The sequence below is a fragment of the Sporolituus thermophilus DSM 23256 genome (assembly GCF_900102435.1).
Classification (GTDB): Bacteria; Bacillota; Negativicutes; order Sporomusales; family Thermosinaceae; genus Thermosinus; species Thermosinus thermophilus.
The window spans coordinates 1-53,534 of record NZ_FNBU01000022.1; the positions used below are offsets into that span (position 1 = coordinate 1).

Consider the following 53,534-nt stretch of genomic DNA (forward strand, 5'->3'; position numbering starts at 1 on the left):
ATCGTGGCGGCCACCAATGTCGTTAGCGTCGAGTCCATTACCAAGGCGGTCCTTAACCGCGTTCCCCCCGGCACCGAGGATGTTAACAAACGCGCCCTCGAACTAGGTATGAGCTTGCTGCGCAAGGAGTAATCCTCCTGGCGCGGCAAGTATCATAAATCAAAAAAAGGAGGAATATAAAAACCATGCAAAAGGTGACTGTGACCACCGCCCAGCCACCGCAAGAATCGTTTGCCAAACGCTACGGCCTAATCATCGGACTTATTGCACTCCTCGCCATCATTCTGCTGCCGGCGCCCGCCGGTCTGCCGGTAGCAGGGCAGCGGATGCTCGGCATCCTCGTCTTCTCCGTTATTGTCTGGATGACCGACGCTATTTCTTATCCCGTGAGCGCCGCTGTCATCATGACCCTTATGGCCTTTCTGCTCGGTATTTCCCCGGATGTAGCCGATCCGAAAAAAGTAATTGGCACCAGTAAAGCCCTGACCATGGCTTTAGGCGGGTTTAGCAATACCGCTTTGGCGCTGGTCGGCGGCGCTCTCTTCCTGTCGGCTGCCATGACGCAAACCGGCCTTGACAAGCGGATTGCGCTTTTCGTCTTGTCGAAAGTCGGCGCCAAGACCAACCGCGTGCTCGCCGGCGTAATCTTTGTCGGTTTTATCCTCAGCTTTTTCGTGCCCAGCACCACGGCCCGCGTAGCATGTCTGGTGCCAATTGTCATGGGCATGATTAAAGCCTTTGGCGTTAACCAAAAAAGCGCTTTTGCCGGCGTTATGATGATTGCCACCGCCCAAGCCGACAGCCTCTGGAACGTGGGCATCAAAACCGCCGCGGCCCAAAACTTAATCGCCCTGGGCTTCATCGAAAAACAGCTTGGCGTATACATCACCTGGCTTGATTGGTTTATCGCCGCCGCGCCTTTTTCCGCCATCATGTCCGTTGTTCTCTATTATGTTCTGCTTAAACTAATGCCGCCCGAAATGGATGAAATCCCCGGCGGCAAAGAAGCAGTAGCCAAAGAGTTGGCGGCGCTTGGTCCCATGAAAACCGACGAGAAGAAACTGCTGGCTCTCTCGCTCATCCTCCTCTTTTTCTGGTCAACTGAAAAAATCGTTCATCCGTTCGATACTTCGACCACTACTATTGCTGCCATCACGCTCATGCTGCTGCCCGGCATCGGCGTCATGACCTGGAAAGACGCCCAGGCTAAAATTCCCTGGGGTACCTTAATCCTGTTCGGCGTCGGCATCAGCTTGGGTTCCGCCATTCTGTCCACCAAAGCGGCAGCCTGGCTCGCAAAAATTATCGTCAGCATGTTCGGCCTGGAAACCATGTCTAGTCTGGTCATCCTTGCCGTTTTAGCCGCCTTCCTGATCATCATTCACCTCGGCTTTGCCAGCGCCACCGCCCTAGCTGCCGCTATGATTCCCATCATTATTTCCATCCTCCAAGGTGTCAAAACGCCTGGCATTAATATCGTCGGTATGACGATGGTCCTCCAGTATGTCGTCAGCTTCGGCTTTATCTTGCCGGTAAACGCGCCGCAGAATATGATCGCTTACGGTACGGAAACGTTCGAAGTCCGGGACTTCATCCGCACCGGTATTCCGTTGACCATTATCGCCTATGCGCTTATTGTCCTGATGGGCGCCACCTACTGGAAATGGCTGGGAATTGTCAGCTAAATATTAGGCACATTAAACGGCCGGGAGCAGCCACTGCTGCGCCCGGCCTTGTTATTTCAGACCTATAATGCTTTTTAAAACTTTAGTCTTGGTCCGGCTTACCGGTACTTCGTCCTGCCGGCAGTCATCCATCCGCAAGAGATAAGAGCCATGAAACCAGGGAATTATTTCCCTTACCATGTCAAGGTTGACAATATACTGCCGGTGAACCCGCAAAAAATTGCTGCCGGCCAGGATATTTTCGATTTCCTGCAGGGTCAGCGCTGTCATATATTCATTGGTTTTGGTGCGGACGAACACATCTTTGTCTTTTACATAGGCCAGCGCGATTTCGCTTTTATCCAAGGGGATAATCTTACCGCCGGCGGTAACGCAAATCTTGCTAACCGCCGCCGGTCTATTATCCGCCTGGGGTATGCGTTCGATGAGACGGCGGACTTTGCCCATCAGCCGGGCGAGTTTATCTTCCATAATTGGTTTGGTTATGTAACCCACCGCGGGCGTATCAAACGCCTCAAGGGCATGTTCCTGAAAGGCCGTGACAAAAACAACTAAGGGCGCAGTGCGCAGCACGCTCAGGCGTTTGGCAAACTCGAGCCCGGACAGACCTGGCATTTTTATATCGGCAAACACGAGGTCGCAGCCTTGTTCGCCAATATAGTCCAGTGCCTCGACCGGATTGGTAAATTTGGCCGCCACGTCAATGTCTATATGCTGCTTTAACAGGTACTCAATCTCATCGCAGATGGGCTGCTCGTCATCGACAATTACCGTCTTAACCCGCATGCGCCAAATCCCTCCCTTCATACGGAAGAACGATTCGGGCGGTTGTCCCTTGCCCAAGCGTGCTCTCGATGGTCAGGCCATACTCTTTCCCGTAAATTCCCGTTAACCGTTTATGAACATTGCGGATACCAATGCCTTGTCCTTCCCCGGCCAAAATAAGCCGCAGCTTTTCCGCCGGCACCCCAACGCCATTGTCCCTTACATCAATGACAACGGTTCGGTCCTGTCGGTAAGCGGCAATAGTAAGAACACAATGGCTTAGTTTAGGAAACAGACCGTGCTGAACGGCGTTTTCCACCAGCGGCTGCAGCGTCAGCAGCGGGATAGGCACGTCAAGCACCTGCGGGTCGAGGTCGGTGATGACGGTCAGGCGGGAGCCGAACCGCGCCTTTACAATTTCCAAATAAGCCGCTATCCCTTCCATTTCTTCTTTCAAGGTGATAAAATCCTGCCGCTCGGCAAAGCTGTGGCGCAACATTGTCGCCAGGTGGCCGAGAAGGCTGCGCGCCGTGTCAGGGTTTGTCCGGCAGAAGGACATGATAATGTTAATGGTATTAAACAAAAAGTGCGGATTAATTTGGGCCTGGAGCGCCTTTAGTTCAGCCTTTTCCCGCATCTTCCGCTGGCAATCAACTTCGGCCAGTTCAATTTGCACGGACAAAAGGTGGGCGATACCCTCGGCGATGCGAATGTCGACTTCGGTAATGCCGTTTGGCACCGCCCGGTTGAGTTTGACCGTACCGATAACGGCGCCATTGACCACCAGCGGGGCAACGACGCTTGACTGCAGCGGACACCCGGCCACCGGACAGCCCTGTTCCTGGGCGGTGTGCACGATATGCAGCGTCCCGCTGATAATGGTCTGTTTGGTTGACTGGGTCATAATCGGCTCGCCTGGTTTGTGGTGGTCAGCCCCTTTGCCGACAAAGGCGAGCACCTGCTCCCGGTTGCTGATGGAGACGGCATCCATCCCGGTGAATGCAAAAATAATTTCCGCCGTTTTCTGCGCCGACTCCATGGTCAGGCCATGCCGTAAAAAGGGCAACGTCCGGCTGGCGATTTCCAGCGACAGCTGGGCCGCTTTCGCCCCATGCAGTTCTTGCTCGGTTTTGATGTCCTTCAAAATCAGCATAAAAACTACTGTACCCAACATAGTCACTACCGTGGTCGGCACCGCAATGGCCTTTTCCAGCGCCCATGCCGCTGCAAACGGTTTGGCCAAAAGCAGCACCATTCCCTTTTGCAGGCCTTCGGCAGCTAAGGCCAGCAGGGCAGCCTTTTTCCAGTTAATACCGTGCAGGCCGTATTTCTGCCGCGCCATACCGGCCATCAGTCCGCCCAGCAACGTGGCGGCGCCGCAGATTTCGGCCGTAAACCCGCCAATCAGATAACGATGCAGGCCGCTGATAAAGCCAATGCTAAGCCCCACCCACGGTCCGCCCATGATGCCGCCCATGATGGTGCCGACCAGGCGGGTATTGGCCAACGCGCCTTCGACCGGAACCCCGGTATAAGTGCCCAGAATGGACAAAACCGAAAAAATAATGGTCAGGGTCAGCCAGCAGCGTGGCGCCGTCGGCCGTTCGGCACAGCTGGCGATATAGCGGTTGCGGCCGATAAAATTGGCGGTCATGGCCAGCAGCGCCATGTCGCCCATCAGTTCCAAAATAAGTTCAAATTTCATCACACCACCATGACATTAAAAGTATCGTGCCCAAGCAAATGATCGCGCAAATTTCAATTCTAATCATTATTATTGTAACGCCGCCGCCGCACCAGTGACAAGGTGAACAGCCCATAAAATATATGCCAATAAAATCGCCGCCGCACTAAATCAATGCGCGACGGCTAAATTAACGCCATTAGAGGAAATATTGGACGCCGGCGGCAAAAATTCCCTGGTCCTTATCACCCGGCACATTGATGGCCACATAGCGGCCGATCCGCTCGGAATGAGCCATTTTGCCAAGCACCCGCCCGTCAGGGCTGGTAATGCCCTCAACCGCTTCCAGCGAACCGTTGGGATTGTAGCGGATATCACTACTGGGTTTGCCGTCTAAATCGACATACTGGGTGGCAATCTGCCCGTTAGCGATGAGTTCGTCCAGCACCGCCGGCGGCGCAACGAACCGGCCCTCGCCGTGCGAGACGGCTACGGTGTGAATATCTCCCAGCCTAGCGTTGTTAAACCACGGCGACAACGTGGATACCACTTTGGTTCGTACCATACATGAAACATGGCGGCCGATCGCATTAAAGGTAAGGGTTGGGCTGTCGGGCGTAATGTCGCGGATTTCGCCATAGGGCACCAGCCCCAGTTTAATCAGCGCCTGAAACCCGTTGCAAATGCCCAGCATCAGGCCGTCGCGCCGCTTCAGGAGGTCGTGGACCGCGTCTTTGACTTTGGGATTGCGCAGCAGCGTGGCGATGAACTTGCCCGAACCATCCGGCTCGTCACCAGCACTAAAACCGCCGGGCAGCATGACAATTTGCGCCCGACCGATGCGGCGGGCCAATTCGTCAATAGACTCCTCGATCTGGGCAGGCGTTAAATTGCGGACAACCATCATATCCACCAAGCCGCCGGCCTGAGTAAACGCCCGGGCCGAATCATACTCGCAGTTGGTACCGGGAAACACAGGGATTAAGACGCGCGGTTTGGCAACCCGGACGCTGCCTTTCCTGCTCCGCCGCTCGCAGGCAATCACCCGCGGCGTCGGCGGCTCGGCCGCCTTGGTGGGAAAGACCGTTTCCAGCGGCTGCTCCCAGGCGGTATAGGCCTCGGCCAAGGAAATTTCCGTTTGCCCCAGGCGGATGACCGGAGCGGCGGTGGTATGGCCGAGGATAACATAATCTACGTCCTCCAGCTTGCTTAGATCAGCCTTGCCGTCCAGCTCGAGGACAAAGGAGCCGTAGTCGGCGCTAAACCACGCTTCCGGCGCCAGCTGGGCCGCGGCAACAAAGCCAATGCGGTTGCCGAAAGCCATTTTGCTCAGCGCCGCCGCCAAACCGCCGTAGCGCACCGCAGTGGCCGCCCGGACAAGGCCGGCACGAATAAGTTCCGTTACCTTGGCAAAATTGCGGCTCAAAATTTCAAACCGGGGCAGTTCCTGATCATCACGCGGCGCCGGAATCAAGACGACTAAATTCCCCGCTTCCTTAAATTCGGGGGAAACAATGCGGCCGGCGTCGGTCACATTGACGGCAAACGCGACGAGCGTAGGCGGCACATTAAGGTCCATAAAAGTACCGGACATGCTGTCTTTGCCGCCAATCGCCGGGATGCCCAGCTGTTTTTGGGCGTAGAAAGCGCCGAGCAGGGCGCTGAACGGCTTGCCCCACTTGTGAGGATCCTTGCCCAACTTCTCAAAATATTCTTGGAGGGTCAGCCGGATCGTCCGGTAGTCGCCGCCCATGGCCACACTTTTGGCCACCGCCTCGACAACGGCGTAGACGGCGCCATGAAACGGGCTCCAAGTAGCCAGCTGCGGCTGAAAGCCAAAAGTCATCAGCGTGGCGGTCGTCGTCTCGCCGTCAAGAACGGGCAGCTTGGCCGCCATGCCTTCGGCCGGCGTAGCCTGGTACTTACCGCCAAAAGGCATCAGCACCGTCCCGGCGCCGATAGTGCTGTCAAAGCGCTCGACCAGTCCCTTTTGACTGCAGATATTGAGGTCTTGGAGGTTAGTCAGCCAGGCTGCCCTGAGATCGGGCAGCGCCGGTCGGACGCCAGCCGGCAGCCTCTCAAACCAGTTTGCTTCGGCCGGCGGAGCGGTGGCAACGACGCGGGTATGCTGTTTTACCCCGTTGGTATTAAGGAAGTCGCGACTGAGGTCGACAATCGCCTGGCCGCGCCAAAACATTCTTAGGCGCCGCTCGGCCGTTACTTCGGCCACGACCGTGGCCTCAAGGTTCTCCGCCGCAGCATAGCGAATGAAAATGTCAGCGTGGTCGCCAGCCACGACAACGGCCATCCGCTCCTGCGACTCGGAAATGGCCAGTTCGGTGCCGTCCAGACCCTCGTATTTTTTGGGAATGGCGTCAAGATTGACCCGCACGCCGTCGGTAAGTTCGCCGATGGCGACCGCAACGCCGCCGGCTCCGAAATCGTTGCACTTTTTAATCAGCCGGCTTACGGCGGGATTACGGAACAAACGCTGAATCTTCCGTTCGGTTGGCGGATTGCCTTTTTGCACCTCGGCGCCGCACGTCGCCAGTGATTCTAAGTTGTGCTCCTTGGACGAGCCGGTAGCGCCGCCGCAGCCGTCCCGCCCTGTCCGGCCACCGACCAGCAGCACGACATCGCCGGGCTGGGGCCGCTGCCGCACGACGTTCTGGCGCGGTGCGGCAGCGATGACCGCGCCAATTTCCATCCGCTTGGCGATATACCCCTCGTCATAAAGCTCGGCCACCTGGCCGGTGGCCAAACCTACCTGGTTGCCATAGGAACTGTACCCCGCCGCTGCACCAATGGTAATTTTCCGCTGCGGTAGTTTACCAGGCAGCGTACTTTCAATCTTCGCGCGCGGGTCGCCGCTGCCGGTGACGCGCATTGCCTGATAGACATAAGCCCGCCCGGACAGCGGATCGCGGATAGCGCCGCCCAGACAGGTTGCCGCGCCACCAAACGGTTCGATTTCGGTAGGATGATTATGGGTCTCGTTTTTGAACATGACCAGCCATTCTTCCGTCCGGCCGTCTACGTCGGCGTTAACAACAATACTGCAGGCGTTGATCTCGTCCGACTCATCAAGGTCAGCCAGCAGTCCCCGTTTTTTCAGTTCCTTCATCCCGATTGTGGCAATGTCCATGAGGGACATATCTTTTGCCGCCTCGCCGTAAACATAGGCCCGGGACTGGCGGTAAGCAGCAAAAGCGTCGGCAATCGGCCGGCTGTAGCGCCCCTCTTCAATCACCACGTCTTCGATTTTGGTCAGAAAGGTGGTATGCCGGCAATGATCAGACCAGTAAGTGTCAATAACGCGAATTTCCGTTATCGTTGGGTCGCGCCGCTCTTCATCCCGGAAATAGGCCTGGCAGAAAGACAGATCCTCAAGACTCATCGCCAGCCCGAGTTCGGTGTGAAGCGCCGCCAGTTCCGCCCCGGCCATAGTAGTAAACCCGGCCAGAACGGCTACGTTGGCCGGCGGCGGCGCACTCGTCTCCAAACAATCCGGTTTGGTCAGCGCCGCCTCGCGGCACTCGATGGGATTGATGCAGTATCGCTTGATGCGGTCAAAGTCATCGTCCGCCAGTTCCCCCTGCAGGATGATAACTTTGGCCGAAAGCACCGTCGGCCGCTCCCGCTGAGTCAGAATTTGCAGGCACTGCGCTGCCGAATCAGCCCGCTGGTCGTATTGGCCAGGGAGATATTCAATGGCAAAGACACGGTCGCCCGCGGCCAGCGGCAATTCTTCATCATAGACTTCGTCCACCGTCGGTTCCGCAAAAATTGTGGTACGTGCCTGGATATATTCCGCCTCGCTTACCCCGGCCATATCATAGCGGTTGACAATCCGCACGCCGGTCAGGCCGTTAATCCCCAGGTTCACTTTAAGATCGGTGTATAAATTTTGCGCTTCGACCGCAAAGCCCGCCTTCTTCTCTACATAAATTCTGCGCACAGGTTGTGCCAATTGTGCCGCCCCCTTTAATACAAAAAACAATTTACATATAGATTATAACACGCTATTATTAATTATAATAATTAATATAAATAATATCATTTATAAAGGATGTTAATTAATGAACATCAATTTCGAACTCTACAAAGTCTTTTACTATGTGGCCAAGCATCTTAGCTTTTCCGAGGCGGCCAGCGATCTGTACATTTCCCAGTCGGCCGTCAGCCAGGCCGTGAAACAGTTGGAGAATAGCCTGGGCTGCCGTCTTTTCGTCCGCACGACCAAACAAGTATCTCTCACGCAGGAGGGCGAGCGGTTATTTTCCCATATCGAGCAAGCCTTTCATATCATTAAGACCGGGGAACGCGCCGTCCGGCAAATCCGCTCCCTGCAGGAAGGCGAAATCAAAATCGGCGCCAGCGATACCATCTGTAAATATTATTTCCTGCCGTACTTTCGGCAATTTATTCAGAGCTATCCTCATATCAAGCTCAAAATCACAAACCGTCCTTCTCCCGTCTGCCTGGAGCTGTTGAAAAAAGGCGCCGTCGATTTAGCGGCCGTCAATCTGCCCGCCAGTCTGGCGGAGGATTTTACCGTCCACCGCCGTACCACCATCCGGGATGTGTTTATCGCCGGTCCGGCGTTTGCCCAGTTGCGCGGCCAGACGTTATCCCTCGCCGATCTAGCCCGCTACCCGGTTCTCATGCTGGAAAAAAACACGGTAACGCGGCATTTTTTTGACGCCCTGCTTGAGGCCAGCGGCGTATCCATCATCCCCGAAGTGGAGCTGGGGAGCGTTGACCTGTTGATTGAGTTGACCAAAATCGGCTTGGGACTTTCGTTTGTGGCTGAGGATTACGCCGCAACCGAAGTGGAACGGGGCGAAATTTTTGTCCTTGATGTGGCGGCCCCCATCCCCTACCGCTACTGGGGAGTGGTATCCAACCGAAATATCCCGCTGCCGCTGGCGGCCCAAAAATTCCTTGAGATGTTGGTAGAAACTAAAAGTCAATCTGCTCCACGAACGCGAAATAGCCCCCAATAAAGGGGGCTATTTCGCGTGTAAGCAGCTTACTCCAGGGAAAAACCAATGTGCGTCTGCCGCCAGCCAAGGCGTCGGTAAAACTCGTGCGCCTCGGTCCGGACCAGGTTACTGGAGAGAACGATTTTGTAACAGTTGGCCGCTTTGGCCAGGCGGCTGGCCTCGGCCATAAGCGCCGTACCAATGCCTTGCCCGCGATGAGCCGCCGCCACGACCACATTGGTCAATGCCGCCCAGGGCTGCCCTCCGTGGCCGAGGTTGGGGATAACAATGCAGGTCAAGGTGCCCACAATCTCACCGTCGCGCTCAGCCACCAGGATGTGCTGCCGCTTGTCCTGCCACGCCTCCCGCCAGGCTTCGCCGCTGTCGTCTTTTTGGTCATAGGCTTTCGCCAGCTCGCCATACAAGGCGAAAATTGCCGGTAGGTCCCCCTCCGCGGCCGGCCGGATAATTAATCTGTTCTCCATTCTGACTCTCCCCTCCGCCCCTTACCAGGGTAAATTCGCTATAGCCAGGATGACCATCGCCACCCCTACCGCCAATTTCAAGAGTGTGCCGGTGAGCTGTCCCAGCATAACCTGCCGGGCGACCCGTCCGGCCTGCAGGGCATCTTTTGTCCGGCCATACTCAACCAGGTAGCTGGCCCCGTAAGCGCCCGCCATGGCGCCAAAGAGCGATCCTACGACCGGCAGCAGGACAGTGCCGGCAATCCCGCCGGCAAAAGCGCCCGCCAAGGCGGCTGCCGTCGCTGCTCTCGATGCTTTCGCTTTTCTGGCGCCAATCGCGCCGGCGGTAAACTCGGCCACTTCGCCGGCCAGAGCCAAACCGAACAGCAAGAGCAGCAGTTTGGCGTGGAAATGCTGAAAGCCTTCCCAATACCCGTAAATTAGCACTAAGCCCATGACCAGCCAGTTACCGGGCAGGCCGACGAGCGTCAGCCCCAAGCCGGCCAGTAGCAGGACGGCAAGACCCAGACTGGCAAGTACCGCGCTCCAATCCACTCACTTTCACCTGCCGTAATCCTTTTTCATAGTTTTCGCCCCTGGCGGCGTTTTTACCTGCAAATTTAAGGACAAGCGAAAAGCCAGGGCCAAATCACTCCCTGGCTTTTGTTAATGCCCGTCGGGCGATATCCCGGCGGTAATGCATATTGGCAAAATTAATATTGCTTATCGCTTGGTACGCTTTGTCCACGGCGGCGGCAATGGTATCGGCGCAGGCCGTGACCCCGAGCACCCGCCCGCCGCCGGTCACCAGTTCGCCGCCGCTAACGGCGGTTCCGGCGTGAAAGACCAGTGCGCCTGCCGCTTCGGCGGCGGCAAGGCCGCTGATAACGTCGCCCTTGCGGTATGGTCCCGGATAGCCGCCGGCGGCCGCAACAATGCAGACCGCCGCACCGTCCGCCCAGGTGACGTCTATTTCGTGCAGCCGTCCGTCCACACAGGCTTCCATAACCGTAACAAGGTCGCTCTGCAAAAGGGGCAATACGGCCTGTGTTTCCGGATCGCCGAAACGGGCGTTAAATTCTACAACTTTCGGCCCCGCAGCGGTGATCATCAGCCCGGCATAGAGACAGCCCTGGTACAGACAGCCTTCCTGCCGCAGTGCGTCCACTACCGGCTGCAGGATTTCCCGCACTACCCGGTCACGCACCGCCGCCGTCACCACCGGCGCCGGCGCGTAGGCGCCCATCCCGCCCGTATTAGGGCCCTGGTCGCCGTCATAGGCGCGCTTGTGGTCCTGGGCGGCCACCATCGGAACGACGGTACAACCGTCAGTAAAGGCCAAAACTGAAGCTTCCTCGCCTTCCATATATTCTTCGATAACTACCCGGCTGCCGGCGGTGCCGAAAGCCTGGTCGCACATAATGGTCCGCACGGCGGCAAGGGCCTCATCCACCGTTTGGGCCACTACCACGCCTTTGCCGGCGGCCAAGCCGTCAGCTTTGACGACAACCGGCGCCCCCCACCGTTGGATGCAGTCCATGGCAGCGGCTGCGTCCTCAAATACGGCGAACTTCGCGGTCGGAATGTTGTATTTTTGCATTAGCGCTTTGGCAAATGCCTTCGAACCTTCCAACCGGGCCGCCGCCTGCTTAGGACCAAATACTTTAAGACCATGGGCGGCAAAGTCGTCGGCCAGGCCCTGTACCAGCGGCAGCTCAGGGCCAACAACCGTCAGATCGATCTGCCGCTCAAGGGCAAACCGGCGAAGGGCCGTGATATCGCTTACATCAATAGGCACGCACTCGGCGAGAGCGGCGATACCGGGATTGCCCGGCGCGCAGTAGATTTGTGTAACGCGCGGACTGGCCGCCAGTTTCCAGACCAGGGCATGCTCACGGCCGCCGCTGCCAATTACCAATACACGCACTAGCGCCACCTCCTAGTGTTTAAAATGGCGCACACCGGTAAAGACCAGTGCGATGCCATATTCATCGGCCGCCTGGATGGACTCCTCGTCCCGCACCGAGCCGCCGGGCTGGATGATGGCGCGGATTCCGGCCCGGGCGGCAGCATCTACGGTGTCGCGGAAGGGGAAAAAGGCGTCAGAGGCCAGTACCGCCCCCTGTGCTTTTTCTCCGGCCTGGGTCAGGGCAATTTGGGCCGCGCCCACCCGGTTCATCTGCCCGGCTCCGACGCCAAGGGCCTGACCGCCCTTAGCCACGACGATAGCGTTCGACTTTACATGCTTTACCACTTTCCAGGCAAAAAGCAAATCCTCCCATTCGGCGTCGCCAGGCGCCCGGCGGGAAACGACCCGCATGTCGTTCCGTCCGGCGTCCGCTCTGTCCGCCTCCTGCACCAGAATGCCGCCTGATACCTTTTTGATATCCCATTCCGCAGCCGCGCCGGAAACTGGTTGGGCCGGCGCAGCCAAAAGCAAGCGAAGATTTTTCTTTTGCCGCAAGAGACCAAGGGCCTCTTCACTGTAGCCGGGCGCAACAACCGCCTCGGTAAAGACGGCGCTTATCTGCGCGGCGGTCGCCTTATCTACCTCACGGTTGAATCCGACAATGCCGCCGAACGCCGATACCGGGTCGGCCGCATACGCTTTGGCATAGGCTTCGGCAAGGGTAGCGGCGATGGCCGTGCCACAGGGATTGGTATGCTTGATAATGACCGCTGCCGGTTGGGCAAATTCGTTGGCTAAGGCGTAAGCGGCCTCGAGGTCAACGATATTATTAAAGGAAAGTTCTTTGCCGTGAAGCTGCCGGGCCGTGGCTATACCCGCGCCGGTAAAGTGCTTGACCCGGTAAAAGGCGGCCTGCTGATGCGGGTTTTCCCCATACCGCAGGTCCTGCACTTTTTCAAACACGAGGTGCAGATTTCCGGGAAACGGCCCCGCCCCGAGCTGTCCGTCAAGATAGGCGGCAATACAGGCGTCATATTCGGCAGTGTGGTAATAGGCTTCACGGGCCAAGGCCATACGGTATTCAACCGTGAGGTCGCCGTCCGCCGCCAGGCGCTCGCTGATTTCCCCGTAGCGGTCAGGGTTAACCACGACGGCCACATGGCGAAAATTTTTCGCGGCCGCCCGTACCATGGCCGGCCCGCCGATGTCAATGTTTTCCACCGCTTCGGCCAGGGTCACGCCGGGCTTGGCCACCGTCTGGCGGAAGGGATACAGATTGACGACAACCATATCGATGGCCGGGATATTGTGCGCCGCCAAGGCCGCCACATGCTCGGGATTGTCCCGCACGGCCAGGATACCGCCGTGGATGCGGGGATGCAGTGTCTTTACCCGGCCGTCCATCATCTCGGGAAAGCCGGTAACGTCACCGACATAAACCGCCGGCAGGCCGGCATCGCGTAAAACTTGTAAGGTGCCGCCGGTGGAAATGAGCTCAACTCCTAAACGGCAGAGAGCCTGGGCAAATTCAACCAGTCCCCGTTTATCGGAAACACTGATAAGCGCGCGTTTTATTTTCACGTTACTCCTCTCCTTCCCGGATTCGCACCCGCCGCCCTTCCACGACCAATCTTCTCTGGCAGTATAAGGAAATCGCCCGTGGATAGAGGACATGTTCAACTGCCAAAATACGCTCGGCGAGTGTTGCCGGTGTATCGTCATCCCGCACCGGCACGGCCTCCTGGAGAATAATCGGGCCGCTGTCCATCCCTTCGTCGACAAAATGAACCGTGCAGCCCGACACCTTGACGCCGTAGCGTAGTGCCTGCCCCTGGGCGTCAAGCCCCGGGAAGGCCGGCAGCAGTGACGGGTGAATATTCATAATCCGGCCGGGAAAACGGCTGATAAAGTATGGACTGAGCAGGCGCATGAAGCCGGCCAGTACGACAAGCTCCACACCATAGGCTATCAGTTCGTCAGCCACCGCTTCTTCAAACGCTTCCCGGCTGGTAAAACGGGCCCGTTCGATACAGCGCGCCGGCACGCCGTATTCAGCCGCGCGCGCCAGCACCGGCGCCGCCGGATTATCGCTGATAATAATGCCCACCGTGGCGTCCGCCTCGCCGCGCCTGATGGCGTCCATAATGGCCTGGGCATTGGACCCCCGGCCGGAGGCCAGTATGCCCAGCGTTACCTTACTCACCAAAAACGCCTCCTTTAAGGACCACTTCGCCATTTCCGGCCACGACCCGGCCAATAACGTAACAGGCTTCGCCGCGCGCCGCCAGGTCGTCCCGGACGGCGTCCGCTTCATGGGCCGGCACGATGAGAATGAGGCCGATGCCCATATTGAAGGTGCGGTACATCTCGGGCCACGCTACCTGCCCCCAAGCCTGAAGGCAAGCAAAGATAGGCGGCATGGGCCAGGCGCCGGCGTCAATTTCCACGGCGCAGCCGGCGGGCAGCACGCGCGGGATGTTATCATAAAAACCGCCGCCGGTTATATGGACCATGCCCCGGATATCAAACCGCTCAAGGAGGGGTAAGCAGACGCGCGGGTACAGCCGCGTGGGCGTGAGCAGTTCTTCGCCCAGCGTCCGCCCGAGTTCGGGAATGTAGACGTCCGGCGCGAAGCCCTTAACATCAAAACAAATTTTACGCGCCAGCGAATAACCGTTGGAATGGAGGCCGCTGGAAGGAAGGCCGATAAGGACATCGCCCGGCCGGATCTTTTCGCCGGTGATGAGCCGCTCTCGTTCCGCCACCCCGACGGCAAAACCGGCAATATCATATTCACCGTCGGGATAAAAGCCGGCCATTTCCGCCGTTTCCCCGCCGATGAGGGCGCACCCGGACTCGCGGCAAGCCTTGGCGATACCGGCGACGATAGCCGCCACTTTGGCCGGCTCTAATTTGCCGACGGCAAGATAATCCAGGAAAAAGAGCGGTTCGGCCCCCTGGACCAAGATGTCATTAACACACATAGCAACGGCATCCTGGCCAATGGTATCGTGTTTATCAAGCAAAAAGGCGATTTTCAATTTCGTGCCCACCCCGTCGGTGCCGGATACCAGCACCGGCTGGCGATATTTGCCGGTGTTTAAGGCGAACAGACCGCCAAAACCGCCGATGTCGCCGACCACCTCGGGACGATAGGTGGAACGCACATGGTCTTTAATCAAGGCTACCGCCGCGTTGCCGGCGTCGATGTCTACACCTGCATCACGATAAGTAAGCCCGGTCTCTTTATTCAAAGACATATTTATTCCCTCCTGCGGCAGTGCAGGCCGGCATACCGGCCGGATAATCGCAGTTGAAGCAAGCGTAACACATGGCGTCGCTAGCCACATTCGTAATAGACTGTTTCAAGCCGTCGAGTGACAGGTAATGCAGCGAGTCGGCGCCAATGAACTGGCGGATTTCCTCTACTTGCTTGGTAGCGGCGATAAGTTCTTTGCGCACGGCTGTATCGATACCATAATAGCAGGGGAAGCCGATCGGCGGCGAGCTGACGCACATGTGCACCGCCACGGCGCCGGCCTCTTTCAGCATGCGCACAATTTTGCCGCTTGTCGTCCCCCGGACGATGGAATCGTCAACCATGATAATCGACTTGCCCTGCACGGTGTGGCGGACAGCATTAAGCTTCATCCGTACGCCAAGGTCACGTTTTTTTTGCTCCGGCTGGATAAAAGTACGGCCGATATAACGGTTCTTGATCAGACCTTCGGCATAGGGGATACCGGTTTCGCGGCTGAAACCCAAGGCAGCGGTGGTACCCGAGTCTGGTACCGAAATAACGATATCTGCCGCAAGCCCGCTTTCCCTGGCTAACTGCTGCCCCATGCGGAAACGGGCTTCGTAAACACTTTGTCCGTCAATAATACTGTCCGGACGGGCAAAATAAATATACTCAAAAACGCACAAAGCTTTCCGGTCTTTCTGCCCAAACCGCTCGGATTTAAGCCCTGCGTCGCTAATGACCACCATCTCGCCGGGCTCGATGTCCCGCACCAGCTCAGCGCCCACGATGTCAAGCGCGCACGACTCGGAAGCGATAACCCAGCCGCCGCCCAACCGGCCGAGGCACAGCGGCCGGAAGCCATGGGGGTCACGCACGCCAATTAATTTATCTTCGGTCATGATAACCAGACAGTAGGCCCCCTTGATGCGGGTCAGGCTTTCTTTAATTTTGTCTTCAATCGTACCTTGCGACGAACGGGCAATGAGGTTTACGATAACTTCGCTGTCCACCGAAGTTTGAAAGACGCTGCCCTGTTTTTCCAGCGCCTGCCGGAGCTCGTGGGCGTTAGTCAGGTTACCGTTGTGCGCCAGGCTGATATGTCCGCCGGAATAGGTTACCAACAGCGGTTGAGTATTGGCAGGCAGGCTGGAGCCGGTAGTTGAATAACGGACATGGCCAATGGCTATATGGCCGCGCAGCGCAGGCAGACCTTGGCGAAATACCTCGCCTACCAGTCCCATGCCGCGCTGAACCTCCATTTCGCTGCCGTCGGTAACAGCGATGCCGGCGCTTTCCTGCCCCCGGTGCTGCAAGGCGTACAGACCCCAATAGGTATTGAGCGCCACGTCGTCATGGCGGGAGAAGATGCCGAAAACGCCGCATTCCTCCCGCAGCTTATCAGCCCGAAAATCGTAGTACACAGTTAATCTCCTTTCCGCAGCCTAGTCGGCAAAGACCTCCCCGGTCAGGCGGTACAGCACTTCCTTGTAGGCCTCTTCCACATTGCCCAGATCACGGCGGAAACGGTCCTTATCCAGTTTCTCCCCGGTACGGCTGTCCCAGAAGCGGCACGTATCAGGCGAAATTTCGTCGCCCAGCAGTAGTTCGCCCTTATGCAGGCCAAACTCCAATTTGAAGTCGATTAGTTCCAGGTTCTTTTCTTTCAGATAGGCGCCGAGAATGCCGTTAATCCTGAGCGCTGTCTCAGCCATAACTTTTACTTGTTCCTCGGTTGCCAAGCCGAGGGCCTTAATGTGATAGTCGTTAATAAGCGGATCGCCCAGCTCGTCGTTTTTGTAGTAGAACTCAAGTACCGTAGACGGCAGTTTCTTTCCTTCTTCCCAGCCAATCCGCTTGGCGAGCGATCCAGCCGCTATATTGCGGACGACAACTTCGACCGGTAGGATCTTCAAGGTTTTAACCAACATTTCACGGTCGCTGATAGTGCGGATATAATGATGTTTAATACCATGCCTGCCTAGTAGTTCAAAGAAAAAGGCGGAAATTTTATTGTTGAGCACACCTTTGTTCAAGATCGTACCGCGTTTAATGCCGTTAAAAGCCGTAGCGTCATCTTTGTAGTACACCAATAGTTCATCGGCATTGTCGGTCGCATAGATTTTTTTGGCTTTCCCTTCATAAAGCGGCTGTTTTTCCATAAAACATTCCCCCTTCATCGCTAATTGGCTTGCAGTTTTTCCTGGGCCCGGGCAGCCCTTTGTTCCACTTCGGCAGCCAGTTTTTGGCGGTAATCGGCCAGTTTGGCGGCAAGAGCGGCATTACCGGTAGCAATGATTTGCGCAGCGAAGATGGCAGCGTTTTTGGCGCCGTTAATGGCCATGGTGGCTACGGGGATGCCGGAAGGCATTTGGACAATGCTTAGCAGCGCATCGAGCCCGCCAAGGGACGTGCTGTTAACCGGCACGCCAATAACCGGCAGGGTAGTGAAACTGGCGACGACGCCGGGAAGATGGGCGGCGGCGCCGGCTGCGGCAATTATCACCTTAACGCCGCGTTTTTCGGCCGTAGCGGCGAATTCGTGAACTTTATGGGGCGTACGGTGAGCCGAAGCGATCACCACTTCGGTTTCGATGCCAAATTCTTGCAATGTTTCCAGCGCCGGCTTGAGAACCGGCAAATCGGAATCGCTTCCCATTATGACGGCTGCCTTCACTTTCCAACACTCCTTTGCGGTATTTAAAACCCAGATACTAAGGTTTTTTCTTAGTATCTGGGTTAAGTTCAGCAAATAATCTTATTCAGCAAGAAAGATAAACCGGAGAACGACAAGCACGGCCAGAATATAAACGATCCAGTGAACTTCCCGGCCCCGCCCGCTTACCAGCTTGAGAAGCGGATAGAGTACCAAGCCGGCCGAAATGCCGTTGGCAATGCTGTAGGTAAAAGGCATCAGGACGATAGTGGCAAAAGCGGGCATACTTTCGGTGAAATCGCTGAAATCGATGTGACGAACCGACTCAAGCATGAGCGCGCCGACAATGATGAGGGCAGGGGCGGTAGCCGCGTCGGGAATAAGACCGGCCAGCGGCGTAAAGAACAGGGCAAGTAAGAAGAGAATACCGCAGACAATCGCCGTCAAGCCGCTGCGGCCGCCGGCGCCGATACCGGCCGCGCTCTCTATATAAGCGGTAATAGTGCTGGTGCCAAGCAGCGCACCCAGGCTTACGCCGGTAGCATCGACCATCATGGCTTTGCCGATGCCGGGAAACTTGCCGTCCTTGTCTACCAGACCGGCCTTGTTAGCGGCGCCCACCAAGGTGCCCATGGTGTCAAACAACTCAACAAAGGTAAAGGTAAAGATGATGGTCAAAAGGCCCATATGGATGGCGCCCCAAATGTCAAGGGCAAAGAAAGCGTTGCGGCTGAAATCAGGTACGGCAATGGGGCTGAAACCGGCCGGAATCTTTACGATGCCCATAACAATACCGATAATTGTTGTGGTAAGAATGCCGATGAGCATTGCGCCGCGCACATTGCGCGCCATCAGCACAGCAATCAGGATAAGCCCGAAAACGGCAAGGAGAACGTGGGGATCGGCCAGCTTGCCGAGCTCAATAATCGTCTCAAAGTGCATGGGCGTGCCATTGCCTTTGGCGGCGATGATTTTTTCCAGCGTCGGCGGAATAAGGGAGAGACGAATGCTCATGATGCCGGACAGTTTCAGGCCAATAATCGTAATGAACAAACCGATACCGACGGTAATCGCATGTTTAAGCGATGTTGGCATGCCTTCTACCAAAAGCTGGCGGATATTGGTGACAGTGAGCAAAATAAAGATAAGACCGGAAATAAATACTGCTCCCAGCGCCACCTGCCAGGAAACGCCCATGCCAATAACAACGGTAAAAGCGTAAAACGCGTTGAGGCCCATGCCAGGCGCTAAGGCAATGGGATAGTTGACAAAGAGTCCCATCATAATCGTCACCAAACCGGCGCCAAGGGCCGTTGCCAGCAGGACGGCGTTTTTATCCATGCCGGCCGCCCCCAGAATGCTAGGATTGACGAACAAAATGTAGGCCATGGTCATGAAGGTGGTAATGCCGGCCATGACTTCTGTTTTAACGTCCGTTTTCCGCGCACTCAGCTCAAACAACTTCTCAAACATTTTTCTTTTTCCTCCCAAGTCGCATTTGTCTTTTGAGTAAAGCCCTCCCATTTACCGCCGCCACCGAACCTGGCCATCACCCCGGCGAAAACAAAAAAAGCGGGCAGGGGAAAATTTCCATCTCGTAAAGAGCGAAACTTCCCCGCCCGGGTTTTTATCCCATCGGTGTGGCGTTACTGGGTAACACCTGTACCACTCGGTCGCAGCCATAGCCGAAAGTAAGCTCCGGCCATGCGGAACCCTAGGTACACTTTCACTCGTAGTCGGGCAATTTACGGTTGCCCGGTAGAGACTCTTGAGCCATATTCTCAAAATTATACGAGTAGGAGCAATATATGTTGTCTACGTTTCTTATTGTACCAGCGGCAGCCAATACTGTCAACAAAAAAGTGAACTATTTTGTTTCAGCGAGGGAAAATGTTCGGATTCACCTGTTCTTACTCCCATTCGATGGTGGACGGTGGCTTAGACGTAATATCATAGACAACGCGGTTGACGCCTTTCACCTCGTTGACAATGCGGCGGGAAATAATATCCAATACTTCATAGGGCAGACGCACCCAGTCGGCCGTCATGCCATCCTCGCTGGACACGACGCGAAGACCAACCGTATACGCGTAGGTGCGCTCATCGCCCATGACGCCGACGCTCTTCATGGCCGGCAGGACGGCAAACGACTGCCATACCTTGCGGTAAAGGCCGGCAATCTTGATTTCCTGATGGACAATGGCGTCAGCTTCCCGCAAAATCTCAAGCCGTTCCTCTGTGACTTCGCCGATAATCCGGATAGCAAGACCAGGACCAGGAAATGGCTGCCGCCAGACGATATCCTCCGGCAAGTTCAGTTCCCGGGCCAAGACGCGAACCTCGTCCTTGAAGAGGTCCCGCAATGGCTCGACCAATTTGAACTGCATATCTTCGGGCAGACCGCCCACGTTGTGGTGGCTCTTGATGACCGCCGCCGTGGCTGTTCCGCTCTCAATGACATCGGGATAAAGCGTGCCCTGCACCAAAAACTCAATATCGCCCAGCTTACGCGCTTCGTCTTCAAACACGCGAATAAATTCTTCCCCAATGATTTTGCGCTTTTGTTCCGGGTCGGTGACGCCGCGCAGGCGGTTTAAGAAACGCTCGCTGGCATCCACATAGACTAAGTTGATATGAAAACCGTCGCGGAAGGTTTTAACTACCTGCTCGGCCTCCCCCTTGCGCAGCAAACCGTGGTTGACAAAGACGCAGGTTAACTGGTCGCCTACGGCTTTATGGACCAGCACGGCGGCTACCGATGAATCGACACCTCCGCTCAGGGCGCACAGCACCCGCTTATCGCCTACCTGCCGGCGAATAGCTTTCACCGCCTGGTCGACAAAGGAACCCATGTTCCAGTCGCCGCGGCAGCCGCAGATATCAAACAGGAAATTGCGCAGCATCTTCAGGCCTTCAGGCGTATGGACCACTTCCGGGTGGAACTGGACGCCATAGATGCGCCTTACCGGATCGGCCATGGCTGCCACCGGCGTACTGTTAGTATGAGCGGTCACGGCAAACCCGGCGGGCGGAGTAGCGATATAGTCGCTGTGGCTCATCCACACCTGCGTTTCACGGTCAATTTGGGCAAAAAGACCGCTGTTGTCGTCAATATATAGACGAGTATTGCCATATTCGCGGGATGTGGCATGGGCGACCTCGCCCCCCAGCAAATGGGCGGTCAATTGCATGCCATAGCAGATGCCCAAAACGGGAATCCCCATGGTAAAGATATGGGGATCGCATTTTGGCGCCCCTTCACTGTACACGCTGGAGGGACCACCGGAAAAGACGATACCCCGCGGCTGCCGCTGGCGAATCTCCATTACCGGGGTATTAAAGGGAACAATCTCGCAGTATACGCCGCACTCCCGGATGCGGCGGGCGATAAGCTGGCTGTATTGTCCGCCAAAGTCCATCACCAGGACCTGTTCTTTTCCATTAAACTCCATTATTAGACATTCCTCCTTTTAAGACCAAACTATATCATATTATCGGCCGGACTGTAAACACCTTTCAGCAGCGTCTCTTTTCTGAGGTCCCGGCACTGACAGACGCCGGCAGGCGCTAAACGGCGGATAGCGTCCAGCAAAATACGGCTGATAAGGGGCGCATCATTATAAAAAATAGCTTTTAACTCTTGATGGGACCAGTCTTTGACCACACCCTCGCCATAATTGACCACGAAATAGAGACCGGCATAACAGGCGCCAATTTCCCGGGCCAGATAAACTTCCGGGCACAGGCTTTGACCGACAATGTCGGCGTGGCCGCGCAGCATTCTGATTTCCGCCGGACTTTCGAAGTGGCGCCCTTCGGTGACGGCATAGACGCCCCGGGTAAAAATGCGGCCCCCGTAGCGCGCGCGGGCGGCGGCGGCAAGGGCGCTACGAATTTCCGGGCATAAGGCGTCGCGCATCACCAGTAGATATTTTCCCTCTAAGCCCACGTCCTTACGCAAGGAAAGATCGATGTAATCATCGGGGATAACCACGTCACGGGGGTCGAGCAGGTAATTGACCGACCCCACGCCCCCTTCGGCGATAATCCGTTTGACGCCCGCTTCCCGCAGCACCCAAAAAACCTGCCGGGAAGCGTCGGCACGGCTTGTGCCGCTGCGCCAGCCGTGCATTTTGCAGGTCAGCACCTGCCTGTCATCAAGACTGAACAGACGAAAGGGCGGACTCATGCCATAGGGCGTATCAAAAAACAAATCATCGGCTAAAATTTTAACCCCTGGATCGCCAGCCCCCAGGGGAAAATCACTGGCCAGCGTGCCTGAACCGCCAATAACGGCAAAATCGGTTTTAAGCAGGTTCATGTTCGCTCCCCTCGCCTCCCTATGAGTCGAATACGCGCAAAATGTTGTACGCCGTATCGCGCTGGGCCGGTCTGTACCCGGCCGCCCGGATGAGGGCAATCATTTTTTCGCGGGACATTTCGTACGACGTCCCTGCCGCCTTGACCACGTTTTCTTCCAGCATAATACTGCCCAAATCATTAGCGCCGAAGGCCAGCGTCAACTGGCCGATTTCCTGGCCCTGCGTCACCCAGGAGCCTTGGATATGCCGGAAATTATCCAGGTACAGCCGAGCCACCGCCAGCGTGCGCAGATAATCCCAGGCCGATGTCTTTTCCCCGCCGAGAGCGGTGTTGCCTGGCTGATACGACCACATAATAAAGGCGCGGAAGCCACCCGTTTCCGCCTGGAGACGGCGCACCTTGTCAAAGTGCTCAATGCGCTGCTGGTAAGTTTCCCCCATACCGATAACCATGGTGGCTGTCGTGGCGAGGCCGGCCCGGTGCGCCTCCCGCATGACCATCAGCCAATCGTTGGCGCTGATTTTTTGCGGACTGACCCGCCGCCGCACGGCATCGACCAAAATTTCCGCCCCCCCGCCCGGCAGGGAATCCAGCCCGGCCGCCTTTAGCCGCCGGAGGACATCGGCTACCGGCAAGCCTGACTGCCGCGCCATATGCAGAACTTCCGCCGGCGAAAAAGAATGAATGGTAATATTGTAGTGTTTTTTAATTAACGTTAACAGGTTGGTATAATATTCGATGCCGAGCTCTGGATGCAGTCCGCCCTGCAGCATGATCTGCGTGCCGCCCGCATCCAGCGTTTCCCGTACTTTAACCAAAATGGCCTCATTGTCCAAAAGATAGGCCTGCGGGTGGCCGGCGCGGCGGTAGAAAGCGCAAAACCGGCATTCACTCTGACAGACATTGGTATAGTTAATATTGCGGTCAATGATAAAGGTAACGATGTTGCCCGGGTGCAGGCGCCGACGAACGCTGTCCGCCGCCCGTCCCAAGGCCAAAATGTCGCCGTGGGCCAGAAGTTCCAGGCCTTCCGCCGGCGTCAAAGGAGCGCTCACAGTATTACCTCCGCAAATCGAAGTTCGGGAATGCGGGCAATCAGCCCCAAATCATAGGCCAGGCCATAATAGGTAAGCAGGGCCTGCCGGTGACGTTCGGTAAATCCATAATTTAAAAGGTTTATGTATTCGTAAATTTGTTCGGCCGTAAAGGGTGTCCGGCCGGCCATCATCCTGGCCGCCAGGCGCAAGTGCGCCAAACCGTATGCGAAACCGCCGGTCACTGTCCGGTGGATCTGCTGCAATGCCGCGGGACGTTTGGCCGCAAAATCAGCGTTAACCACCCACAGGGCGTAGACCATCCCCTGTCCCGTCAGTTTGCGCCATTCGTCCCCCAGGTCATAGTACCAGTAGTCAGGATGGCGGTGGTGAAAAGCTTCCAGGGCGTCGTCGCCAATAAACAGCACCGCTTCGGCTTGCTGGAGCACCCCTTCGGCCAACGTCAGCGGGCTGATAAAATAGCGCGGCGCAATATGGTAGGCTTTAGCCAGGATAATTTTCAGCATCCGGTGAGAGGTAGCTGATTTGGCCGTAAGCGCCACCGCCTGCCCGTCCAGCGCGCTGATTGGCCGCTTGGCGACAAGCAAGATGCTTTGCAGCGCCCCCTCGGCGCTGATGGACACATCGGGGAGGATACGCAGCTCGTCCGGCTGCTGGGCATAAACAATCGACGATACCGGACTGGCGTCCAGTTCGCCGGCGACGACCATACCGTTGAGCCGGGCGGGCATATCCCGGACAATGGTAAAACCCTGGCCATAGCCGCCGATATCAAAAGCATAGGTTAGCGGCAGACAATTAATAAAGTGAATATGCCCCAAGCGCGGCTCTCTCATGCTGCCCCCCCGTCGTATACGGCCAGCGGCCGGTAGAACGTATCCCGCTCCACTGCCACATAACCAGTCTCACGCACCAGGCGAATGATGGCGTTTTTGGTAATACCGGCGGCAGTTTTCGCCCCGGCGGCATGGATGATTTTTTCTTCCACGACCGTGCCGTCCAAATCATCTACCCCGAAAGCCAGCGCCAGTTGGGCCACCGGCATGGTGAGCATCATCCAGAACCCTTTAATATGGTCGAAATTGTCAAGGACGAGTCGCGCGAGCGCAATCATTTTCAGATCTTCCCAGGCTGAAACCCGCCTCAAGTGCGACAGGCCGGTGTTTTCCGGATGAAAAGGAAATAGAGCAAACCCCTGAAAGCCGCCGGTCTCGTCCTGGATTTCCCGCAGGGTAAAAAGATGACGCAGGCGCTGCTCTACGGTCTCAATATGGCCGTAAAGCATGGTGGCGTTGGTGGGAATCCCCAGACGGTGAGCGGTCTTGATTACTTCGATCCATTCAGCCGTGGTCGCCTTATTGGGACAAATCACGCGCCGCACCTCATCATCAAGAATTTCCGCGCCACCGCCAGGCAGTGAATCCAGCCCGGCCTGTTTGAGCTGAGTCAGCACCTCACGCACTGTCGTTTGCGCTTGTTTCGCGAAATGGACAATTTCCGCCGCCGTAAAGGCTTTGATATGGACGTGGGGTAACAGCCCTTTCACCATCCGGACAATATCCAAATAATAACTAAAGGGCTTGTCCGGATGCAGGGCGCTGACGATGTGAATTTCCGTCAGGTTCGGCGAAGCGGTGGCCGCCTGCCGCACCAATGCTTCCACCTCGTCTTTTTCCATGATGTACGCCTGTTCATGGTTGGCGCCGCGACCGAACGCACAGAGCGGACAGCGGGCAACGCAAATATTGGTCAAATTTATATGGCGATTGACGTTAAAATAAACATAACGGCCGGATTTGCGCTCCTTAACTGTCCGGGCAAGCTGGCCCAATAAAAGGAGGTCGTCCTGCCGGTATAAGGCCAAAGCCTCATTAAAGTTCAGGCGGTCGCCGCGCAGGACCTTCTCCTTAGCGGCCGCAATAAGTTCTTCCATAATGCCGCACCTCGGATTTGGCTTGTGTGTAGTTATCAGCATAATCCTGCCGAATTATGCGATTTATTGTACTTCGCGCTTGGCTGTTTATTTCCTGCCCGAAAAAAGCAAAGCCTGCCAAAGCAGGCTGCACATGCGTTAGTGCCGCTGAATTCCTTTTTCACTGTATTTGCTCAGAAGCTCACTTACGGTCACGATTTGATAGCCTTCGGCCTTAATTTTTTCTAGCAGGATGGGCAGCGCCTCGGCGGTCTGTACGGGCGTATCAGATGCGTGCATCAGTATAATCGCCCCTGGCTTTAACCGCTTCATAACCCGCTCGATAATTACATCCCGGCCGGGATTTTTCCAATCCAGCGAGTCCACGTTCCAGATAATGGTCTTATAGCCTAGTTCGTCCGTAACCTTGAGCGACCGCTGGCTATAGTGCCCATTCGGCGGACGGATCAGGGTCGGGTCAACCCCTGTTACTTCCTTAATTAGCGCATGGGCTTTTAGAATGTCTTCTTTTACCCATTCGGGCGTCATATCGCCGTAATTTTCGTGACGGTAACCGTGACTTGCGATTTCATGGCCGTCGGCCACCATCTGGCGGGCAACTTCGGGATACTTTTTCGCCCATGGTCCCATAATGAAAAAGGTCACTTTCACGTTATGACGCTTTAACGTGTCCAGAATGGACGGCGTGAATTTATTACCCCACGAATGGTCGAAAGTCAACGCGACAACTTTATGATCGGTATTGGTACCGGCAATGGCTATGGGGCCGCCAGCGATAACATTGGCGACCTGAACGTAGAGGGTACTAATGGCGAAAATGCCGATAATTCCAAAAAACAAGTGCCGGTGCCCCATAAGCCGCCGCAAGTTAACAATCATGCTTTCTCCCTCCTCCCGCTACAGTGATATGTATGCGGCAAGGAGGCGAAATATGACGATAAGAGTTTAGTCCGTTTTCTCCGTCCAGCGAATGTAGGGATAACGCTTGAGCGCGGCCATAATCAGCCGGTCCGAAACCGTGTAGGCCAGCCGCAGGGTGGCGACAACCGTGGCCGCCGTAATCCACCACAGATATTCACTCTGCCGGATTTCCCGGGGAATAACAAGCCCGGCCGCCAAAACAACGACAATAAAGGCGGCTGTCAGCGGAATGGCGGTCTGAATGACACTAAAACCAAGCCGCGAATATAATCGTGTGGTGAACGGTTCGCAATAACGGGTCACTACTGCCATAACGGCGGCCATTCTTGCTTCCACCCAGGCCGCTTCGTGGCCGGCGGCTACGATCGAGCCGCCGACAGGCGGGTAGTTTTTAAAGGCTATGGCCAGCGCGCCTTTCTCTAGCGCTTCAAAGGTAATAGTCAGTGAGTCTACCCGCGGCAGCGAGCGGAGCAGACTAACAAGTTCGTCCCAGTCCGTTACCGTTTGCTGGGACCGCTGCCAGTGCTTGCCCAGCAAATCACCGCCGGTACCGACAACCGCCTCCCACTTAAGACCTTCTTCAGCGTGAAAAACCGCCCACACCTCACGCAGCATGATTTCACTGAGCCGACAGGCCGGCAGCCGCCCCTGCCGGGTAACTTTATACTCCACGGTTTTACCCCCTGCATACAAACATTGCCGGCATTATCCAGAAACCAACTCCATTATATCGGCTTTTCGGGCACGAAAAAAGAGGCAACCTTCCGGTTGCCTCTTGACTGCGACCTAAAATCTTACATCATGCCGCCCATGCCGCCCATGCCGGCTGCAGGATTCGCCGGATTTTCCTTTTCCGGCTTGTCGGCAACCAGGCACTCAGTGGTAAGCACCATGGCCGCGATGCTGGCAGCATTTTGGAGAGCGGAACGGGTAACTTTCGCCGGGTCGACGATACCGGCTTTAATCATGTCGACATATTCTTCGGTCAAGGCGTTGAAACCAATACCCTTGCCGGCTTTCTTAACATTTTGAACCACAACGGAGCCTTCCAGGCCAGCGTTGTTGGCGATTTGACGAACCGGTTCCTCGATGGCGCGCTTGACGATTTCGACACCGGTCTTTTCGTCGCCCGTAGCTTGGATGTTGTCCAGGACATGCTGAATGTCGATGAAGGTAGTGCCGCCGCCGGGAACAATACCTTCTTCCACCGCTGCGCGGGTTGCGTTGAGAGCGTCTTCGATGCGATGCTTTTTCTCTTTGAGCTCTACTTCGGTAGCAGCGCCAACATGGATAACGGCTACGCCGCCGGCCAGTTTGGCAAGACGCTCTTGCAGCTTTTCACGGTCAAAGTCAGAAGTGGTTTCTTCGATTTGAGCCTTGATCTGGTTGACACGCTTTTTGATTTCTTCGGCAGAACCATGACCGTCAACGATCGTGGTTTCTTCTTTGGATACGCGAACCTGACGAGCGCGGCCAAGGTCGCTAAGCTGCACGCTGTCCAGCTTGCGGCCCAGCTCTTCGCTGATGACGGTACCGCCGGTAAGGATAGCGATGTCTTCGAGCATGGCTTTGCGGCGATCACCGAAGCCGGGAGCTTTAACGGCAACAGCCCGGAAGGTGCCGCGCAGTTTGTTGACAACGAGCGTAGCCAGCGCTTCGCCTTCAACATCTTCGGCAATGATGAGCAGTTCTTTGCCAGACTGAACCACTTTTTCGAGAGTGGGCAGCAGGTCGGCAACAGCGCCGATCTTCCGGTCAGTGATGAGGATGTACGGATCGTTCAGGACGGCTTCCATCTTGTCAGCGTCGGTAATCATGTACGGAGAGATGTAGCCACGGTCGAACTGCATGCCTTCCACAACTTCGAGGTCGGTGCCCATGGTTTTGGACTCTTCAACAGTGATGACACCGTCTTTGCCCACTTTTTCCATGGCTTCGGCAATGAGCTTGCCGATTTCTTCGTCAGCAGCCGAAATCGAAGCAACTTGAGCAATGGCTTCTTTGCTTTCCACTTTTACAGCGGTCTTCTTAATTTCCTCAACCAGGGCGTTAACGGCCTTTTCGATGCCCTTCTTGAGGATCATCGGATTGGCGCCGGCAGCCACGTTGCGCATGCCTTCACGAATCATCGCTTGCGCCAGCAGCGTAGCGGTAGTAGTGCCGTCACCGGCTACGTCGTTGGTCTTGGTGGCAACTTCTTTCACCAGTTGGGCGCCCATGTTTTCAAAGGGATCTTCCAGTTCAATGTCACGGGCAATCGTCACACCGTCATTAGTGATCGTCGGGGCGCCGAATTTTTTATCAAGAACAACGTTGCGGCCTTTGGGTCCGAGCGTCACTTTCACGGCGTTAGCCAGAGCGTTTACGCCTTTCTCAAGCGCACGACGTGCTTCTTCGTCAAACAGCATTTGCTTTGCCATATATATACCTCCCGTGAAAAATTATTTTTTAGATTATTGTACGATGGCCAGAATATCTCTTTCGCTCAGAATGAGGTACTCTTCACCGTCGATTTTAACTTCCGTACCGGCGTATTTGGAGAAGATAACTTTATCGCCCTCTTTAACGTCCAGCGGAACGCGCGTACCGTTTTCCAGCATTTTGCCGGTACCAACGGCGATAACTTTGCCTTCTTGGGGCTTCTCCTTCGCGGTGTCGGGCAGCAGAATGCCGCTCTTGGTTTTTTCTTCCCTTTCCAGTGCCTTAATGACTACTCTGTCGCCTAACGGCTTAATCATGTAAATACCCTCCTTTATGTAGTATTATTTTTTTGACCCTGTATTGTTAGCACTCACTAAGCGCGAGTGCTAATTCCATAAATTATGATATATAAAACCTCTGGAAAAATCAAGAGTTCCAAAGGTAAAAACCGTTATTTTTCCAAAAAAATTTTGTTTCAGGATACTTTTTGCCTCTGGTAGTTTTTCCATATCTGCCTAATTTATACAAAAAACTGCCGCTATACCAGGGCAGTTTAGCGTTTGCGCGTGGCCGCTTCCACGATGGCTTGGGCCACTTCGCGAATAGACTTGCGTTTACTCATGCTGTATTGCTGAATCCGGCGGTACGCCTCGCTTTCGGTCAGATTGTAAGCGTCCATGAGAATACCCTTAGCCCGGTCAAGAACCTTTCGTGTCTCGAGCGAGTTTTTAACCTCTTCCAGCTCCCGTTCCAGTTCCATAAATTCTTGAAACCGGGATAGGGCAATCTCTATCGCCGGAAATAAATTGGCTTCCTTTATCGGCTTGACTAAGTAGGCAAGAACGCCTGATTCTTTGGCTTTTTCGACAATTTCTTTCTGGCTGTAGGCGGTAAGAAGCAGCACCGGCGCAAGTTTTTCGTTGGAAATAATTTTGGCCGCCGAAATACCGTCCATTTCCGGCATCTTGATGTCCATAATTACCAGGTCGGGACGGTGTTTGCGCACAAGTTCCACGGCTTTCAGGCCATCGGCCGCCTCCCCGACGACAGTGTGCCCGGCTTCTTCGAGCAATTCCCGCAAATCCATGCGAATAATGGATTCATTGTCGGCAATGACAATGCGCAAGGGTTGCATCATAATCCTTCCTCCCTCATCCTGGGTATCGTAATCCGGGCATGGGTCCCGTTATTGGAAAATAATTGAAAGGTGCCGCCGAGGTCGGTCTCCACCAGGGTGCGGACAATCTGCAGGCCCAGACTGCCGGTAGTTTGCACATTAAACCCGGGCGGAAGACCAATACCGTTATCATATATTTCAATTTGATAGCTGTCATCCCGGGCCGCGATGTCCACGCCGATTAGCCCCTCACGCCGCCCGACAAACCCATGCTCCAGGGCATTTTGAATGAGTTCGTTAATGACTAAGGCCAAACTGGTAGCCTGCTCTGATGCCAGTACAACCTGTTGGGCATTGAAAACGGTCTGGATATTAAAATCAGGCTCCAGCATATTTTGAATGACCAGATCCAGAATATTCTTAGTCACTTCCGCAATGTCAATAACTTCCGTGTCCTGCTGGGACAGAAACTCATGGACCACGGAAATACTCAAAATGCGATTTACACTTTCGCGCAAAGCAGCCTTGACGGCGGCCGAAGGTGTACGCCGCGCCTGCAGCCGGAGCAGGCTGGCAATAGTCTGCAGATTATTCTTTACTCTGTGGTGGATTTCTTGAATAACGGCCGATTTAATAAGCAGTTCTTTTTCTTTTTTCTTTAGTTCGGTAACATCGGCAACAATGACGATGATGCGGACAACCTCGCCGCCATGTATGATAGGAATAGCCCGTTGCACGATAACCATATTGCTGATTTCAAGTTCCGTTTCGCGAAGTTGGCCGGTGGCCGCTGCCTGTTGGGCGACACGGAGATTAACGAGCCGGTCGTAAATACGCCGGCCGATTAGCCGTCCTACGCCTAATACCTTATATATGCTGCCAGCGGCGGCATTGGCGAAAATAATTCGGCCACGCTCATCGGCAATGATAATGCCGTCACGCGCTGACAAGGGGCGGTAGCCGTCGCTGGCGACCGGGGTCGGCGTAGCCGTAAGCAAGAGGTAGGCTGTCTCGATTAAGGCGCTGGTGGTTCCCGCCGCCGTCTCCTCGGCACTGCTTTCAAAACTTACCGCCGCAATTATCTTGCCAGCATCGTCGCGCAGGGGAAAAGTCCGCATATCCAACACGTCCGCGCCCAACGCCCATTCCCGCTCGCCGGAAATACTCTCGCCGGAAGTAAGCGTGCGCCAGACAAGCGGTTCTTCCACCGCCGGCACGGTCGCCCCCAGCAGGTTGGGTTTGTACCGGATCAGGCAGGTATTAGGCTTGGCCTGGGCCACAATCACCAGATAATTGGCATCGCGGGCCCAGGTATAGACCGTTACCTGGGCGTAAGCCAGGTCGCTGGCCAAGCCAAGGACGCTGCCAGCCTGTTCCAGGACGGCAATTTGGTCAGCATTCAAGACGGTTATCTTGCGGCAGATTTCACTGACCATTCCCATAACACCTTATTACCCCCAGCGAATTTATAAATTTAAATTTATTCAGCATGACTAGCTAAAATTCCTGCCGTCCCAGTTTGCTGTTTTCACGGTTTCTTTCCAGGGGTTATCCCCTAGTTATCCACATTATCCACATTGATATCCACAGTTTTTCCTTCAGCTTTTTTCGCTTTTGGGTAAAGTTATCAACATTGTCCACATTTGTGGGGCGAGTACTTTTCCACAGTTTTCATTGTCCTAATTTCAATGCCGGCACGGCATTAAGATGTAAATCGGCATAACGGCCGGCGATATGCTTATAATAGGCGCGGCAGGCAATCATCGCCGCATTGTCGGTGCACAGAATCGGCGGCGGAAAAAAAAGCCTTAGGCCGTCGGCGGCGGCCCGCCGGCCCAGTTCGGCCTGTAGCCGGCTGTTGGCGGCTACCCCCCCGGCCAAAACAATAACGCCGGTGCTGCAGCTTTCGGCCGCGCGGAGCGTCTTCTCCACCAACACCTCTACCACGGCCGCCTGAAAACTGGCGGCCACATCGGCGGCGTTCACCGCCAAACCGCGCTGTTTGGCACTGTTAAGATAATTAAGCACTGCCGATTTAAGGCCGCTAAAGCTAAACTCAAAATTGTCGCCGGTTAGGGCGCGGGGAAAGGCAATGGCCGACGGGTCGCCCTGGGCCGCCAGGCGGTCGATATGCGGGCCGCCTGGATAGGGCAAGCCCATCACCCGCGCCACTTTGTCAAAGGCTTCTCCGGCCGCGTCGTCACGGGTCTGCCCGAGTAGCGCAAAGTCATTATAGTCCCGGACATGCACAAGCGAGGTATGGCCACCGGACACGATCAGCGCTACAAATGGCGGCTGGAGGTCAGGATGGGCCAAAAAATTGGCGAAAATATGGCCTTCCAGATGATTAACGCCAACCAGCGGTATGTCCAGCGCGAAGGCCAACGCTTTAGCGGCAGCCACGCCGACCAGCAGCGCGCCGACCAGGCCGGGGCCGTAGGTGACGCCCACTACGTTTATATCTCCCAGCGTCGCGCCGGCGGCGGTTAACGCTTCATGTACCACAGGCATTACGGTTTCGATATGTTTACGCGATGCTATTTCCGGTACTACGCCGCCATATTTCTGGTGCAGCGGCACCTGCGAAGAGATGATGTTGGAAAGAATAACGCGTCCGTCGGCCACGACCGCCGCGGAGGTTTCATCACAGCTCGTTTCCAAAGCCAAGGTCAATACTGCCAAGATAACCCACTCCGTTTGTGCTATTAATTTTTCAGATGTCAGCCAGATGAAAATTGAAAAAAACGGGGCGGCTGCCGCCCCCCTGTTTGTTTTGTCACACTTAACACCTTGCCAGCATATGGTATAAGGCAAAACAATCACCCGTCGGCCACGCAAGTGGCCTGATTTTTTTATTTTTTCAAAGGCCTTCTTTCCACATGATTAAGGCGTCTTCCTTAGTATCGCTATAATACTGCTTGCGGATGCCGCGCGGCGTAAACCCCAGCCGCCGGTACAGGCGCTGTGCACCTTCATTGGAGACGCGCACCTCAAGCGTCATACTTAAGGCCCCCCGCTTTTTCGCATCAGCCATCAAAGCAGTTAGCAATTGTTCACCCAGGCCCTGGCCGCGATAGGCAGGCAAAACGGCAACATTAGTGACATGCGCTTCATCCAAAATAATCCACATCCCGGCATAGCCGACCACGGTGCCGTCCGCTTCGCCTACCAGATAGTAGGCTAAGTCATTATCCACAACTTCGGCCGTAAACGCCGCCCGTGACCATGGCATGGTAAAAGAAGCCTGCTCGACTTTTAGTACGGCATCAATATCGTCGGCTGTCATTGGCCGGATGACCCACTGTCGTCCGCTCATCCACAGACTCCGTGACGGCGCTCCCACAGCTCTTCCGCTTCGGAGCGCCTAATATAATAAGGTTCAAGCTTCATGACGTCATGCCGTACCCCTTGCCGCAGCATTTCTTGCGCCAACAGCGCCACACTGCCGGCCCGCGTGATGACGATATGCGGGGGAACAATTACCAGACTGCCGCCGATTGCTTCTGCCTTATCGCGGTATTGCTGGGCTCCTTCGCCAAGGAGTACCACCGGTTCGGACCGCGTTGCCAGTTCCGCCAGGCATTCTTCGGCTGCTATCACCCGCGCCGGCGTTATTTCTTTAAGTCCGCCCTGTTCCCAGCGATACAGCGCATTGTACATATTCCCTTTTTGCGCGTCTAACAGCGGTGACAGCAGAAGGCCCGGCAGCGGACAGCAGTAGGCCAAAGCCGCCAGGGTGGGCACGCCGACCAGCGGCACATTCCAGGCGTAAGCGAGCGCTTTCGCCGTGGCCAGACCAATGCGCAGCCCGGTGAACGATCCTGGTCCGATGCTGACGGCCACAGCCTTGATTTGGTCCTTTGTCAAGTCGCTCATGCGCAGAAGTTCGGCGATATGGGGCATCAGCCGCTCGGAATGCGTCTTGCGGGTCTGGAGCGTTAGCTCGGCTAGCAGGCGGTCAGCGGTTGCCAAGGCCACGCTAGACACTAGGGTCGCAGTATCTAAAGCCAGTACCGGCACGCTCTTTCAACTCCTCGCTCATTTGTAAATAGCGCGTCCCCTGCGGTATCATGGTGATTATTCGTTCGGTAGGCCATTCGCCGACGGTAAAACGAATATCCAGGTACTCTGCGGGAAGCGCCGCCGGAAATTTATCGGCCCATTCGATAAGCGCCACGCCATCACCGCCCAGATACTCTTCAAACCCGATATCAGCCAGCGCCGCGGTATTTTCAAGACGGTACAGGTCAAAATGATAAACCGGTATGCGAGCCGCATAGACATTCATAATCGTAAAGGTCGGACTGGTGACGTCGGTGGCATCAGCGCCCAATCCGGCGACAACACCTTGTACGAATAACGTCTTACCGGCCCCAAGGTCGCCGGACAGACAAACAACATCGCCCGGCGCCAGCAGCTCTGCCAGTTTTCCGCCTAACGCTTCCGTCGCGTCCGGCGTACAAGTTTTATATACTAACATTTTGCGTCCTCCCTAACGGAAATGGTTGTACCCCCGTGGCGCCAGTTCCTGCTCGGTGCCATCGTCCATTACCAGTTTTACGCTGCCAGCCGCTTCGGTAACCTCACCAATAACGGTCAGCGGTACGCCAAAGTCGATTACTGACAAAGCCTGGAATTTTTCCCGGCCTATCGTAAAAACTAACTGGTAGTCTTCACCCCCATACAGGGCATAATCCAAAGGATCCTTCCCCAGCATGGCCGCCGCCTGTTTAAGTTCAGGGGCTAGCGGTACCCGCGCGGCATCAATGCGCAGACCGACCTTGCTAGCCTTGGCAATTTCGTGCGCCTCACTGGCCAACCCGTCGCTGATATCGTCCATACTGGTCGCGCCATGGAGCCCCAGCAATGGGCCGGCTTTGACCTGCGGGCGGGGGGTGAGATGGGCTGTTACGAGCGGCCAGGCAAAATCGTACTCAGCCCAATTGTCAAGGCCAAGCAAGTCGAGACCGGCGGCGGAACTGCCGAGCACGCCGGTTACGGCTACTATGTCGCCGACTCGCGCTCCGGAGCGACGGACAAGCTGGGCAGGCTCCACTTCCCCCATGACCGCGACATTAATAATCAGGCCATGCGGGCTTGCTACCGTATCACCGCCGACGATGTTGACACGAAACTCACGGCAGATTTCCTTCATGCCCTGGTAAAGGTTGACAACAAACTCTACCGGTGTTTGCCGGGGCAGAGCCAGGGAAATAACGGCATGGCGCGGCACGCCGCCCATGGCCGCGATATCGCTCAGGTTAACGGCGATAGCTTTATAGCCGAGCTGCCAAGCCGTTGTATACCCCAAATCGAAATGTATTCCTTCTACCAGCATATCGGCGGTTACAAGCTGCAGTTGGCGGGGCGTGGGCAGCAGCACGGCAGCGTCGTCACCAATGCCGACCACGACTGTTCCCGGATCCTGAATAGCGTCGGTCTGAATTAAATCTATCAAGCCAAACTCGCCAATTTCTTTTAAATCCATAAGCACCACCACAAATCCGCTTTTGACTACCTTTTCGGGCTGCATACAAGTATTTCCTGCATTGCTATTATGCCACAGGGCAAAAAAAAGTTGTATCGCTGAAAGGATTTATCATCAGACTGGCAAAAACCAAATTGGCAGCCCTTTCCGCGCTGCCGAAATTGTAAAAGAAGGTGCTATTATGCGACCAACGCATGTTCAAGTCGACCTGGGAGCAATTCGTCATAACATAACGCAAATCAGGCGGCGGCTTAAACCCTCTACCAACTTGACAGCCGTGGTGAAAGCCAACGCGTATGGACACGGCGCCATTCCTGTCAGTCGGGCGGCCCTCGCCGCCGGCGCCGACAGCCTGGCCGTCGCTCTGCCAGAGGAAGGAGTCCAGCTCCGAGATGCCGGCTTCACCGTGCCTATTCTGGTCCTTGGTCTTACTTTGCCCGAACAGGCCTCCTTGCTGGTAGAATATGACCTCACAGCCACGGTATGCACGGAGGACGGCCTAAAGGCGCTGGCGCACGCCGCACGGCGCACAGCCAAACGGGCCCGCGTTATGGTTAAAGCCGATACCGGTATGGGGCGTATCGGTCTGACGCCTGACAAGCTGCTCCCCTTTCTCACCACCGCGGCTGCCATGCCCGAGATTGAACTTCGTGGCCTATTCACGCACCTGGCAACGGCCGATGCCGCGGATAAAAGCTACGCCCGCCGCCAGTTGGCCGCCTTTACCGCCATCCTTGACCAGGCCGCGGCCGCCGGTATTTCGCTGCCCTATATTTCCGCCGCCAACAGTGCCACCGTGATCGACATCGCCGACGGCCATTTCAATACCGTTAGACCCGGCATCGCTATTTACGGTCTGCCGCCATCACCCGAAATGCACCAATCGCTCGACCTCCGGCCGGCCATGGCATTCAAAACCCGCATTGTCTATATCAAAGAAGTACCGGCCGGCTTCGCCGTCAGCTATGGCTGCACATATATAACGCCCCAAGCCACCTATCTCGCCACGCTTCCGGTTGGTTACGCCGACGGCTACAGCCGCGACCTCTCCAATAAAGCCAGTGTCCTCATCGGTGGCAAACGCCGCCCTGTCGTGGGGCGTATCTGTATGGATCAGACCATTGTCGATTTAGGACCTGTCTGCGACGCGGCTGTCGGCGACGAAGCCGTCCTGTTCGGTCGTCAGGGCGACGCCGAAATTACCGTCACCGAACTGGCTGAATTAGCAGGAACGATTAACTACGAACTGGTCTGCGGCATAAGCGGCCGTGTCCCCCGTCTGTATGTAAATGACGGTGACGAAAGGTAGAACGCCAGGATGACACAAAAACAAGACCAACCCTGCCTGAGGTTGGTCTTTCTTTGCTCAAGGTTTTTTAATAATCTTCTCCGACCGGCTGAGCGGGTGACTCACGTCCATATGTCCGCTAAGCGTTTCCACCTTCTGCCCTTCGACTAAAATTTGCACTTTCTGGATTTCTGGAAACTCGGTCAGTGTGTTGACAATGGCGCCTACGGTCAACAGTTCGGTAGCCGATCCGCCCGCATTGTTCTTGATTAGCTTGTCATTAAAATCCACGTAAGCGATATGATCTTTGACCGTAAGACTACGGACCTTTGTCCCCGGCGGCAGCACGCGCACCAAATCCCGCGACTTCGGATCGGCGAGCAACAGTTCCGCCGCCGTTTGCGCCGGATGGTTGTTTTTGGGGACCACATGAACCTCAGGGACAAGGTACATAGCATCTTTTGTGGCGTGATATACGGTGAGCCGCATCGTCTCCTGCGCCGGCGGCGCGGGCGCTTCCGTCGCATCACTCGTTTTGGGCGGTTGATAAGGCGGCTGAACCGTGGCCGGTGTACTGGTAGCGCAGCCAATAGCAAGCAGGGCGAGGAGAAGCAGGATCAGGAAGAAAGGCACCGCTTTGCGGGACATCACCGCTCACCTCCTAATTTCGCCGCCTGTGCGAAAAACCGGTCCAACCCTTGGACAATTCCCTGGGCCATTTTTTGCTGAAACTGCGGCGTATTGAGCAGCTTTTCCTCTTCCGGGTTGCTGATGAAAGCCAGTTCCACTAACGTTGCCGGCATGACAGTACGTTTGATGACATAGAAATTGGCGGGATTGGCTCCGCGGTCGTACAAGCCCCCTGCCTGTAGCAGCGCACTCTGCAGGTTCTGGGCAAGCAGCATATCATAAGGCGTTTTTTGATAATAATAAGTCGAGGTGCCTCCGGCGGCGCTGTTGGTAAACGAATTGATATGGATGCTGATGAAAACGTCGGCTTTCCTATTGTTGGCAATGCTTGTCCGCGCCTTAAGTTCTTCAACGGCCGTAGCATTCGGTCCAAACACGTCGCGATCGTCCTGCCGGGTCATTATCACTTTGGCGCCGGCTTTTTCCAGCAAGGCCTGCACCTGCTTGGCCACCGCAAGAGTGATTACTTTTTCCTGCGACTTGCCCAAACCGATGGCCCCGGGGTCACTGCCGCCATGGCCGGGATCGATGGCGATAACTTTGTTTTTCAGACCAGGACGAAACTTATAGGTTACAGGTGGAACCTTTTTATTCACATCAACTACTACGCGGAAAGGCCGGTTAAACTTAGGATCGCTGGGAAGGGTAAACACCCGATAATCGCCGTCTTCCAGCATTAAGGGCACGTCAACGATTAACCGGCTGGAATCAAGGCCTGTGGCGACCAGTTCAGCCCCATCGGCAATTTTGCCGCCAAAAGACAGCGCGTCCTTAACTTTGCCGGGTACGGCGCCTTTAATGTTCACTACCAGCCGTGGCGTCGGCGCAGCTGCGGTCTCTGCCTCAACGCGCACCGGGCCGGACACATCCAATACCAGGCGGAGCTTGCTTTGGCCGGTAAGGGCATCTTCATGGGTCGCCCAGCGAATATTGGTGATTTCCTGCTTCAAGGGAAGTTCCTGTTTTACTGCCGCCGGCTCCGGCCTAACGACAGGAATTTGGGCGGCCGGTTTCGGCTCAGGCGTGACAGTCACCCCATTAGGGCCGGCAAATGCCGGCGGCGTTAGCAGCAACAAACAAAGGGACACGGCCAGAATAGTCCGGCGCAAAGACAACACCTCCAAGTAGCGACACCTTAAGAATAAATTCGCGCTAGTAAAACAAAATCCTGCAGGACTTTCGTCGGAAATGTTGTCTTTTGACTGACCAGTCGATCTTTTTCCATAAACAGGTGCTCGCACCGGCCAGACGGTAACAGGCATAAAAAAACCGGGAATACCCTCGTTTCCCGGTTTCTTACTCTTAGCCAAGCAAGCGCCGCAGTAAGTTTTCCGCCTCTTCCCGGGCCGTACGGGTGGCATCGCCGTCCACGGCCAGCGCCATGGTGAGGATATCGCCTTCCCTAACGCCCGACGGCAGCAGCCGGCGCGGCCATAGCGCCTGCACCTCCTCATCGCCGATTAAGAGTACCGCCTTGTCACCTTCAAAGCGGTCAATCACCACCTTAAGCTGCATGTCATCCTTTCTCCTTGCTAATAGTATAGCCTTTACCGTCGGTTGTCACCGTTACCGTACCGTCTTTGTCCGTGCGGTAAATTTTGAGTTTGCGCTCATTATATTTTTTTAACGTGCTGGGATGGGGATGATGGTAGTCATTGTTGGCTCCGACCGAAATAATGACCGCCTCTGGCGCCACCGCCGCCAGGAAGGCAGGAGTGGACGAACTGCTGCTGCCGTGATGAGCGCTTTTAAGAACGGTACTCTTCAGTTCAGCGCTGCCACTTTTCAACATGCGCTCCTCCGCTTCTTTTTCGGCATCGCCGGTTAGCAGCATGGAAAAATTCCCATAAACCAGTTTGACAACAATGGAGTTATTGTTTAAGTCGGATTCGGTACCTTGAATATATGGTTTTTCCGGCGCCAAGACCTTGAGTAGCGCGCCGCCGCCAATGTCAACCATCTGGCCGGCTGTCAGCACGCTAAACGGAATATTCTTTTTCTGGACTGTCTGCAGGTACTGGCGGTACAGGCCGGTCGTAGTAGTCTGGCCGCTGTCGTAAATCTGTTTAACCGGAAAGTTGTCGAAAATGGCCGCTGCGCCCCCGAGATGATCGGCATGGGGGTGGGTAATAATCAGTTTGTCCAGGGCGGCAATCCCTTCTTTTTTTATGTACTTAACCAATTGATCGCGGGCCGGAACATCACCGGTGTCAATAAGCACCGTCTGGTCGCCGGTACGGATGAGAATAGCGTCACCCTGCCCCACATCAAGCACCTTGACTGTGACCGTTCCCGGCGCCGGCAGGCCAGGCGCCTTTTGCGGCTCAACCGCCGTTTTGCCCTGGCCGCCACACCCGGCTGCCATCAGCAAAAATACGGCCAGACAGACCGCGATTAGCCTGCGCCATCGTGATATTTTAGCCATATGTTTCCTCCTCGCATAGGCAAATTAAAAATAGGCAGTCTCCCGCCTATTTAAGCTTATAGCTGAACCAACCCCAAGCTAATGCGGATTGCTTCATCCACTTTGGCCATAATGTCTTCGCTGAGATGCGTAACTTTTTCCTTCAACCGTCGCTTGTCAATCGTGCGTAACTGTTCCAGCAGGACAACGCTATCTTTATCAAGGCTAAATTGTTTGGCGCTAATTTCTACATGCGTGGGCAGTTTGGCCTTAGAAATCTGGGAAGTAATGGCCGCTACAATGACGGTCGGACTATATTTATTGCCAACATCATTCTGGATGATTAGCACCGGACGGTGTCCACCCTGCTCGGAACCTACTACCGGGCTGAGATTAGCATAGTAAATATCCCCACGCTTTACAATCATGAACTATTCACGCTCCGTCAGCAAGGTGGGCATCAAATCATAGGCTTCAGCGTCGGCGACTAATCCTTCTTCGGCTAGCGCCAGATTGATTATGGCCATCTCCTGATATCCCTTCTTCATCATATCGCGTACCGTCTTGCGTTTTCGTTCCTCGATGTACAAGCGCATAGCTTCCCGAACAAATTGGCTGCGGCTTAACTTCTCCATGGCGATGATGCCGTCTACTTCCTGGAGAAGGCTGTTCGGGATACTAATCATGATACGCTTTAAGTCGGCCACACACTCACCCCCGCCGTACCACAGTCTTGATATAGTTTCATTATATAAGCAGTTATATACTAGTGTCAACTTTTTTATATATTTTTATATATAAAATATGCCCTTCGCTCATCAATTATGCACCGCCATAGATAGTTATAACAGAAAGGTTCCGCCTTGACAAGCTTCTCATTCTTCCAGCAAGCCGGCATACGCCGCCGGCAGCGCCTGAGCCACATCGCCGGCCGCCATACCGACCTGACCGGCGTGCGCGGCAATATCGCCGGCAAGGCCGTGGAGATATACACCGGCGACAGCGGCGTCATGGCTGGACAATCCTTGGGCGATGAGGGCGGCAATCACTCCGGTCAGCACATCGCCGGTGCCACCGGTTGCCATACCGGCATTGCCACTTGTATTGATATATACTTCCCCATCCGGAAAAGCCACCACCGTCGGCGCCCCCTTGAGTACCACAATCGCCCCCCAATTATGCGCCGCCTGACGCGCCACACCAAGACGGTCCTGGTTGACCTGGGCGGGCGTAAGGCCGAGGAGCCGCCCCATCTCGCCGGGATGGGGCGTCAGTACGGCCAGGGCTGCGGTGTCCCGTAAAACATCGGTGTGACCGACGAGGGCATTCAACCCGTCTGCATCGATGACTAGCGGCTTTTCGCAGTTTCTGACCACTTCCCGCACCGCCGCCATTGTTTCTTCCGCCCGTCCCAGGCCGGGACCAATGGCCAACACATCACAGCGGGCCGCCAGCTCGTCAATGTAGGGCACCGCCTTCAGGCCGATAGCGCCGCCGATAATTTCCGGCAGCGGCCGTGTTATAATCTCGGTTAGTTTCATTTGCATGAGATTTAGCAGGCTCGCGGCAACGCCCAGTGTTACCAGGCCGGCGCCGGCGCGAAGCGCACCCGTCGCCGCCAGAGCCGCCGCACCGGTATAGGCCTCTGATCCGGCCACAATGGCTACATGGCCGTTCACTCCTTTATGCGCCGCCGGATGCCGGCGCGGGATAAGCTGCTTCGCTTTGCGGACCGTGATGGCGTTTTGGCGGATAATCTCGGCACAAAGCAGCGCCGCGGGAATAGTAATGTCGGCTACCACTAGCCGGCCGGTGTATTCCGCCCCTGGGTAAAGCAGCAGCCCCGGTTTGGGCAGCCCAAAGGTAACGGTATAGTCCGCCCTGACTGCCGTACCGCCGACTTGGCCGGTATCGGCGTGAACGCCGGAAGGAATGTCGGCCGCCACAACCGGTTTTCCGGCGCTGTTAATGATCTCGACGGCTCGAGCCATATTGCCTTGGATACCGCCGCTAAACCCCGTCCCCAACATGGCGTCAATAATACAGTCGGCAAAAGTTGCCGCCACCCGCGCCATGTCCCAATCACGGTCGCCGGCCAGCGGCAGCACGTCAATCCCCATTTTCTTTACGATATTCAGATTGACCTGAGCATCGCCGGCCGTATCATTTTCGTCAAATACCAAAAAAACCTTTACTTTGGCCCCCAAATTGGCAAGATGGCGGGCGGCGACAAAACCGTCACCGCCATTATTGCCTTTGCCGGCAAAAACACATATTTTCTTGTTGGCTGCATCGGTGAGAATGGACGCCACCTGCCGGGCGAGGGCGGCCCCTGCGTTTTCCATGAGAACAAGTCCCGGTATCCCGAAATATTCAATGGCCGCTTTGTCAATCCCCCGCATTTCGGCCGCGGTTGCTATTTTCATTTACTTTCGCCTCCCCACAAAACGACCTGCGCCGCCGCATAATGGCGGGCATGGGTCAAAGAAATATAAATGCGTTCAACCCCCTGCGCGGCGGCGGCCTGCGCAAAGCTGCCCATGAGCCGTACCTGGGGCTGTCCTTTCGCATCGGGCAAAATCTCGATTTCCTGCCAGCGCCCGCCGGACAGACCGGTTCCCAGCGCCTTAAGCAGTGCCTCCTTACCGGCAAACCGGGCGCCATAAGAAGCAGCCCGCTGCCGTCCCCGCTCTTCACAGTAGGCCTGCTCGCCGGGTGTAAAAATTCGCCGCACGAAGGCATCGCTCTCAATAGCGGCCGCAATCCGTTCGATTTCCACGATGTCTATGCCGATACCGATAATCACCAAACCACCCCGTTAAATGCCATACATTTTTTCTATTCCCGTATCACAAGTTACTAATTGTAAGATATGTAGTTTGGGCAAAATCTTTCCTGCCTGCTTTAGGCCCTGCAAGTTTTAAGGATACCTTCTTCTCACAGAAGTTGTTCTCTATTCCGCAAATTGTATTCGGTTTTACCTGGCATATACCTCTTGCCGACACAAAAATTCTTTATTCATGGTCACGTTTTACTCACGCTCAGAGCGTCGCTCCCCTTGTCGCCGCACTCAAGCGACCCCGTTAGCCGTTCATTGTAGCCCTTCCTACTTTCGCCCGCTAATCCAACATTGATGACGAAAGGCTTATGCCGCAAAATGCATAAGCCTTTCAAGCTTAACCGAGCTGAGAGACGATAACGCCGAGAGCGATGGAGTTGAGTTTGGTTTGCGGGCTGTCCGCCCGGGAAGTGAGAATGACAGGCGCTTTGGCGCCGGCAATAATACCGCCGATTTGAGCCTTGGCAAAATATACGACCGATTTATACAGGGCATTGCCTGTTTCAATATTAGGAGCCAATAGAATGTCGGCCATTCCCGCCACCGGGCTGGTGATGCCCTTATGCCGGGCCGCCTCGGGCGATACAGCGTTATCCAGTGCCAAAGGCCCATCAATCAGGCAGCCTTTGAGCTGACCCCGGTCGGCCATTTTGGCCAGGATTGCCGCGTCCAATGTGGCTGGCATGTCAGGATTGGCCACTTCGACCGCGGCCAAAGGTGCCACCTTGGGCTGCTTTATCCCGAGCGCTTTCGCAACAATCACGGCATTTTGCACGATTTGCGCCTTCTGGCTAACATCGGGCGCAATATTCATAGCCGCATCGGTGAGGAGCATTAAACGGTCGTAACCGTCAATCTCCATAACCGCCACATGCGACAGCACCCGGCCGGTACGCAGTCCTATCTCTTTATCCAGCACGGCCCGCAGAATGTCGGCCGTGCTGATGAGGCCTTTCATGACCAGCTGGGCCTGGCCCGAACTGACAAGCGCCACGGCCTGCCTGGCCGCGGCCTTGGCATCCGGCTCATGGACAATGTCAAACCCGCCAAGCTCAATCCCCGCCCTGCCGGCGGCCGCTTTGATTTTGTCCCGGTCGCCTACTAAAGCGGCCTGGGCCAGTCCATGCCGATAAGCATCGGCCAGCGCCAAGAGCACATCTTCATCTTCGGCGACAGCAACGGCAATCCGGGATGGACGCCCCCGCTGCGCTGCCTGCAGAACATCGCGAAAAGAACGCATCATGGAAAACTCCTCCTTTATAGCACGTCAAGCATCATTATGGCACAGAATGCCGAAGGCTGTAAATATTTGACGCACACCTTTGCGGCACATTTACTTTTATTATGGATTGTCCAGTCTTTTTTCAAACCCAACTGCGTGAAAGGGAAAAGCCGCCGGGATGGGCGGCTTTTTTATACTTTATTCAATTCGGACAACAGTTCTTCCAAGTCAATCCCGTGAATTCCCGCGGCCTTTTCGACGCTTTCCCCGCTCGCCGACGGGCAACCGAGGCAACCCATGCCATGAGCGCGAAAAACAGCAATGGTCCGGGGATTGTTGCGGATAATTTGGCCAATAATGCTGTCTTTGGTTATTTTGCCTGGCTGAACAGGCGCCGGTTTCTTTTCGCTTGCTGCAACCTGGCTAGCAGCTGGCTCGGCTTTTACCTCTTTCGCCCCTTGGAATAGGGCCAGTACGTCAGCGCGGAATTTTTCAAAGCCGATCCGGTCAATCATTTGGCCAAGCCGTTCAATATCGGCGTTTTTCTTATAGTAATCAATCACGATTTCCACTAATTTTAGCACTTCGTCGTAAGTAAGATTTTCCGCCAATTTATCGGCCAGACGCGGTTCGCGCCCGCAGGAGCCGCCTACCACTACCGTCCAGCCCGTTTCGGTGGCGAACACGCCGATGTCTTTGATATGCACTTCCGAGCAGGAGTTGGGACAGCCGGCTACCCCAATTTTCAACCGCGAAGGCATCTCCTGTTTATGATAGCGCCGGTCCAATTCCATCCCCAGTTTAATTGAATCATCTAGGCCCCGCTTGCAAAACGCGCTGCCGGGGCACATTTTAACGCTGCGCACACAGTTAGCAAAAGACAGCGCCGGATTGACGCCCAGTTCTTCCCAAACCTTGTCGACATCTTCCGCTTTCAGGCCGATGATCATCATGCGCTGGGCCGACGTCATTTTGAGTGTAGCTCCGTATTTCTCCGCAATGTCGGCGTATTTGCGGAGCTGCGCCGGTTTGATAAAGCCCCCGGGCACACTGGGGGTAATCGCATAGGTCCGCCGGCCTTCGCGGATTTTTTGGAGATTAGCTGCTTTCGGCATCATACTCATCACCTCAACTTATCATCTAGCTTAATTGTACGATAAGCGGCCGGCAGCAGCTGTGACTTACGTCACCCTGCCAATGTGATACTCCTCACGCTAAGGAAACCAATCCGACTTGGTTTCCGGGCTTGAAATTCGTCTTTCCTGCCAACGTAGAAGCTGGCGTTTTTGAGGCAAAATTTGCCGTTCCTGCTGCCATGTCCGACGGGGCCAAGCGACTAGCCAGCTTCTAATGCAAATCCGAAACCAGTAAAAATAAATAAAAAAGCTCCCAGACCCGGGAGCTCTCTTGCTTATAGCGTGTTTTTATTTTTCACAGGCAAAGGGCCAGGCGATAATGCCGCCCTCCATGACTTTCACCTTGTCAAAGCCTTCGCCCTCCAGGATGAGGGCCGCTTCATAGCCCCGCAAACTGATTTTGCAGAAAGCAATGATTTCTTTGTCTTTGTCCAGCTCGCTTAATCGCTTGCGCAGTTGACCCAGCGGGATGTAGCGGATATCCTTGCAATTGGCCAGCCGGATTTGCTTGCACTCCTCGGGCGACCGGACATCGAGAAAAATAATATCCTCGCAGTTGAGTTTGTCCTTGGCTTCCAGGGGAGAAATGCCTTTCAGCTTGCCGGCCAGTTTATTCATAACCGCATTGGCGGCCACCGCCACATTATCGATGGGACTACTGTAGGGCGGCGCGTAACCCAGGTCAATATCAAAGAGGTCGTCGACAGTACCGCCTAAGGTGATAGCCGTGGCAATCACATCGATACGTTTGGCTATCTCAGCCTCGCCAAAGGCCTGAGCGCCTAAAACCCGGCGCGTATTGGCGTCGACAATAATCTTAAGGCTCATAAGCTTGGCGCCCGGCATATAATGCGGCCGGTCATGACCACCGATTAGGGCGGTCACATATTCATAACCAAGTTCTTTCGCATCTCGCTCGGTCAGCCCAACTTTGCCTACGTTAAGATCCATGACTTTAACGACGACCGTATTGAGAACTCCGCGGAATTTAGCCTTGGCCCCGCAGAGGTTTTCGCCAATCACCCGGCCGTGCTTGTTGGCGGTTGAACCCATGGGTGCATAAACCTTGCGGCCGGTAATGATATTGGTGTTTTCAACACAGTCGCCGCCGGCATAAATATCCGGGTCGCTGGTCTGCATATATTCGTTAACGGCAATAGCACCGGTAACGCCAAGTTCCAGACCTGCGTCCCTTGCCAGCTCTACATTCGGTCGCACCCCGATGGCGAGGATGACTAGATCGGCGGGCAAAACGCGCTTGTCGGTAACGACCTCTTGTACGCTGCCGTCGCCGCTAAAACGCTCCACTTTCTCGCCCGTATAAATATGGATGCCTTTTTCCTGGGCGTATTTTTCCACCGCGCCGGCAATTTCCGGGTCAAGGAAGGCGGGAAATACTTGCTCTTTCATTTCTACTACCGCAACATCGACTTCCCACATTTTGAGCGCTTCGGCCATTTCCATGCCTACCAAACCAGCGCCGATGATTACCGCCCGGCTGAATTTGCCGCGCTCCAAACCTTCCCGCACCGCTTTGGCATCATTGGGATGCCACATCTGGAAGATGTTGGCCAACTCAATGCCCGGCAGCGGCGGCTTTACCGGCGAAGCACCGGTGGCGATAACCAGTTTGTCATACGGTAATTCCGTTTCCTCGCCCGACTCCAGATTTTTTACCGTTACCGTCTTGCGGTCACGATTAATCTTGGTCGCCAACGTCTTAGTTTTGACCTCAATATCTTTGACATTTTTAAAAAAGGCGGGATTGCGCACCGCGCCGGCAGGAGTCATCATCAACTGCTCAATATTATCCACATCGCCCGCCACATAATAAGGCATACCGCAGGCGCCGTAAGAAATGAGCTCACCTTTTTCCACTACCGTGATGTGGGCTTTCGGGTCGCAGCGCCGCGCTTTCGCCGCCGCTTTCAGACCAGCGGCCACACCGCCGATCACAACGATTTTTTTCATGTGCTATCCTTCCTTCACTCCCCCCTACCCCCATGGGGGGTTATTCCTATATTAATTCTATAGTACTAAAATGAACAAAGTCAACTGTCTTTACCAGCTTTTGTTATATTTTTCTCATTATTACCACATAAGTATAACTTAGCCCTTAGGCGTTAACCAGGAGGAAGACCTCTACCTCCGTACCGGCAGGCAGCGGCGGGCTGTTTTCGGGAATGACGACAAGCGCATTTGCGGCAATAGCCGATTTTAACATGCCGTTGCCTTGGAGCCGAAGCGGCTCGGCGAGCAGCCCCGCTTCGTTTTGCCAACACCTCGCCCAAACAAAGCGTTTTGCCCCTGTGCTTTTACCAAACGGTGCCGCCAGCGTTGCCCGTACACGCGGCCGCCACCAGCCAGTGCGGCCGCTCATTTTGAGCAGAACTGGCCGTACTAACTGTTCAAAGGAAATACTGGCCGCCGCCGGATTACCAGACAAGCCAATAAACAGCTTGTTTTCTTTCACGCCGGCAAGTACCGGCATCCCTGGTTTTATACTGACGCGTTCAAACAGCACCTTTACGCCCATCTTCTTAAAAACTTCACCGATTAGATCATAATCACCCACCGATGCGCCACCGGTGGTGATACAGACATCACAGTCGGCGGCGCGCTCGAGCAGTTCGATGATAGCGTCCACATCATCGCGGGCCTCGCCGAGCAGCTGCACTTGCCCACCGGCTTCTTGCACCTGGGCGCTTAACATATAACTATTGGAATTGCGAATTTTCCCCGGTGTTAACGGTTCATTGACCGGAATTATTTCGCTGCCTGTGGCCATAAGGGCGACGCGCGGCCGAACATAAACAAGCGGTTCAGCCTTGCCCAGCGCGGCCAGCATGCCCATCGCCCCGGCGTTGATGACAGTGCCGGCCGTTAATACGACTTCACCGGCGGTGATTTCTTCGCCTCGCCGGCAGATGTTTTGGGCCGCCCCCGCGCCGGCCATAATTGTAATGATATCGCCCTCTACCGCCGTATCCTCCTGCCGGATGACGCCAGTCGCGCCCGGCGGGATTGGCGCCCCGGTCATGATGCGGCAGGCCGTGCCGGGCCGGACGGTTTCGCGGGCGACGCTGCCGGCGGCGACATTTTCAATCTGGTGTAAGCGCACAGGCGCGTCCGGCCGGGCATGCTTAACTTCATCGGCAATGACCGCGTATCCATCCAAAGGCGAACGGTCAAAAGGAGGAAAATCCGTGTCGGCAACCACCGTTTCGGCCAACACGCGCTGCCAGCATTGTTCCAGCGGCAGGCACTCAGCCGGCATGACAGAAGCCGTGGCCAACAGTATTTCCTGAGCTGTTTCCAATTTTAGCGCCATGGTTAGCTCTCCTCCGTTATCGCCTGTAGTTCATGCGCCAGAAACAAGGAAATAACGTAAACAACCTCGCGGTAAAACTGCGGAATATCTAGGTTAAGTGCGTCCTGGTAAAGGTCGCCTACCCAATCAAGATGGTCGCGAATATAAACCGCCTGGCGCTCGGCGCTTTCCCTTTCCAGCAGGAAGGCGGCAAACTCCAGTTCCAGGCAGAGATGGTCGGGCATACTCTGGAATTCACGGGGAATTTCCAGTCCATATTGTTTATAGAGCTCCATCATATGGAGCGCAGCATCACTCATGAGATAGCCTTTTTCTTTAGCAATAGGAACTTCAGCCGTTTCATCAAAAGTCCATTGCCGGTATATCGACTCAACCGGCACCAACCGCCGGTCAGGCGGAAAAATAAAAGCGCGAAGATAGGCGTCTTTAAGAGCCTGTATGTTACCGGCCCAGCGGCCCCATCCCTGGTAAGCCGCTAAAGGTATATTGTACCCCAGGGCAGCAAACGCCTCACGGCAATACTGCGCCATGTCCGGTAGTTCTTGCACAAATTCCACAGTCGGTTCCTTTAGCATCTCCGCAAACAGCGTATATAAGCCAACGCGGTATTCCTGTTTATCCATAACCAGCCCTCACCCTTGCAAAAATTTAAGGCTTGCCCGCCAGATTATTTCTCGTATTTCCTTGCCAAACCCTGCTAAAGCCGGGAAATATAATTTTCGACAATTGCTAACCGTCTGAAAAAAGCACCAACAGAAATTGGTCATCATAAATGTGGGTTGTTTGTTTCAACCTATATGAAGAATACCGTAAAAATTCGCTGGAGGTGAAGCAGATGGGTGAAGTCATGTCTGATAAACTCAAAAAACGGTTGGCCCATGATCTTGGCTTCGGCAACAAGATTGAAGACGGCGACTGGGGTGACGTCACCACCCGCGAAGTAGGGATGATGGTAAGGGAAGCCATTAAACGCGCCGAGCAAACATTGGCAGAGCAGGATACCGATACCCCTAAGGCATAAATACAAAAGACTCCTCAGACGCTTACACGTCTGGGGAGTCTTTGTTTTAACCTTCCCGTTTGCCGAGTTCTTTGTCAAGATAAAGAATAGCACTGCTGCGGTCGCCAATCATCTTGATCCGCTCGAGTACATCGCTGGCGCTGGCTTCTTCTTCCACCTGCTCGGTAATGAACCACTGGAGGAAAACTTGCGTCGCCAGATCTTTTTCCTCGACCGCCGTTTCATAAAGTTTATTAATCAGGCTGGTCACATGCTGTTCGTGAGCCAGGACTTTTTCAAATACTTCGGCCGGCGAACCAAATTCAGCCGACGGCGCTTCAATTGCCTTCAGTTCTACAACGCCGCCCCGTTCGAGGAGATAATTAAGGATTTTCAGGGCATGGCTGGTTTCTTCCTGGTACTGTACCTTAAGCCAATGGGCAAAGCCTTTTAAATTTTTGGATTCGCAGTAAGCCGACATGGCAAGGTAGAGGTAAGCCGATTGAAATTCCGCCTGGATTTGGCGATTTAAAGCATCCTGCATTTTAGCACTAATCATATCGATTCTCCCTTCGTTCTTCGTTTTCAATTGCTTGGCAATATTTACCGTGCTTTAATTTTAACAAATTTGTCCAATCTTATTCAAGTGGTTTAATAAATAATTTTTTTCCGCAAAAAAACATTTTAATTTATGGGTTGCCACTCCCGGTGGCAGTCTTAATACTGGGCAATAATCATTGACGAGTGCATAGCCGGTTGTTAGCCAGCTTACTTCTAGCTATAATTAGCGCCGGCCTGGTCAAGGCCGGCGCCAGCTCTTTACAATTCCTCCACAAATCCTGTTTCTTCGAGTTCTGCCACCGGAACGCTGCGTCGCTCTTTGCTGCCGAGTATTACTACTTCCGCCATGCTACGCTCTTTATCAATGGCCTCAATCCACACCGGCTGATTGTGATAGATTACCTCGATATTTTGGGGCGCCGCAATGATTTCCACCGCGCGGTCAGTAACATCGCCATACCTCCTTTAAAAAGTAGTATTAAATCAATGCCGGCGACAATATACGCTACGCAAACAAAAAAATGCGCCTTCCGCCAATACCGCTCTTCAATAAATTGCTTAGTTCAGGTTATAATAAAAATGTTGACAAAATATGCCAAGGAGGGGTTCCCTATGGGCATGACAATGGCCGAAAAAATTATTGCCAGAGCGGCCAATAAACGCGAAGTTAAGCCCGGTGAATTCGTATGGGCCAATGTGGACACTGCCATGATGGACGATTTGCTTGGTCCGCGGGTGGTCATCGCCGAGCATATTAAAAGACTGGGCAATCAAATCTGGGATAAAGAAAAAGTAGTTATTATTTCCGACCACTACTCGCCCGCCGCCAATATCACGCAGGCGGAAATTTTGCAGTTTACCCGCAATTGGGCCAAGGAATACGGCATCAGTAAATATTACGAAGGGCTTGGCCCCTGTCATCAGGTTTTGGCGGAAAAAGGCTTTGATATTCCTGGGACGCTCATGGTTGGAACGGATTCCCATACCACGACCGCCGGGGCGTTCGGCTGTTTCGGGACAGGCATCGGCTCAACGGAAATGCTGGGCGTGCTGGTTTCCGGACAGATCTGGCTGCGGGTACCGGAAACAATGTTATTTGTCTGGCATGGCAAACTGCAAAAGGGCGTCTACGCCAAAGATATTATTCTCCGGACGATCAAGGAAATCGGCCAAGCCGGGGCAACATACAAAGTTATGGAATTTGCCGGCAGCTGTATCGAAAATCTCTCGGTCGACGAACGGATGGCCATTACCAACATGGCCGTTGAGGCCGGCGCCAAAACAGGTTTAATGGCGCCGGACAACAAGGTTTTCGCCTATTTGGAAAGCATCGGCGCCCCGAAAGGCACGCCAATGTACAGCGACCCCGATGCTGAGTATGCCCAGAAGTTTGAGTTTAACGCCGATACATTGGTCCCACAGATTGCCCTTCCCCACGAAGTGGATAAGGTGGTAGACATCACCGAGGCCGAAGGCGAAGTTATCCATCAGGCCTATCTGGGCTCCTGCACCAACGGTCGCTACCCGGACCTTGTCGAAGCGGCCAAAATCCTCAAAGGGCGAAAAGTCCATCCCGATGTGCGGCTATTGGTATCGCCGGCGTCGCGGTCAATTTATCATCGCGCTGTCCGTGAAGGAATTATCGAGATTCTGTCCGATGCCGGCGCCATGATTTTGGCCCCGAGCTGCGGCGCTTGCCTTGGCCTCCACAGCGGCATCCTCGCCCGGGGCGAGCGGGCTATCTCATCCACCAACCGGAATTTCGTCGGCCGCATGGGTCATAAAGAAGCAGAAATCTTCCTTGCCTCCCCTGCCTCGGTAGCGGCAGCGGCCATTGAAGGCAAGATTACTGACCCGCGGAAATACTTATAGGAGGAAGAAGGTATGAAAATCTTACAGGGCAATGTCCTCAAGTACGGTGACAATATTAATACCGACCTTATTTCCCCTCCGCAATACCTTGAAAAGTCACTGGAAATTATCGCCCAGCACGCCATGGAAGGCATCGACGAACAATTTACCAAAAGAATTAAACCCGGTGACATTCTCGTGGCCGGCGCCAACTTTGGCCCGGGATCCAGCCGGGAAACGGCGCCCATTGCCCTAAAAATGGCCGGCGTCGGCGCCATCGTGGCTAAATTTTTTGCCCGCATCTTTTACCGTAACGCCATCAATATTGGCCTACCCGTCCTGGAATGTCAGGAAGTGGACCGCATCCGCGACGGCGACGCACTCGAAATAAACCTGGAAACCGGCGAAATTACTAACAAGACTACCGGCGAAACCTATAAGGCGACCCCGCTATCCGCACCGGTCATGGAAATTCTTTCGGCAGGCGGTCTCATTCCTTACCTGGAAAAGAAGTATGGCCGCGACCTCGTCGCCCATAAGGTAGAACAGCGCTAAAAACCACCGGTTAATGGCAGCTGCGCTGAATTAGTAAGCCCGGTGCAAGGCAGAGCCTTGCACCGGGCTTGGGTTTTATTGATAGGCTCGAGCGATGCTATGCATTATACCAACCGATAAGAGACGGGGAAACAGGGTCGTGAGCCAGCCGGTTTTTGCGCGCGGCAGGGTATGTGCCGGCATAACAATAGAGGCAACCATGCAGGCACGTTTCATAAAACCCGATATCTTTACTCGGCACGCAGCCGCAGGCGGGCCGCTGCGATTTGTCTTTGCCGGCCGCTACCTGGATGCCAAAGACAGCGCGTAGATATTTATCGTCAATACATTTTCCGGGAAAAATGCCAAAGGGAGTAAGGTCATAGACTTCGGCGCAACTGAAAATTTCCATGCCATGCTCCCGCGCTATCGCGCTAAAACAGATCATTAGGCCGGCGAAAGCGTCGCCGCCATAATCCGTTCTAACCGTAATCCCCTGCCGGGTCAGCTTACGAAAATTATTTGTCGCCTTGCGGTATTCATCGGCCAAGCTGACAACAACCCGCCGGGTATAGCCCTCTAGCCGTGCAGCCAGTCCCGCGAAATTGCGACGGTGATATTCGTAGTCAGTTATATCGCTCACTAGTATGGGATCATAGCGCCAGATAAGTTTATCCGCTCCTATCCTCCCGGCAAGTTCCCGGAAATTTGCCATCGACTGCTCTACAGAAGGAGCATAGGGTTCCAGCAATGACGGATACCCTGTTAAGGTATAATGAAAATAGTAGCGGTAGCCTCGCGCTGATAATTCTGCTAGATAAGGAAGCAGTGGCCGGGCGTTTCGCGTCCAAAAAACGATGACGTCTACATCACGGGGATGCAGTGAAACATGCGAAACCTGTGTCCGGTTAAAAGGATTAACAACCGTGCAAAAGTTCGCCCGTATCCTATTCATAAACCATTCGGCGTAAAAAGCAGGTATGTCTGTCCTGCGGCTAGCGCTGATAATCAAGTTACTGCCTCCTTAGCTCATACGTATCCTGTTTCCATTATGGCACGGGCTAACCGCAAATAAAATATGAAAAAGGCTTTCAAGATCACTCCTGAAAGCCTTTTTCATGTTTTGGTGCGGTTGGTGAGATTTGAACTCACACGCCTTTTGGGCGCCACCCCCTCAAGATGGTGCGTCTGCCAGTTCCGCCACAACCGCATATTAGGGGGGGGAGGAAGATGTATACATTGATGGTGCGGTCGAGAGGACTTGAACCTCCATGGAGTTGCCCCCACTAGATCCTGAGTCTAGCGCGTCTGCCAATTCCGCCACGACCGCATGTAAGTTTTCTGGTGCCGAGGACCGGAATCGAACCGGTACGGGTGTTACCACCCGAGGGATTTTAAGTCCCTTGCGTCTGCCAGTTCCGCCACCCCGGCGGATAATGGAGCGGGTGATGGGAATCGAACCCACGCAACCAGCTTGGAAGGCTGGGGCTCTACCACTGAGCTACACCCGCATTATAGAATGGAGCTGATGGCCGGGATTGAACCGGCGACCTTATCCTTACCAAGGATACGCTCTGCCAACTGAGCTACACCAGCATGTTGGTTGCGGGGGCAGGACTTGAACCTGCGACCTTCGGGTTATGAGCCCGACGAGCTACCTACTGCTCCACCCCGCGATAGTATGGTGGAGGGGGTTGGATTCGAACCAACGAAGGCGATCGCCGGCAGATTTACAGTCTGCTCCCTTTGGCCACTCGGGAACCCCTCCGGTTTTGGTGACCCACGATGGACTCGAACCATCGACACCCTGATTAAAAGTCAGGTGCTCTACCAACTGAGCTAGTGGGTCATATTAAGTTGGCAGGGGCGGCTGGACTCGAACCAACGCATGCGGGAGTCAAAGTCCCGTGCCTTACCGACTTGGCTACGCCCCTATAATTGGCTCCCCGGGCAGGACTCGAACCTGCGACCGATCGGTTAACAGCCGATTGCTCTACCGACTGAGCTACCGAGGAATATACCGGCGTCTAC

The 53,534-nt window shown here is 54.9% G+C and carries 51 protein-coding genes, 10 tRNA genes and 1 riboswitch; of the genes, 6 read left to right on the forward strand and 55 right to left on the reverse strand.

Annotation, left to right across the window (positions count from 1 at the left end):
* Window positions 1–185 precede the first annotated feature (185 nt).
* On the forward strand, window positions 186–1,685 hold the full coding sequence (locus BLQ99_RS11735) for a DASS family sodium-coupled anion symporter (RefSeq protein WP_093691218.1): 1,500 nt from the start codon (window positions 186–188) through the stop codon (window positions 1,683–1,685).
* A gap of 51 nt (window positions 1,686–1,736) precedes the next feature.
* Here BLQ99_RS11735 and BLQ99_RS11740 read toward each other — a convergent pair whose 3' ends face one another.
* From BLQ99_RS11740 to BLQ99_RS11750, 3 genes are all read right to left on the reverse strand, one after another.
* Window positions 1,737–2,471, reverse strand: a complete 735-nt coding sequence (locus tag BLQ99_RS11740) for a LytR/AlgR family response regulator transcription factor (protein ID WP_093691220.1) — start codon at window positions 2,469–2,471, stop codon at window positions 1,737–1,739.
* Complete coding sequence (locus BLQ99_RS11745; protein ID WP_093691222.1) at window positions 2,461–4,155, reverse strand: LytS/YhcK type 5TM receptor domain-containing protein; 1,695 nt, start codon at window positions 4,153–4,155, stop codon at window positions 2,461–2,463. Before BLQ99_RS11745 ends, BLQ99_RS11740 begins: the two co-directional genes overlap by 11 nt.
* A gap of 178 nt (window positions 4,156–4,333) precedes the next feature.
* On the reverse strand, window positions 4,334–8,104 hold the full coding sequence (locus BLQ99_RS11750; RefSeq protein ID WP_093691224.1) for a phosphoribosylformylglycinamidine synthase: 3,771 nt from the start codon (window positions 8,102–8,104) through the stop codon (window positions 4,334–4,336).
* 109 nt (window positions 8,105–8,213) lie between these two features.
* Between BLQ99_RS11750 and BLQ99_RS11755 the strand changes: the two genes are divergently transcribed.
* Window positions 8,214–9,140 carry a LysR family transcriptional regulator gene (locus BLQ99_RS11755; RefSeq protein WP_093691226.1) on the forward strand — a complete coding sequence of 309 codons (927 nt, stop codon included), beginning with the start codon at window positions 8,214–8,216 and terminating at the stop codon, window positions 9,138–9,140.
* 26 nt (window positions 9,141–9,166) lie between these two features.
* On the opposite strand, the gene BLQ99_RS11760 is transcribed toward BLQ99_RS11755, so the two are convergent.
* The 26 genes from BLQ99_RS11760 to thiL form a co-directional block, all read right to left on the reverse strand.
* Window positions 9,167–9,604 (reverse strand): GNAT family N-acetyltransferase, encoded by a 438-nt coding sequence (locus tag BLQ99_RS11760; protein ID WP_093691228.1) that lies wholly within the window; start codon window positions 9,602–9,604, stop codon window positions 9,167–9,169.
* A gap of 21 nt (window positions 9,605–9,625) precedes the next feature.
* Window positions 9,626–10,138: a DUF456 domain-containing protein gene (locus BLQ99_RS11765; protein ID WP_093691230.1), complete on the reverse strand. Its 513-nt coding sequence runs from the start codon at window positions 10,136–10,138 to the stop codon at window positions 9,626–9,628.
* Window positions 10,139–10,232: 94 nt separating this feature from the next.
* The gene (gene purD / locus BLQ99_RS11770; RefSeq protein ID WP_093691232.1) at window positions 10,233–11,510 is read right to left on the reverse strand and encodes a phosphoribosylamine--glycine ligase; all 1,278 of its coding nucleotides are present in this window, start codon (window positions 11,508–11,510) and stop codon (window positions 10,233–10,235) included.
* Window positions 11,511–11,522: 12 nt separating this feature from the next.
* On the reverse strand, window positions 11,523–13,073 hold the full coding sequence (gene purH, locus BLQ99_RS11775; protein WP_093691234.1) for a bifunctional phosphoribosylaminoimidazolecarboxamide formyltransferase/IMP cyclohydrolase: 1,551 nt from the start codon (window positions 13,071–13,073) through the stop codon (window positions 11,523–11,525).
* Window position 13,074: 1 nt separating this feature from the next.
* Window positions 13,075–13,695 (reverse strand): phosphoribosylglycinamide formyltransferase, encoded by a 621-nt coding sequence (purN, locus tag BLQ99_RS11780; protein ID WP_093691236.1) that lies wholly within the window; start codon window positions 13,693–13,695, stop codon window positions 13,075–13,077.
* The gene (gene purM / locus BLQ99_RS11785; RefSeq protein WP_093691238.1) at window positions 13,688–14,752 is read right to left on the reverse strand and encodes a phosphoribosylformylglycinamidine cyclo-ligase; all 1,065 of its coding nucleotides are present in this window, start codon (window positions 14,750–14,752) and stop codon (window positions 13,688–13,690) included. The genes purN and purM overlap by 8 nt, the downstream gene beginning before the upstream one ends.
* On the reverse strand, window positions 14,739–16,157 hold the full coding sequence (gene purF, locus BLQ99_RS11790) for an amidophosphoribosyltransferase (RefSeq protein WP_093691240.1): 1,419 nt from the start codon (window positions 16,155–16,157) through the stop codon (window positions 14,739–14,741). The genes purM and purF overlap by 14 nt, the downstream gene beginning before the upstream one ends.
* 21 nt (window positions 16,158–16,178) lie before the next feature.
* Window positions 16,179–16,895: a phosphoribosylaminoimidazolesuccinocarboxamide synthase gene (purC, locus tag BLQ99_RS11795; protein ID WP_093691242.1), complete on the reverse strand. Its 717-nt coding sequence runs from the start codon at window positions 16,893–16,895 to the stop codon at window positions 16,179–16,181.
* A 20-nt stretch (window positions 16,896–16,915) separates the two neighbouring features.
* Window positions 16,916–17,410, reverse strand: a complete 495-nt coding sequence (gene purE, locus BLQ99_RS11800) for a 5-(carboxyamino)imidazole ribonucleotide mutase (RefSeq protein ID WP_093691244.1) — start codon at window positions 17,408–17,410, stop codon at window positions 16,916–16,918.
* Between the two features lie 81 nt (window positions 17,411–17,491).
* Window positions 17,492–18,862 (reverse strand): NCS2 family permease, encoded by a 1,371-nt coding sequence (locus tag BLQ99_RS11805; protein ID WP_093691246.1) that lies wholly within the window; start codon window positions 18,860–18,862, stop codon window positions 17,492–17,494.
* Window positions 18,863–19,102: 240 nt separating this feature from the next.
* Window positions 19,103–19,204: riboswitch (purine riboswitch) on the reverse strand.
* Between the two features lie 95 nt (window positions 19,205–19,299).
* Window positions 19,300–20,841, reverse strand: a complete 1,542-nt coding sequence (gene guaA / locus BLQ99_RS11810; RefSeq protein WP_093691248.1) for a glutamine-hydrolyzing GMP synthase — start codon at window positions 20,839–20,841, stop codon at window positions 19,300–19,302.
* A gap of 29 nt (window positions 20,842–20,870) precedes the next feature.
* The gene (locus BLQ99_RS11815; RefSeq protein ID WP_093691250.1) at window positions 20,871–21,710 is read right to left on the reverse strand and encodes an MTAP family purine nucleoside phosphorylase; all 840 of its coding nucleotides are present in this window, start codon (window positions 21,708–21,710) and stop codon (window positions 20,871–20,873) included.
* A gap of 19 nt (window positions 21,711–21,729) precedes the next feature.
* Window positions 21,730–22,767, reverse strand: a complete 1,038-nt coding sequence (gene mqnC / locus BLQ99_RS11820; RefSeq protein WP_171904669.1) for a cyclic dehypoxanthinyl futalosine synthase — start codon at window positions 22,765–22,767, stop codon at window positions 21,730–21,732.
* Window positions 22,764–23,603 carry a menaquinone biosynthetic enzyme MqnA/MqnD family protein gene (locus BLQ99_RS11825; protein ID WP_093691252.1) on the reverse strand — a complete coding sequence of 280 codons (840 nt, stop codon included), beginning with the start codon at window positions 23,601–23,603 and terminating at the stop codon, window positions 22,764–22,766. The genes mqnC and BLQ99_RS11825 overlap by 4 nt, the downstream gene beginning before the upstream one ends.
* Window positions 23,600–24,700 (reverse strand): aminofutalosine synthase MqnE, encoded by a 1,101-nt coding sequence (gene mqnE / locus BLQ99_RS11830; RefSeq protein ID WP_093691254.1) that lies wholly within the window; start codon window positions 24,698–24,700, stop codon window positions 23,600–23,602. Before mqnE ends, BLQ99_RS11825 begins: the two co-directional genes overlap by 4 nt.
* A gap of 138 nt (window positions 24,701–24,838) precedes the next feature.
* Window positions 24,839–25,579, reverse strand: coding sequence for a polysaccharide deacetylase family sporulation protein PdaB (pdaB, locus tag BLQ99_RS11835; protein ID WP_093691256.1), 741 nt, complete (start codon window positions 25,577–25,579; stop codon window positions 24,839–24,841).
* 66 nt (window positions 25,580–25,645) lie between these two features.
* A complete protein-coding gene (locus tag BLQ99_RS11840) occupies window positions 25,646–26,293 on the reverse strand; it encodes a hypothetical protein (RefSeq protein WP_093691258.1) in 648 nt (215 codons plus the stop codon).
* 122 nt (window positions 26,294–26,415) lie between these two features.
* On the reverse strand, window positions 26,416–28,041 hold the full coding sequence (gene groL, locus BLQ99_RS11845) for a chaperonin GroEL (RefSeq protein WP_093691260.1): 1,626 nt from the start codon (window positions 28,039–28,041) through the stop codon (window positions 26,416–26,418).
* Window positions 28,042–28,074: 33 nt separating this feature from the next.
* On the reverse strand, window positions 28,075–28,359 hold the full coding sequence (gene groES, locus BLQ99_RS11850) for a co-chaperone GroES (protein WP_007290103.1): 285 nt from the start codon (window positions 28,357–28,359) through the stop codon (window positions 28,075–28,077).
* A gap of 236 nt (window positions 28,360–28,595) precedes the next feature.
* Complete coding sequence (locus tag BLQ99_RS11855; protein WP_093691306.1) at window positions 28,596–29,177, reverse strand: ANTAR domain-containing response regulator; 582 nt, start codon at window positions 29,175–29,177, stop codon at window positions 28,596–28,598.
* The gene (locus BLQ99_RS11860; RefSeq protein ID WP_245690461.1) at window positions 29,177–30,595 is read right to left on the reverse strand and encodes a sensor histidine kinase; all 1,419 of its coding nucleotides are present in this window, start codon (window positions 30,593–30,595) and stop codon (window positions 29,177–29,179) included. Before BLQ99_RS11860 ends, BLQ99_RS11855 begins: the two co-directional genes overlap by 1 nt.
* 235 nt (window positions 30,596–30,830) lie before the next feature.
* The gene (tsaD, locus tag BLQ99_RS11865; RefSeq protein WP_171904670.1) at window positions 30,831–31,841 is read right to left on the reverse strand and encodes a tRNA (adenosine(37)-N6)-threonylcarbamoyltransferase complex transferase subunit TsaD; all 1,011 of its coding nucleotides are present in this window, start codon (window positions 31,839–31,841) and stop codon (window positions 30,831–30,833) included.
* A 178-nt stretch (window positions 31,842–32,019) separates the two neighbouring features.
* Window positions 32,020–32,475 (reverse strand): ribosomal protein S18-alanine N-acetyltransferase, encoded by a 456-nt coding sequence (gene rimI, locus BLQ99_RS11870; RefSeq protein WP_093691264.1) that lies wholly within the window; start codon window positions 32,473–32,475, stop codon window positions 32,020–32,022.
* Window positions 32,472–33,179 (reverse strand): tRNA (adenosine(37)-N6)-threonylcarbamoyltransferase complex dimerization subunit type 1 TsaB, encoded by a 708-nt coding sequence (tsaB, locus tag BLQ99_RS11875; protein ID WP_093691266.1) that lies wholly within the window; start codon window positions 33,177–33,179, stop codon window positions 32,472–32,474. The genes rimI and tsaB overlap by 4 nt, the downstream gene beginning before the upstream one ends.
* Window positions 33,139–33,639: a tRNA (adenosine(37)-N6)-threonylcarbamoyltransferase complex ATPase subunit type 1 TsaE gene (gene tsaE / locus BLQ99_RS11880; protein ID WP_093691268.1), complete on the reverse strand. Its 501-nt coding sequence runs from the start codon at window positions 33,637–33,639 to the stop codon at window positions 33,139–33,141. The genes tsaB and tsaE overlap by 41 nt, the downstream gene beginning before the upstream one ends.
* A gap of 12 nt (window positions 33,640–33,651) precedes the next feature.
* Window positions 33,652–34,692 (reverse strand): thiamine-phosphate kinase, encoded by a 1,041-nt coding sequence (thiL, locus tag BLQ99_RS11885; RefSeq protein WP_245690463.1) that lies wholly within the window; start codon window positions 34,690–34,692, stop codon window positions 33,652–33,654.
* A gap of 136 nt (window positions 34,693–34,828) precedes the next feature.
* On the opposite strand from thiL, the gene alr reads away from it, so the two are divergent.
* Window positions 34,829–35,956, forward strand: coding sequence for an alanine racemase (alr, locus tag BLQ99_RS11890; RefSeq protein ID WP_093691312.1), 1,128 nt, complete (start codon window positions 34,829–34,831; stop codon window positions 35,954–35,956).
* Between the two features lie 57 nt (window positions 35,957–36,013).
* Here alr and BLQ99_RS11895 read toward each other — a convergent pair whose 3' ends face one another.
* The 13 genes from BLQ99_RS11895 to BLQ99_RS11955 form a co-directional block, all read right to left on the reverse strand.
* Entirely contained in the window at window positions 36,014–36,583 is a 570-nt protein-coding gene (locus BLQ99_RS11895) for a GerMN domain-containing protein (protein ID WP_093691270.1), read from the reverse strand.
* Window positions 36,583–37,743, reverse strand: a complete 1,161-nt coding sequence (locus tag BLQ99_RS11900; protein WP_245690464.1) for an N-acetylmuramoyl-L-alanine amidase family protein — start codon at window positions 37,741–37,743, stop codon at window positions 36,583–36,585. The genes BLQ99_RS11895 and BLQ99_RS11900 overlap by 1 nt, the downstream gene beginning before the upstream one ends.
* Before the next feature lie 184 nt (window positions 37,744–37,927).
* Window positions 37,928–38,140, reverse strand: coding sequence for a DUF3006 domain-containing protein (locus BLQ99_RS11905; protein ID WP_093691274.1), 213 nt, complete (start codon window positions 38,138–38,140; stop codon window positions 37,928–37,930).
* 1 nt (window position 38,141) lies between these two features.
* Complete coding sequence (locus tag BLQ99_RS11910) at window positions 38,142–39,050, reverse strand: ComEC/Rec2 family competence protein (protein WP_093691276.1); 909 nt, start codon at window positions 39,048–39,050, stop codon at window positions 38,142–38,144.
* Window positions 39,051–39,106: 56 nt separating this feature from the next.
* Window positions 39,107–39,457 carry a type II toxin-antitoxin system PemK/MazF family toxin gene (locus tag BLQ99_RS11915; protein ID WP_093691278.1) on the reverse strand — a complete coding sequence of 117 codons (351 nt, stop codon included), beginning with the start codon at window positions 39,455–39,457 and terminating at the stop codon, window positions 39,107–39,109.
* A gap of 3 nt (window positions 39,458–39,460) precedes the next feature.
* Complete coding sequence (locus BLQ99_RS11920) at window positions 39,461–39,736, reverse strand: CopG family ribbon-helix-helix protein (protein WP_007290089.1); 276 nt, start codon at window positions 39,734–39,736, stop codon at window positions 39,461–39,463.
* 168 nt (window positions 39,737–39,904) lie between these two features.
* On the reverse strand, window positions 39,905–41,455 hold the full coding sequence (locus BLQ99_RS11925) for an NAD(P)H-hydrate dehydratase (RefSeq protein WP_093691280.1): 1,551 nt from the start codon (window positions 41,453–41,455) through the stop codon (window positions 39,905–39,907).
* Window positions 41,452–41,835 carry a holo-ACP synthase gene (locus BLQ99_RS11930; protein ID WP_093691282.1) on the reverse strand — a complete coding sequence of 128 codons (384 nt, stop codon included), beginning with the start codon at window positions 41,833–41,835 and terminating at the stop codon, window positions 41,452–41,454. The genes BLQ99_RS11925 and BLQ99_RS11930 overlap by 4 nt, the downstream gene beginning before the upstream one ends.
* Window positions 41,836–42,205: 370 nt before the next feature.
* On the reverse strand, window positions 42,206–43,111 hold the full coding sequence (gene ptb, locus BLQ99_RS11935) for a phosphate butyryltransferase (protein ID WP_093691284.1): 906 nt from the start codon (window positions 43,109–43,111) through the stop codon (window positions 42,206–42,208).
* A gap of 170 nt (window positions 43,112–43,281) precedes the next feature.
* Window positions 43,282–44,208 carry a DUF1858 domain-containing protein gene (locus tag BLQ99_RS11940; RefSeq protein ID WP_093691286.1) on the reverse strand — a complete coding sequence of 309 codons (927 nt, stop codon included), beginning with the start codon at window positions 44,206–44,208 and terminating at the stop codon, window positions 43,282–43,284.
* Window positions 44,209–44,514: 306 nt separating this feature from the next.
* Window positions 44,515–46,197: an FAD-dependent oxidoreductase gene (locus BLQ99_RS11945; RefSeq protein WP_093691288.1), complete on the reverse strand. Its 1,683-nt coding sequence runs from the start codon at window positions 46,195–46,197 to the stop codon at window positions 44,515–44,517.
* 145 nt (window positions 46,198–46,342) lie between these two features.
* Window positions 46,343–47,557, reverse strand: a complete 1,215-nt coding sequence (locus tag BLQ99_RS11950; RefSeq protein ID WP_093691290.1) for a molybdopterin molybdotransferase MoeA — start codon at window positions 47,555–47,557, stop codon at window positions 46,343–46,345.
* Window positions 47,558–47,559: 2 nt separating this feature from the next.
* Window positions 47,560–48,180: a TorD/DmsD family molecular chaperone gene (locus BLQ99_RS11955; protein WP_093691292.1), complete on the reverse strand. Its 621-nt coding sequence runs from the start codon at window positions 48,178–48,180 to the stop codon at window positions 47,560–47,562.
* Between the two features lie 212 nt (window positions 48,181–48,392).
* Here BLQ99_RS11955 and BLQ99_RS11960 point away from each other — a divergent pair, with 212 nt between their 5' ends.
* Window positions 48,393–48,578 (forward strand): small, acid-soluble spore protein, alpha/beta type, encoded by a 186-nt coding sequence (locus BLQ99_RS11960; RefSeq protein WP_093691294.1) that lies wholly within the window; start codon window positions 48,393–48,395, stop codon window positions 48,576–48,578.
* 46 nt (window positions 48,579–48,624) lie between these two features.
* Here BLQ99_RS11960 and BLQ99_RS11965 read toward each other — a convergent pair whose 3' ends face one another.
* Complete coding sequence (locus tag BLQ99_RS11965) at window positions 48,625–49,116, reverse strand: ferritin (protein ID WP_093691296.1); 492 nt, start codon at window positions 49,114–49,116, stop codon at window positions 48,625–48,627.
* Between the two features lie 260 nt (window positions 49,117–49,376).
* Window positions 49,377–49,553: a small, acid-soluble spore protein, H family gene (locus BLQ99_RS11970; protein WP_093691298.1), complete on the reverse strand. Its 177-nt coding sequence runs from the start codon at window positions 49,551–49,553 to the stop codon at window positions 49,377–49,379.
* A gap of 177 nt (window positions 49,554–49,730) precedes the next feature.
* On the opposite strand from BLQ99_RS11970, the gene BLQ99_RS11975 reads away from it, so the two are divergent.
* Both BLQ99_RS11975 and BLQ99_RS11980 read left to right on the forward strand, forming a co-directional pair.
* The gene (locus BLQ99_RS11975) at window positions 49,731–50,990 is read left to right on the forward strand and encodes a 3-isopropylmalate dehydratase large subunit (RefSeq protein WP_093691300.1); all 1,260 of its coding nucleotides are present in this window, start codon (window positions 49,731–49,733) and stop codon (window positions 50,988–50,990) included.
* A 12-nt stretch (window positions 50,991–51,002) separates the two neighbouring features.
* Window positions 51,003–51,524: a 3-isopropylmalate dehydratase small subunit gene (locus BLQ99_RS11980; protein ID WP_171904671.1), complete on the forward strand. Its 522-nt coding sequence runs from the start codon at window positions 51,003–51,005 to the stop codon at window positions 51,522–51,524.
* A gap of 97 nt (window positions 51,525–51,621) precedes the next feature.
* Here the strand turns inward: BLQ99_RS11980 and BLQ99_RS11985 are convergent, their stop codons facing one another.
* From BLQ99_RS11985 to BLQ99_RS12035, 11 genes are all read right to left on the reverse strand, one after another.
* The gene (locus BLQ99_RS11985) at window positions 51,622–52,515 is read right to left on the reverse strand and encodes a DUF1848 domain-containing protein (protein ID WP_093691302.1); all 894 of its coding nucleotides are present in this window, start codon (window positions 52,513–52,515) and stop codon (window positions 51,622–51,624) included.
* Between the two features lie 112 nt (window positions 52,516–52,627).
* Window positions 52,628–52,713: transfer RNA gene (locus BLQ99_RS11990), tRNA-Leu, on the reverse strand.
* A gap of 33 nt (window positions 52,714–52,746) precedes the next feature.
* Window positions 52,747–52,833 (reverse strand) — tRNA-Leu (locus tag BLQ99_RS11995).
* Between the two features lie 12 nt (window positions 52,834–52,845).
* A tRNA-Leu gene (locus BLQ99_RS12000) sits at window positions 52,846–52,934 on the reverse strand.
* A 6-nt stretch (window positions 52,935–52,940) separates the two neighbouring features.
* Window positions 52,941–53,014: transfer RNA gene (locus tag BLQ99_RS12005), tRNA-Gly, on the reverse strand.
* Window positions 53,015–53,023: 9 nt separating this feature from the next.
* A tRNA-Thr gene (locus BLQ99_RS12010) sits at window positions 53,024–53,099 on the reverse strand.
* 4 nt (window positions 53,100–53,103) lie between these two features.
* Window positions 53,104–53,179: transfer RNA gene (locus tag BLQ99_RS12015), tRNA-Met, on the reverse strand.
* A gap of 6 nt (window positions 53,180–53,185) precedes the next feature.
* Window positions 53,186–53,271 (reverse strand) — tRNA-Tyr (locus tag BLQ99_RS12020).
* Between the two features lie 5 nt (window positions 53,272–53,276).
* A tRNA-Lys gene (locus tag BLQ99_RS12025) sits at window positions 53,277–53,352 on the reverse strand.
* Between the two features lie 9 nt (window positions 53,353–53,361).
* Window positions 53,362–53,437 (reverse strand) — tRNA-Gln (locus BLQ99_RS12030).
* 5 nt (window positions 53,438–53,442) lie between these two features.
* Window positions 53,443–53,518 (reverse strand) — tRNA-Asn (locus BLQ99_RS12035).
* Window positions 53,519–53,534 lie beyond the last annotated feature (16 nt).

Excerpts from the sequence above, each read along its gene's own strand:
- purM (WP_093691238.1), bottom strand. The coding sequence starts at position 14,752 with ATGTCTTTGAATAAAGAGACCGGGCTTACTTATCGTGATGCAGGTGTA.
- BLQ99_RS11975 (WP_093691300.1), top strand. The coding sequence starts at position 49,731 with ATGGGCATGACAATGGCCGAAAAAATTATTGCCAGAGCGGCCAATAAA.
- BLQ99_RS11860 (WP_245690461.1), bottom strand. The coding sequence starts at position 30,595 with ATGGTCAGTGAAATCTGCCGCAAGATAACCGTCTTGAATGCTGACCAA.
- BLQ99_RS11940 (WP_093691286.1), bottom strand. The coding sequence starts at position 44,208 with ATGATGCCGAAAGCAGCTAATCTCCAAAAAATCCGCGAAGGCCGGCGG.
- BLQ99_RS11910 (WP_093691276.1), bottom strand. The coding sequence starts at position 39,050 with ATGGCTAAAATATCACGATGGCGCAGGCTAATCGCGGTCTGTCTGGCC.
- BLQ99_RS11825 (WP_093691252.1), bottom strand. The coding sequence starts at position 23,603 with ATGAGAGAGCCGCGCTTGGGGCATATTCACTTTATTAATTGTCTGCCG.
- guaA (WP_093691248.1), bottom strand. The coding sequence starts at position 20,841 with ATGGAGTTTAATGGAAAAGAACAGGTCCTGGTGATGGACTTTGGCGGA.
- BLQ99_RS11955 (WP_093691292.1), bottom strand. The coding sequence starts at position 48,180 with ATGGATAAACAGGAATACCGCGTTGGCTTATATACGCTGTTTGCGGAG.
- pdaB (WP_093691256.1), bottom strand. The coding sequence starts at position 25,579 with ATGATTGTTAACTTGCGGCGGCTTATGGGGCACCGGCACTTGTTTTTT.
- BLQ99_RS11895 (WP_093691270.1), bottom strand. The coding sequence starts at position 36,583 with ATGTCCCGCAAAGCGGTGCCTTTCTTCCTGATCCTGCTTCTCCTCGCC.
- BLQ99_RS11745 (WP_093691222.1), bottom strand. The coding sequence starts at position 4,155 with ATGAAATTTGAACTTATTTTGGAACTGATGGGCGACATGGCGCTGCTG.
- BLQ99_RS11755 (WP_093691226.1), top strand. The coding sequence starts at position 8,214 with ATGAACATCAATTTCGAACTCTACAAAGTCTTTTACTATGTGGCCAAG.
- purC (WP_093691242.1), bottom strand. The coding sequence starts at position 16,895 with ATGGAAAAACAGCCGCTTTATGAAGGGAAAGCCAAAAAAATCTATGCG.
- groL (WP_093691260.1), bottom strand. The coding sequence starts at position 28,041 with ATGGCAAAGCAAATGCTGTTTGACGAAGAAGCACGTCGTGCGCTTGAG.
- groES (WP_007290103.1), bottom strand. The coding sequence starts at position 28,359 with ATGATTAAGCCGTTAGGCGACAGAGTAGTCATTAAGGCACTGGAAAGG.
- rimI (WP_093691264.1), bottom strand. The coding sequence starts at position 32,475 with ATGAGCGGACGACAGTGGGTCATCCGGCCAATGACAGCCGACGATATT.
- BLQ99_RS11740 (WP_093691220.1), bottom strand. The coding sequence starts at position 2,471 with ATGCGGGTTAAGACGGTAATTGTCGATGACGAGCAGCCCATCTGCGAT.
- tsaE (WP_093691268.1), bottom strand. The coding sequence starts at position 33,639 with ATGTTAGTATATAAAACTTGTACGCCGGACGCGACGGAAGCGTTAGGC.
- BLQ99_RS11945 (WP_093691288.1), bottom strand. The coding sequence starts at position 46,197 with ATGAAAAAAATCGTTGTGATCGGCGGTGTGGCCGCTGGTCTGAAAGCG.
- BLQ99_RS11905 (WP_093691274.1), bottom strand. The coding sequence starts at position 38,140 with ATGCAGCTTAAGGTGGTGATTGACCGCTTTGAAGGTGACAAGGCGGTA.
- BLQ99_RS11805 (WP_093691246.1), bottom strand. The coding sequence starts at position 18,862 with ATGTTTGAGAAGTTGTTTGAGCTGAGTGCGCGGAAAACGGACGTTAAA.
- thiL (WP_245690463.1), bottom strand. The coding sequence starts at position 34,692 with ATGCAGCCCGAAAAGGTAGTCAAAAGCGGATTTGTGGTGGTGCTTATG.
- BLQ99_RS11925 (WP_093691280.1), bottom strand. The coding sequence starts at position 41,455 with ATGAAAATAGCAACCGCGGCCGAAATGCGGGGGATTGACAAAGCGGCC.
- BLQ99_RS11950 (WP_093691290.1), bottom strand. The coding sequence starts at position 47,557 with ATGGCGCTAAAATTGGAAACAGCTCAGGAAATACTGTTGGCCACGGCT.
- mqnE (WP_093691254.1), bottom strand. The coding sequence starts at position 24,700 with ATGGAAGAACTTATTGCGGCCGCTAAGGAGAAGGTCCTGCGCGGCGAC.
- BLQ99_RS11980 (WP_171904671.1), top strand. The coding sequence starts at position 51,003 with ATGAAAATCTTACAGGGCAATGTCCTCAAGTACGGTGACAATATTAAT.
- ptb (WP_093691284.1), bottom strand. The coding sequence starts at position 43,111 with ATGATGCGTTCTTTTCGCGATGTTCTGCAGGCAGCGCAGCGGGGGCGT.
- alr (WP_093691312.1), top strand. The coding sequence starts at position 34,829 with ATGCGACCAACGCATGTTCAAGTCGACCTGGGAGCAATTCGTCATAAC.
- BLQ99_RS11965 (WP_093691296.1), bottom strand. The coding sequence starts at position 49,116 with ATGATTAGTGCTAAAATGCAGGATGCTTTAAATCGCCAAATCCAGGCG.
- BLQ99_RS11915 (WP_093691278.1), bottom strand. The coding sequence starts at position 39,457 with ATGATTGTAAAGCGTGGGGATATTTACTATGCTAATCTCAGCCCGGTA.
- BLQ99_RS11815 (WP_093691250.1), bottom strand. The coding sequence starts at position 21,710 with ATGAACCTGCTTAAAACCGATTTTGCCGTTATTGGCGGTTCAGGCACG.
- BLQ99_RS11855 (WP_093691306.1), bottom strand. The coding sequence starts at position 29,177 with ATGCAACCCTTGCGCATTGTCATTGCCGACAATGAATCCATTATTCGC.
- BLQ99_RS11960 (WP_093691294.1), top strand. The coding sequence starts at position 48,393 with ATGGGTGAAGTCATGTCTGATAAACTCAAAAAACGGTTGGCCCATGAT.
- BLQ99_RS11735 (WP_093691218.1), top strand. The coding sequence starts at position 186 with ATGCAAAAGGTGACTGTGACCACCGCCCAGCCACCGCAAGAATCGTTT.
- BLQ99_RS11760 (WP_093691228.1), bottom strand. The coding sequence starts at position 9,604 with ATGGAGAACAGATTAATTATCCGGCCGGCCGCGGAGGGGGACCTACCG.